57 protein-coding genes (1 of these 57 cut by a window edge) are annotated in these 56,257 nt (G+C 62.6%); 12 read left to right on the top strand and 45 right to left on the bottom strand.

The annotated features are described in order from the left end of the window. Nucleotides 1-278, bottom strand: the 5' portion of a protein-coding gene (locus tag OJJ21_RS10615) for an aromatic ring-hydroxylating dioxygenase subunit alpha (protein ID WP_297685965.1). Its footprint begins 808 nt before the window's first position; only the first 278 of its 1,086 coding nucleotides appear in the window; the start codon lies at nt 276-278; its stop codon lies off the left edge, out of view. A gap of 181 nt (nt 279-459) precedes the next feature. Here OJJ21_RS10615 and OJJ21_RS10610 point away from each other — a divergent pair, with 181 nt between their 5' ends. After that, the gene (locus tag OJJ21_RS10610; protein WP_297685963.1) at nt 460-1,875 is read left to right on the top strand and encodes an amidase; all 1,416 of its coding nucleotides are present in this window, start codon (nt 460-462) and stop codon (nt 1,873-1,875) included. Here the strand turns inward: OJJ21_RS10610 and OJJ21_RS10605 are convergent. Genes OJJ21_RS10605 through OJJ21_RS10585 form a run of 5 tightly spaced genes read right to left on the bottom strand, consistent with a single transcriptional unit; the run spans nt 1,872 to nt 6,232 of the window. After that, nucleotides 1,872-3,089 (bottom strand): NAD(P)/FAD-dependent oxidoreductase, encoded by a 1,218-nt coding sequence (locus OJJ21_RS10605; RefSeq protein WP_297685961.1) that lies wholly within the window; start codon nt 3,087-3,089, stop codon nt 1,872-1,874. The two genes, OJJ21_RS10610 and OJJ21_RS10605, sit on opposite strands and share 4 nt — an antisense overlap. 3 nt (nt 3,090-3,092) lie before the next feature. Next, a complete protein-coding gene (locus OJJ21_RS10600; protein ID WP_297685959.1) occupies nt 3,093-3,851 on the bottom strand; it encodes an ABC transporter permease in 759 nt (252 codons plus the stop codon). Further along, a complete protein-coding gene (locus OJJ21_RS10595) occupies nt 3,848-4,720 on the bottom strand; it encodes an ABC transporter ATP-binding protein (RefSeq protein ID WP_297685956.1) in 873 nt (290 codons plus the stop codon). Before OJJ21_RS10595 ends, OJJ21_RS10600 begins: the two co-directional genes overlap by 4 nt. Continuing rightward, nucleotides 4,720-5,724 (bottom strand): ABC transporter substrate-binding protein, encoded by a 1,005-nt coding sequence (locus OJJ21_RS10590; protein ID WP_297685954.1) that lies wholly within the window; start codon nt 5,722-5,724, stop codon nt 4,720-4,722. The genes OJJ21_RS10595 and OJJ21_RS10590 overlap by 1 nt, the downstream gene beginning before the upstream one ends. A gap of 16 nt (nt 5,725-5,740) precedes the next feature. Further along, nucleotides 5,741-6,232 (bottom strand): VOC family protein, encoded by a 492-nt coding sequence (locus OJJ21_RS10585; protein WP_297685951.1) that lies wholly within the window; start codon nt 6,230-6,232, stop codon nt 5,741-5,743. Nucleotides 6,233-6,475: 243 nt separating this feature from the next. Here OJJ21_RS10585 and OJJ21_RS10580 point away from each other — a divergent pair, with 243 nt between their 5' ends. Continuing rightward, nucleotides 6,476-7,576 (top strand): ring-opening amidohydrolase, encoded by a 1,101-nt coding sequence (locus OJJ21_RS10580; RefSeq protein ID WP_297685949.1) that lies wholly within the window; start codon nt 6,476-6,478, stop codon nt 7,574-7,576. A 4-nt stretch (nt 7,577-7,580) separates the two neighbouring features. On the opposite strand, the gene OJJ21_RS10575 is transcribed toward OJJ21_RS10580, so the two are convergent. After that, the gene (locus tag OJJ21_RS10575; RefSeq protein ID WP_297685947.1) at nt 7,581-8,786 is read right to left on the bottom strand and encodes an acyl-CoA dehydrogenase family protein; all 1,206 of its coding nucleotides are present in this window, start codon (nt 8,784-8,786) and stop codon (nt 7,581-7,583) included. A 100-nt stretch (nt 8,787-8,886) separates the two neighbouring features. Next, on the bottom strand, nt 8,887-9,789 hold the full coding sequence (locus OJJ21_RS10570; RefSeq protein ID WP_297685945.1) for a helix-turn-helix domain-containing protein: 903 nt from the start codon (nt 9,787-9,789) through the stop codon (nt 8,887-8,889). Between the two features lie 172 nt (nt 9,790-9,961). Here OJJ21_RS10570 and pobA point away from each other — a divergent pair, with 172 nt between their 5' ends. Then, complete coding sequence (gene pobA / locus OJJ21_RS10565; protein ID WP_297685943.1) at nt 9,962-11,143, top strand: 4-hydroxybenzoate 3-monooxygenase; 1,182 nt, start codon at nt 9,962-9,964, stop codon at nt 11,141-11,143. A 3-nt stretch (nt 11,144-11,146) separates the two neighbouring features. Here the strand turns inward: pobA and OJJ21_RS10560 are convergent, their stop codons facing one another. From OJJ21_RS10560 to OJJ21_RS10505, 12 genes are all read right to left on the bottom strand, one after another. After that, nucleotides 11,147-12,130, bottom strand: a complete 984-nt coding sequence (locus OJJ21_RS10560) for an ABC transporter ATP-binding protein (RefSeq protein WP_297685941.1) — start codon at nt 12,128-12,130, stop codon at nt 11,147-11,149. Then, nucleotides 12,127-13,182 (bottom strand): oligopeptide/dipeptide ABC transporter ATP-binding protein, encoded by a 1,056-nt coding sequence (locus OJJ21_RS10555; protein ID WP_297685939.1) that lies wholly within the window; start codon nt 13,180-13,182, stop codon nt 12,127-12,129. The genes OJJ21_RS10560 and OJJ21_RS10555 overlap by 4 nt, the downstream gene beginning before the upstream one ends. Further along, a complete protein-coding gene (locus tag OJJ21_RS10550) occupies nt 13,179-14,069 on the bottom strand; it encodes an ABC transporter permease (protein ID WP_297685937.1) in 891 nt (296 codons plus the stop codon). Before OJJ21_RS10550 ends, OJJ21_RS10555 begins: the two co-directional genes overlap by 4 nt. Nucleotides 14,070-14,072: 3 nt before the next feature. Continuing rightward, entirely contained in the window at nt 14,073-15,026 is a 954-nt protein-coding gene (locus tag OJJ21_RS10545; protein ID WP_297685935.1) for an ABC transporter permease, read from the bottom strand. A gap of 77 nt (nt 15,027-15,103) precedes the next feature. After that, nucleotides 15,104-16,720 (bottom strand): ABC transporter substrate-binding protein, encoded by a 1,617-nt coding sequence (locus OJJ21_RS10540; protein ID WP_297685933.1) that lies wholly within the window; start codon nt 16,718-16,720, stop codon nt 15,104-15,106. Between the two features lie 148 nt (nt 16,721-16,868). Then, nucleotides 16,869-18,317, bottom strand: coding sequence for an amidase (locus OJJ21_RS10535; RefSeq protein WP_297685931.1), 1,449 nt, complete (start codon nt 18,315-18,317; stop codon nt 16,869-16,871). Then, nucleotides 18,317-18,580 carry a hypothetical protein gene (locus OJJ21_RS10530; protein ID WP_297685929.1) on the bottom strand — a complete coding sequence of 88 codons (264 nt, stop codon included), beginning with the start codon at nt 18,578-18,580 and terminating at the stop codon, nt 18,317-18,319. Before OJJ21_RS10530 ends, OJJ21_RS10535 begins: the two co-directional genes overlap by 1 nt. Further along, the gene (locus tag OJJ21_RS10525; RefSeq protein WP_297685927.1) at nt 18,577-19,503 is read right to left on the bottom strand and encodes an N-carbamoyl-D-amino-acid hydrolase; all 927 of its coding nucleotides are present in this window, start codon (nt 19,501-19,503) and stop codon (nt 18,577-18,579) included. Before OJJ21_RS10525 ends, OJJ21_RS10530 begins: the two co-directional genes overlap by 4 nt. Nucleotide 19,504: 1 nt before the next feature. After that, the gene (locus tag OJJ21_RS10520; protein WP_297685925.1) at nt 19,505-20,713 is read right to left on the bottom strand and encodes a diaminopropionate ammonia-lyase; all 1,209 of its coding nucleotides are present in this window, start codon (nt 20,711-20,713) and stop codon (nt 19,505-19,507) included. A gap of 32 nt (nt 20,714-20,745) precedes the next feature. Continuing rightward, a complete protein-coding gene (locus OJJ21_RS10515) occupies nt 20,746-21,222 on the bottom strand; it encodes an ureidoglycolate lyase (RefSeq protein ID WP_297685923.1) in 477 nt (158 codons plus the stop codon). Between the two features lie 9 nt (nt 21,223-21,231). Continuing rightward, nucleotides 21,232-22,260 carry a histone deacetylase family protein gene (locus tag OJJ21_RS10510; RefSeq protein WP_297685921.1) on the bottom strand — a complete coding sequence of 343 codons (1,029 nt, stop codon included), beginning with the start codon at nt 22,258-22,260 and terminating at the stop codon, nt 21,232-21,234. Beyond that, nucleotides 22,257-22,928, bottom strand: a complete 672-nt coding sequence (locus OJJ21_RS10505) for a GntR family transcriptional regulator (RefSeq protein WP_297685919.1) — start codon at nt 22,926-22,928, stop codon at nt 22,257-22,259. The genes OJJ21_RS10510 and OJJ21_RS10505 overlap by 4 nt, the downstream gene beginning before the upstream one ends. Before the next feature lie 158 nt (nt 22,929-23,086). On the opposite strand from OJJ21_RS10505, the gene OJJ21_RS10500 reads away from it, so the two are divergent. The 6 genes from OJJ21_RS10500 (at nt 23,087) to OJJ21_RS10475 (ending at nt 29,893) form a co-directional block, all read left to right on the top strand. Continuing rightward, nucleotides 23,087-23,863 (top strand): class II aldolase/adducin family protein, encoded by a 777-nt coding sequence (locus tag OJJ21_RS10500; RefSeq protein WP_297685917.1) that lies wholly within the window; start codon nt 23,087-23,089, stop codon nt 23,861-23,863. A 27-nt stretch (nt 23,864-23,890) separates the two neighbouring features. Then, nucleotides 23,891-25,453 (top strand): ABC transporter substrate-binding protein, encoded by a 1,563-nt coding sequence (locus tag OJJ21_RS10495; protein ID WP_297685915.1) that lies wholly within the window; start codon nt 23,891-23,893, stop codon nt 25,451-25,453. Between the two features lie 81 nt (nt 25,454-25,534). Continuing rightward, entirely contained in the window at nt 25,535-26,506 is a 972-nt protein-coding gene (locus OJJ21_RS10490; RefSeq protein ID WP_297685913.1) for an ABC transporter permease, read from the top strand. Continuing rightward, a complete protein-coding gene (locus OJJ21_RS10485; RefSeq protein WP_297685911.1) occupies nt 26,503-27,342 on the top strand; it encodes an ABC transporter permease in 840 nt (279 codons plus the stop codon). The genes OJJ21_RS10490 and OJJ21_RS10485 overlap by 4 nt, the downstream gene beginning before the upstream one ends. Before the next feature lie 2 nt (nt 27,343-27,344). Continuing rightward, nucleotides 27,345-28,958, top strand: a complete 1,614-nt coding sequence (locus OJJ21_RS10480; protein WP_297685909.1) for an ABC transporter ATP-binding protein — start codon at nt 27,345-27,347, stop codon at nt 28,956-28,958. After that, a complete protein-coding gene (locus tag OJJ21_RS10475; RefSeq protein WP_297685907.1) occupies nt 28,958-29,893 on the top strand; it encodes a glyoxylate/hydroxypyruvate reductase A in 936 nt (311 codons plus the stop codon). The genes OJJ21_RS10480 and OJJ21_RS10475 overlap by 1 nt, the downstream gene beginning before the upstream one ends. Nucleotides 29,894-29,897: 4 nt before the next feature. On the opposite strand, the gene OJJ21_RS10470 is transcribed toward OJJ21_RS10475, so the two are convergent. The 12 genes from OJJ21_RS10470 to OJJ21_RS10415 form a co-directional block, all read right to left on the bottom strand. Continuing rightward, a complete protein-coding gene (locus tag OJJ21_RS10470; protein ID WP_297685905.1) occupies nt 29,898-30,815 on the bottom strand; it encodes a VOC family protein in 918 nt (305 codons plus the stop codon). Between the two features lie 16 nt (nt 30,816-30,831). Next, complete coding sequence (locus OJJ21_RS10465; RefSeq protein ID WP_297685985.1) at nt 30,832-31,641, bottom strand: aspartate dehydrogenase; 810 nt, start codon at nt 31,639-31,641, stop codon at nt 30,832-30,834. Continuing rightward, a complete protein-coding gene (locus OJJ21_RS10460) occupies nt 31,641-33,287 on the bottom strand; it encodes a thiamine pyrophosphate-binding protein (protein WP_297685903.1) in 1,647 nt (548 codons plus the stop codon). The genes OJJ21_RS10465 and OJJ21_RS10460 overlap by 1 nt, the downstream gene beginning before the upstream one ends. Beyond that, on the bottom strand, nt 33,280-34,149 hold the full coding sequence (locus OJJ21_RS10455; protein WP_297685901.1) for an IclR family transcriptional regulator: 870 nt from the start codon (nt 34,147-34,149) through the stop codon (nt 33,280-33,282). Before OJJ21_RS10455 ends, OJJ21_RS10460 begins: the two co-directional genes overlap by 8 nt. Beyond that, nucleotides 34,133-34,876 carry an alpha/beta fold hydrolase gene (locus OJJ21_RS10450; RefSeq protein WP_297685899.1) on the bottom strand — a complete coding sequence of 248 codons (744 nt, stop codon included), beginning with the start codon at nt 34,874-34,876 and terminating at the stop codon, nt 34,133-34,135. The genes OJJ21_RS10455 and OJJ21_RS10450 overlap by 17 nt, the downstream gene beginning before the upstream one ends. 67 nt (nt 34,877-34,943) lie before the next feature. Further along, nucleotides 34,944-35,702 carry an SDR family oxidoreductase gene (locus OJJ21_RS10445; RefSeq protein ID WP_297685983.1) on the bottom strand — a complete coding sequence of 253 codons (759 nt, stop codon included), beginning with the start codon at nt 35,700-35,702 and terminating at the stop codon, nt 34,944-34,946. Nucleotides 35,703-35,716: 14 nt separating this feature from the next. Further along, complete coding sequence (locus OJJ21_RS10440) at nt 35,717-36,334, bottom strand: cupin domain-containing protein (RefSeq protein WP_366092777.1); 618 nt, start codon at nt 36,332-36,334, stop codon at nt 35,717-35,719. Nucleotides 36,335-36,374: 40 nt separating this feature from the next. Beyond that, entirely contained in the window at nt 36,375-37,442 is a 1,068-nt protein-coding gene (locus OJJ21_RS10435) for an aromatic ring-hydroxylating dioxygenase subunit alpha (RefSeq protein ID WP_366092775.1), read from the bottom strand. A gap of 13 nt (nt 37,443-37,455) precedes the next feature. Further along, entirely contained in the window at nt 37,456-38,250 is a 795-nt protein-coding gene (locus tag OJJ21_RS10430; protein ID WP_297685897.1) for an ABC transporter permease, read from the bottom strand. Nucleotides 38,251-38,280: 30 nt separating this feature from the next. Further along, entirely contained in the window at nt 38,281-39,258 is a 978-nt protein-coding gene (locus OJJ21_RS10425; RefSeq protein WP_297685895.1) for an ABC transporter substrate-binding protein, read from the bottom strand. A 34-nt stretch (nt 39,259-39,292) separates the two neighbouring features. Then, entirely contained in the window at nt 39,293-40,087 is a 795-nt protein-coding gene (locus OJJ21_RS10420; protein WP_297685893.1) for an ABC transporter ATP-binding protein, read from the bottom strand. After that, entirely contained in the window at nt 40,084-40,395 is a 312-nt protein-coding gene (locus OJJ21_RS10415) for a recombinase-like helix-turn-helix domain-containing protein (protein ID WP_297685891.1), read from the bottom strand. The genes OJJ21_RS10420 and OJJ21_RS10415 overlap by 4 nt, the downstream gene beginning before the upstream one ends. A gap of 130 nt (nt 40,396-40,525) precedes the next feature. Between OJJ21_RS10415 and OJJ21_RS10410 the strand changes: the two genes are divergently transcribed. Continuing rightward, a complete protein-coding gene (locus OJJ21_RS10410) occupies nt 40,526-41,992 on the top strand; it encodes an aldehyde dehydrogenase (protein WP_297685889.1) in 1,467 nt (488 codons plus the stop codon). Nucleotides 41,993-42,002: 10 nt separating this feature from the next. Beyond that, the gene (locus tag OJJ21_RS10405; RefSeq protein WP_297685887.1) at nt 42,003-42,782 is read left to right on the top strand and encodes an SDR family oxidoreductase; all 780 of its coding nucleotides are present in this window, start codon (nt 42,003-42,005) and stop codon (nt 42,780-42,782) included. A 2-nt stretch (nt 42,783-42,784) separates the two neighbouring features. On the opposite strand, the gene OJJ21_RS10400 is transcribed toward OJJ21_RS10405, so the two are convergent. The 8 genes from OJJ21_RS10400 to OJJ21_RS10365 form a co-directional block, all read right to left on the bottom strand. After that, nucleotides 42,785-43,318: a 2,4'-dihydroxyacetophenone dioxygenase family protein gene (locus tag OJJ21_RS10400; RefSeq protein WP_297685885.1), complete on the bottom strand. Its 534-nt coding sequence runs from the start codon at nt 43,316-43,318 to the stop codon at nt 42,785-42,787. Between the two features lie 33 nt (nt 43,319-43,351). After that, a complete protein-coding gene (locus OJJ21_RS10395; protein WP_297685883.1) occupies nt 43,352-44,116 on the bottom strand; it encodes an SDR family NAD(P)-dependent oxidoreductase in 765 nt (254 codons plus the stop codon). Nucleotides 44,117-44,124: 8 nt separating this feature from the next. Next, nucleotides 44,125-45,576, bottom strand: coding sequence for an aldehyde dehydrogenase (locus tag OJJ21_RS10390; RefSeq protein ID WP_297685881.1), 1,452 nt, complete (start codon nt 45,574-45,576; stop codon nt 44,125-44,127). Nucleotides 45,577-45,600: 24 nt separating this feature from the next. Further along, the gene (locus OJJ21_RS10385) at nt 45,601-46,323 is read right to left on the bottom strand and encodes an ABC transporter ATP-binding protein (RefSeq protein ID WP_297685879.1); all 723 of its coding nucleotides are present in this window, start codon (nt 46,321-46,323) and stop codon (nt 45,601-45,603) included. Then, complete coding sequence (locus tag OJJ21_RS10380) at nt 46,316-47,050, bottom strand: ABC transporter ATP-binding protein (protein ID WP_297685878.1); 735 nt, start codon at nt 47,048-47,050, stop codon at nt 46,316-46,318. Before OJJ21_RS10380 ends, OJJ21_RS10385 begins: the two co-directional genes overlap by 8 nt. Then, nucleotides 47,047-47,976, bottom strand: coding sequence for a branched-chain amino acid ABC transporter permease (locus OJJ21_RS10375; RefSeq protein WP_297685876.1), 930 nt, complete (start codon nt 47,974-47,976; stop codon nt 47,047-47,049). Before OJJ21_RS10375 ends, OJJ21_RS10380 begins: the two co-directional genes overlap by 4 nt. Then, nucleotides 47,973-48,845: a branched-chain amino acid ABC transporter permease gene (locus tag OJJ21_RS10370; RefSeq protein ID WP_297685874.1), complete on the bottom strand. Its 873-nt coding sequence runs from the start codon at nt 48,843-48,845 to the stop codon at nt 47,973-47,975. Before OJJ21_RS10370 ends, OJJ21_RS10375 begins: the two co-directional genes overlap by 4 nt. A gap of 72 nt (nt 48,846-48,917) precedes the next feature. Then, nucleotides 48,918-50,138: an amino acid ABC transporter substrate-binding protein gene (locus tag OJJ21_RS10365; RefSeq protein WP_297685872.1), complete on the bottom strand. Its 1,221-nt coding sequence runs from the start codon at nt 50,136-50,138 to the stop codon at nt 48,918-48,920. A 275-nt stretch (nt 50,139-50,413) separates the two neighbouring features. Between OJJ21_RS10365 and OJJ21_RS10360 the strand changes: the two genes are divergently transcribed. Continuing rightward, nucleotides 50,414-51,409 (top strand): helix-turn-helix domain-containing protein, encoded by a 996-nt coding sequence (locus OJJ21_RS10360; protein ID WP_297685870.1) that lies wholly within the window; start codon nt 50,414-50,416, stop codon nt 51,407-51,409. A gap of 127 nt (nt 51,410-51,536) precedes the next feature. Here OJJ21_RS10360 and OJJ21_RS10355 read toward each other — a convergent pair whose 3' ends face one another. From OJJ21_RS10355 to OJJ21_RS10335, 5 genes are all read right to left on the bottom strand, one after another. Next, on the bottom strand, nt 51,537-53,072 hold the full coding sequence (locus OJJ21_RS10355; protein ID WP_297685868.1) for an alkaline phosphatase family protein: 1,536 nt from the start codon (nt 53,070-53,072) through the stop codon (nt 51,537-51,539). Beyond that, nucleotides 53,065-53,808 (bottom strand): glycerophosphodiester phosphodiesterase family protein, encoded by a 744-nt coding sequence (locus OJJ21_RS10350; protein ID WP_297685866.1) that lies wholly within the window; start codon nt 53,806-53,808, stop codon nt 53,065-53,067. The genes OJJ21_RS10355 and OJJ21_RS10350 overlap by 8 nt, the downstream gene beginning before the upstream one ends. Further along, nucleotides 53,805-54,698, bottom strand: a complete 894-nt coding sequence (locus OJJ21_RS10345; RefSeq protein ID WP_297685864.1) for an ABC transporter permease — start codon at nt 54,696-54,698, stop codon at nt 53,805-53,807. Before OJJ21_RS10345 ends, OJJ21_RS10350 begins: the two co-directional genes overlap by 4 nt. Before the next feature lie 10 nt (nt 54,699-54,708). Next, complete coding sequence (locus OJJ21_RS10340; RefSeq protein WP_297685862.1) at nt 54,709-55,638, bottom strand: ABC transporter permease; 930 nt, start codon at nt 55,636-55,638, stop codon at nt 54,709-54,711. Nucleotides 55,639-55,647: 9 nt separating this feature from the next. Then, the coding region (locus tag OJJ21_RS10335) for an ABC transporter ATP-binding protein (protein ID WP_297685860.1) at nt 55,648-56,257 on the bottom strand (610 nt) is incomplete at its 5' end.

Genomic DNA, 56,257 nt, shown 5'->3' with positions numbered 1-56,257 from the left:
CGGCCGCGTGCGTCATAGACCAGTCCGTGATAGCCGCAGACCAGGCTGCCGTCGTCCTGCAGATGACCTTTGGAGAGCGGCAGCAGGCGATGCCAGCAGGCATCCTGCAAGGCCACCACGCGGCCATCAGGCTGGCGATAGATCACCAGTTGCTCGCCACAGATCGTGCGCGGCAGCAGGCTGCGCTTCACCTCGTGATCCCAGGCGATCACATACCAGGCATTCAAGGGCCAGGGCACTGCACCTGTATCCATCGTGAAAGGCTGAGTGGCGGCCATTCCGACGTTTCCTCCGGTTCTTATGCTGTCGCCTGTATACATTTTTATCAGAATAATGGCAAATATTCACATTATGTTCTCATATTATATTGATTTTGGGATACAGAACTGGCGGATTCCCGGTTATTGCCCCGGCGCCCCTCAATGCGTATTCAGGATTGACCGACGGAATGAGGACCGCATGACCGAAGCCGCCTGGCGCCTGAGCGCCGCCGATCTGCATAAGGCCTATGCCAGCGGCAGGCTGTCGCCCGTGGAAGTCACCCGCGGCATCCTCGACCGCATCGCCGCCCTCAATCCGAAACTGAATGCCATCGTGCATCTGGATGCCGCCGGCGCGATCAAAGCGGCCGAAGCCAGCGCCGCGCGCTATCGCGATGGCAAGGCGTTCGGCCCGCTCGACGGCGTCCCGGTAACGATCAAGGACAGCCTGGTGGTCGGCGGCATGCCCGCCACCTGGGGCAGCCAGCTGCTAAAAACCAACCTGCCGCCGGCCGATGAACTGCCGATTGCGCGCCTGCGTGCTACTGGCGCCGTGCTGCTGGGCAAGACCAATGTGCCGGAATTCACGGTGCAGGGTTACACCTACAACCTGCTGTTCGGCGCCACCGGCAATCCGTGGAATCCGGATCTCACGCCGGGCGGTTCCAGCGGTGGTGCCGTGGCCTCAGTCGCGGCGGGCTTCGGCCCGATTGCGCTGGGCACCGATGGCGGCGGCTCAACGCGGCGGCCAGCCGGCCATACCGGCCTGGTCGGCCTGAAACCCAGCATCGGTCGCATCGCACGGACCGGCGGCTTCCCGGAGATTTACAACGACCTTGAGGTGATCGGGCTGTTCGGCCGCAGCGTCGACGATGTTGCGACGACGCTCTGTGCCTTGTCCGCACCCGATCCGCGCGACCGGCATTCGCTGGCCTTCCAGGCGGCCGTGACGATGGAAGACACCGTTGCCGGTCCGGCGCGGCCGCGGATTCTTTATCTGCCGCGCTTCGGCAGCAATCCGGTGGAACCGGAGATCGTTGCAGCTGTCGACGCTGCTGCCGAGGCGCTGGGTCGCGCCGGCTGCATTGTGGAAACCGGCCCCCTGCCCTTCGATATCGAGGCTGCGACCGCGGCCCTTGCGACGCTGATGCCGACCGGACTGACCATGATCGTCGACCGCCTGGGCGGGCCGGAGCGGATCACGCCAGCCCTGCAGCTGATGTACGAAGCCGGCAAGGCCGTATCCGGTACGGCCTATCTCGCGGCGCTCAACCATGCGGTCATATTGCGGGCCCAGATGGCGGAGTTCTTCGCGCAATGGGACGCCATTCTGACGCCGAGCACCGCTGCACAGCCCTGGGCCAAGGACAAGGTGTTCCCCGAAATCATCGCCGGCAAAAATGCCAGTCCGCGCGGCCATGCCGTCTATACCGGCTGGGTCAACCTCGCCGGCCTGCCCGGCCTTGGCCTGCCGGCAGCGCCCGATGCCAAGGGCATGCCGATCGGCTTCCAGCTGATCGGCGGTTTCGGCAAGGACGCGATGCTGCTGGCGCTCGGCCGCCGCTACGAAAAGCAGGCGCCCTGGGCAGACCGCCGGCCGCCGCTTTTCTCCTAGGCCGCCGAGACGTCGCGGTAGAGTTTCATCAGCCGGGCGCGAAAATCGGGACCGGTCTTGGCCAGGCTGCCGCTGACGGGGTCGGCACCCGCCAGCATCGTATCGGTGGCCTGACGGGAGAAGTCGACGACAAATTCGACGCGCGCCCGGCGGCGCTGCTCGATCCGCTCCAATGCACCAGCGATGCTGCCATCCGCCGCATCGGCAAAGGCAGCACGCAGTTCCGCAGCCGCGACACAGGCATCCTCGATGGCCTGGGTCGCGCCCTGGCCCAATGTCGGCACCATCGGATGCGCGGCATCGCCCAGCAGCAGGATGCGGCGGTTTGAATCGCAGAATTCGGCCGGCGCCTCCTGCAACCGCGCCCAGTGGATATCGGCCACATGGCTGCAGATCGCATCGATCATGAAGGCACATTGCGCGCTCGGCGGACCATCGGCGGGCGTATACAGCGCACGCAGGACATCGGGCCGTTTGGCCTCGGCCGGCACATCTTCCTCGGGCAGGATCGGGAAGGATCCCGAGATGTAGGTGGCGTTGCCGGGAATGCGGAAAGCCAGCAGACGATTGGGGCCGTTGAACCACTGTTCGTAATCGTCGACCAGGTCGGGACGGGCATCTTCCAGCAGCAGACGGAAGATGCAGACGCCGAGGAATTTCGGCTGCGGCCGGCCGAGGAAGGTTTCACGCACCTTCGAATAACGGCCATCGCCGGCCACCAGCAGATCGATGCCGTCGATGATTTCTGTACTGCCGTCCTCACCCAGTGTCTCGACCACCATGGGCCCGGCCTCGCCGGCGCGGGCATAGCGCATGGCAGCCACCTCGGTGCCGAAGCGCACCTGCTGCTGCACCGGCCGGCGCAGCAGGGCATAGAGCTGCGACCAGCGGATGCGGATGCCGGGATTGTCGGCGACCTCGGACAGCGGCAGATTCATCAGCTCGCGACCGCCGGTAAGCGAGATGCGCCAGCTCAGCCAGGGCAGGCTTTCGGCTTCCAGCAGCGCCGCCAGCGCCGGCTGATAAAGCCGCAACGCCTTGATCGCATTGGGACCGACATTGAGACCAGTGCCGGCTTCGGCATGATCTTCGGTCGTGGCGCGCTCCAGGCAGATCACCTCGACATTGCCCAGATCGCGCAGACCATAGGCCAGGATACTGCCGGCCACGCCGGAGCCGACGATGACAATGCGTTTGCGGCCGGTAGCGTCCATGGATTATTTCCCGCCCCAGTGCACAAAGGTTTTCTCGATGGTGAGGAAAATCCAGTTCATGCCGTAACCCAGCGCGCCGGCGGCAAAGATCGCAGCATACATGGTCGGCATCTCGAACAGCATCTGCGCCTCGATCAGGCGGTAGCCGATGCCATCGGAAGAGCCGATGAACATCTCGGCCACCACGATGATCACCAGCGCCAGCGAAATGCCATTGCGCATACCGATGAAGGTCTGCGGCAGGGATTCCCAGAAATAGACATCCTTCAGCACCTGCAGCCGGTTGGCGCCCATCACCTTGGCGGCCAGCACACGGGTCTTGCGGGCATTCATCACGCCATAAGCCACGTTGAACAGGATCACCAGGACCGAGCCGAAGGCCGCCACCGCGATCTTGGTCTTGTCGCCGACGCCGAACAGCACCAGGAACAGTGGAAACACCGCCGAAGCCGGCGTGGAGCGGAAGAAGTCGATGACGAATTCGACCGAGCGATAAACCTTGTCGGCAGCGCCGAGCATGACGCCGAGCGGAATGGCGATGGCCGAGGCGATCAGGAAAGACAACACCGTGCGATAGATGGTCTGGGCAAAATCATGCAGCAGCGGGCCACTGACCAGGCCGTCGACCAAGGCCTTGAAGGCCTTTTGCGGCGGCGGCAGCAGCACCGGATCGGCGATCTGCAGCAAGGTGGCAATCCACCAGACCAGGATCAGCAGGATGACGCCGATAACGGGATTGAGCCGGGTGAGAAGCTTGCTCATGACAGCCTGGCCTCGCGGCGGAAGATTTCCAGGCACCGGCTTTTGATCTCGACGAATGTCGGATCGGACAGGGTATCGGCCGAACGCGGGCGCGGCAGCGGCACCTCGATGAAATCGGCGATCCGGGTCGGCCGGCGTGTCAGCAGCAGCACATGGTCGGCCAGATAGACCGCCTCTTCCAGATCATGGCTGACGATCACCATGGTGGTGTGCGTTTCCATGAACACCTTCTGCATCTGGTCGCGCATGAACAATGTCATTTCATAATCCAGCGCCGAGAAGGGCTCGTCGAGGAACAGCACCTCGGGCTCCATCACCAGAGAGCGCATGATCGACACGGTCTGCTGCTGGCCGCCGGAAAGCTCGTAGGGGTAGCGGTTGAAATCGATCTTGACCTGGAAACGGCCGAGCAGTTTTTCCACCCGCTCGTTGCGCGCCTTGCGGCTCAGGCCCATCAGCTTGAGCGGATAATGGATGTTGTCGATGGCACGCAGCCAGGGGAACAGCGCCTCGCGGTAATTCTGGAACACATAGCCGATACGGGTTTCGTCGATGGTCTTGCCATCGAACAGCACTTCGCCTTTGTCCATCGGCAGCAGGCCGGCGATCATGTTGATGATCGTACTCTTGCCGCAGCCATTGGGACCGAAGACCGAGACCACCTTGCCGCGCGGCAGGTCGAGATCGAAATCCTCGTACAGCACGCTGCCCTGGAACTGCTTGGACAGACCGCGCACAGTGATATGCGTGCCCGGCGGAAACCAGCGATAGGACTTCTCGCCCGGCTGCGCAAGGGCAGCCGGCACAGGATCATCCTGCACCGGCCCGCCCTTGATCAGCCGGATCGCCGCCCGCGTACGAGACAGCATCAGCTGGAAGCTTTCTTGTCGAGCACCACCAGATACTTGCCGGTATCGACCGGCTCCTTGATGACACCGCTCTGGATGGTGAAGTCGATCACCTTCTGGAAATCCTTCTTGTCCTGCACCGACAGTTGATCGATCATCAGCATGCGCGGCAGCGGAATGGTCATCGCCAGTTCCGGCGGTGTGAAGGTATTGCCCTTCAGCAGTTCACGCGTGGTCGGATCCTGCTCGATATCCTTGAGCGCCTTGCGCCAGGCGACCGAGAAGCGTTTGGCCACCTCCGGCCGCTCCTTCATGAACTTGCCGGTGATGGCGCCGCCCGCCATATAGGCATAAGCCTCTTCGCGGCCGATGATGTATTTCGACACCACGCCGGCTTCCACTGTCCTGGCCGCGCCCATGCTGTTCATCACGGTAGCATTCGGCTCCAGCGTATAGCCGAAATCGAAAGTGCCGGCTTTCATCGCATCGGTATGCAGGTTCATCGCCAGTTCGGTCAGCGTGTAATCGGCGCCTTCCTTCATGCCGACCGCGCCCAGCACGGCGCGCGCCATCGCCATATTGCCGGCACCGGGGGCCGACATGATCTTCTTCGGCGCGGCACTGGCGGCCTTGATGTCCTTGACCGTCGCGGCATTCAGCCCTGTCTTGGCGACGAACTGCTCCATCTTGGCGAACTTGTTCTGGCCGTAGAGGGACATGTAATAGACCAACCCCTCCTTCTTGGTATTGGCATTCATGCCGTCGACGGTGACCAGATTGGCGCCGGCGTCCAGATCACCGGTCAGCATGCCCTGCACGATCGGCGGCGCGCCCATCAGCTTCACCATCTCGGCGTCGATACCCTGTTCCTTGAAGTATCCGCGCTCGACCGCAACGAAATACGGCAGCGCCGAGGAAACCGGGAAGACACCGACTTTCACCTTGTCGGCAGCCTGGGCGCCGGCGGCGAGAGCGAACAGAGCGGCGCCCGCCAGCATGGTGGTACGAAAGAAACGAATAGTCATTGGTCTCTCCTTTGGATCAGGCAAAAGCGTATTGCGATGGCTGGAAAAAGCTGGTGCCGGCGACATAGCAACGCCCGGGCGACATATCGGGCGGTTCGCCCTGTTCGGCACGACCATCGAAGGTGAGTTCGAGCTGCACGCCGCTGGGGTCGTAGACGAAGAGCTGCCAGTAGGTGGTGTTGGGCACCAGGAATTCACGCCAGTCGATGCCCTGCTGGCGGAAACGCGCGATGAAATCGTGGTAGCCGACTGCAGTCAGCGAAATATGATCGATGGCGCCGCTGCCGCTCGGCGCCTTGCCTTCCGGACCAAGCGCGGGACCGCCGGCATAGATATGGATGATTGCCTCGCCCACCGGCGTCGGCACGGCGATCCAGGCGCCGGGATAGCCGAAATCGGGCCGCGCCACTTCGGCCAGCCCGAGCAGGTCGCAGTAAAACCAGCGGGTCTTGGCCAGATCCGCGGTTTTAATAGCGACATGAAACAGTCCGGTAATGACGCCTGCCATGTCTGCTGCTGTGCATACAATGTGCCAGCCGCAGAAGCGCCCGCCTGGTTCGGGAATCAACCGAGACTCGCTGTGGCTGCAGCTTTACCGTGAAAGCAAAGGGACTGCCGGTTGCAGGGCGCCCAAGACAGTAGCACCCACGCCTAATATTTGGGCTAATGCTGGTATCGAAATCCGCAATGCCGGGTAACCAGCAGCGGAATACATCTTGCTACACGGACATCATTGTTTTCCGGAGCATTCATGCAAGCCGCCGTCCATCGCCTGTCCATGCGCCATCCCGGCGATCTTTCCGCCCTTGCCGACCTCTTTGATCGTGGCGAACTCGCACCTACCGATGTTGTGGCCATCATCGGCAAGACCGAAGGCAATGGTGGCGTGAACGATTTCACCCGTGGCTACTTCACGCTGACCTTCTCCACCCTGCTGGCCGAACGCACCGGCAAATCGCGCGAGGCGGTCGTCAAGACGATTCCCTGCATCCTGTCAGGCGGCACCGAAGGGGTACTGTCTCCGCATTATCTGGTCTTCTCGCGCAGCCCCGCCTCTGTCGCACCGACTGGCGACAAGCGTCTGGCGATCGGCGTTGCCTTCAGCAAACCGATGGCGCCCGAAAATGTCGGTCGCCGCAGCCATATTGAAATGGTGGCGGATACCGTGCAGGCCGCGATTGCCGATGCCGGTATTACAGATATGGCTGATGTGCATTTCGTACAGGTGAAAGCGCCCTGCGTGACGGCCGCACGCGCGCAGGAGGCAGCTGCACGCGGCGCCGCCGTGCTGACCGCGGATTCGAACCGCTCGATGGCTTACGCCCGTGTCGCCGGTGCCTTTGGCGTGGCGCTGGCGCTGGGCGATGCCCGCCCGGCACGGATCACGGAATCCGCGATGTTCGCCGATTACGGCATCGCCTCCGACCGCGCCAGCATCTCGTCGGGTGTCGAAGTGGATTGCAACGAAGTGATTGTGCTGGGCAATGCGACAGACTGGAGCGGCAACCTCGCCATCGCGCACCGGCCGATGCGCGATGCGCTGGACATCCGCGCCGTCGTCGCCGCGCTCGACGATCTCAATATCGTCGCCGATCCGCAGGTTTCAGAGAATGATGCCCTGCGTATCCGTGGCGTACTGGTGAAATGCGAACCGGATCGACGCGGCATCATCCGCGGCAACCGCCACACCATGCTGGACGACACCGACATCAACGCTCAGCGCCATATCCGCGGCGCGGTGGGCGGCATGGTCGCCGGCGTGACCGGCGACGGCCGGATTTTCGTATCCGGCGGCGCCGAGCATCAGGGCCCCGATGGCGGTGGATTGATCGCCGTCATCGCCAGGGTCTGACGGATTACAGGCCGAGGATCAGCTTCGACATGATGTTGCGCTGAATCTCGTTCGATCCGGCATAGATCGTCACCTTGCGCATGTTCAGATAGCGCGCAGCAACGCCATCGGCGTAATCCGGCCCAATGCCGGGTTCGTTCTGTCCTTCCACCAGCGCCGTATAGGGCGCGGCATAATAGCCGATCGCCTCGGCCGAGAGCTCGCTGACCAGCTGCTGCAGCTCGGTGCCACGGGTCTTCAGCATCGACGAGGCCGCACCGAGATTCTGGCCGCTCTTGGTACCACCCAGCACGCGCAGTTCCAGCATCTCCATGGCCATGATGCTCATCTCGGCATCGGCCAGCTTGGCGGCGAAATCCGGATCGGCAGCCAACGGCTGGCCGCCCTTCCGCTCGGTCCTGGCAATCTTCTTCAGATGCGACAAGTGGCGCTTGAGATGACCGGAATAGGCATTGCCGCGCTCAAATTCCAGCAGGTATTTCGCGCAGGTCCAGCCCTGGTTCAGTTCGCCGACCAGATTCTCCTTCGGCACCTGCACGTCGTCGAAGAAAACCTGGTTGACTTCCTGCATGCCGGGCGAGGATTCATCGATGGTGACAATCGGCGTGACGGTGATTCCCGGCGACTTCATGTCGATTAACAGGAAGGAAATGCCTTCCTGCGGCTTCTTGGTCTGCGCGGTACGCACCAGGCAGAAAATCATGTCGGCATACTGGGCTTCCGAAGTCCAGATCTTGCTGCCGTTGCAGAGGAAATGGTCGCCCTTGTCCTCGGCCTTCATCTGCAGGCTGGCAAGATCCGAGCCCGAGCCCGGCTCAGAATAACCCTGGCACCACCAGACATTGGCAGCGAGGATATCGGGCAAGTATTTCTTCTTCTGCGCCTCGGTGCCGAATTTCATGATCACCGGCGCCAGCATCCGCGGACCGAACGGCACCACGATCGGCGCACCGGCCGAGCTCATTTCCTGTTCGTAGATATAACGCTGGGTCGGTGTCCAGCCCGGACCGCCGTGTTCCACCGGCCAGTTCGGCGCTACCCAGCCGCGCTCGTTCAGTGCCTTCTGCCAGCGGATATGCAGATGCTTGGCGATATAGCCGGTGCGGGTGCGCGCCATGGCCGCACGCATCTCGGCATCGAATTTCTCGGCGATGAAGGCGCGCACATCGTCACGGAACTTCAGTTCGTCAGCGGTAAAATTCAGATCCATGGTTTCACTCCCGATTTTTATTTCCGTCAGAGTATAACAGGCCTGCCGCCGTGCAAGACCGCCGGCATGGCATGACGCTGCGTCAAGTCAAGATAGGGCGTCAAGTGCCGCTGTTTTGAACGGTTTCGTGACCGGCGGCAGCCTTGAACTGTTTCGGCGCCATGCCGGCGCGGCGGGTGAAGAATCGTGTGAAATAGGCCGGATCGCGGAAGCCCAGCGCATAGCCGGCCTCAGCGATGGTCATCGAGGTATAGAGCAGGTTGCGCTTGGCCTCGATCAGCAGGCGGGCATGGATCACATCCAGCGGCGCCTTCTCGGCGACACGACGGCAGGCCGCAGTCAGCCGCTTTTCCGTGATTGCCAGCGCCTGGGCGTAGGCGCTGACCGGGCGGTGATCGCGGTAATGGGTTTCGACCAGGCCGCGGAAACGAGCAAACAAAACGGCATCGGCATCACGCGCCAGAGCGGCTTGACGATCTGCCTGCCGCAACCGCGCCTGGGCTACAAAGATCAGGCGGGTATGTGCGGCAATCGCAGCCAGACTGCCGAGGCCCGAGGTGCGGAATTCCTCGGCAATGGCGGCAAACTGCCTGTGCAGGCTGGCCGCCATGGCCTCGTTGCCATCCAGCGACAGCAGCATCGCCTCGGCCATCGCCGGCCCGATCTCGGCATCGCGGGGTCCGAGAATTTCACTGGCAAAGCTGTCAGACAGCGTCACGACCCAGCCTTCGGTGCCAGGCCGGAAACGATAGCCATGCACTACGCCGGGCGGCACGGTCACCAGCGCGGGCGCGCGGAAATCCTGCGCCAGGCTGTCGGCCCGCAATTCACCGCCGCCGCCGACAGCAAGCAGCAGCTGGAACAGGTTGGAATGCCGATGCGGCGCTATGTACCAATCGTGCAAGATGCTGCGCGCCGGAATGGTTTCGACATGCAGAAAATGCAGCCCGGCATCCTTGTCGGCTTCGCCATAAAGAAAGAATTTTGGAATATTATCAGTCATTTGATTGATTCTATCGACATCACGCCCATTGTCTTGGCGACATCGCCCCGCCACTACTTTCTGGCTTAAAAGTACAAGACAAAGGCCGCTGCGTCCATTTCCCTGATCGCAGGTCCACGTCATCTTCCCTTCGGGCGGTGGAATGCCGGCCGTCAGTCTGGGAGAGGAAATCATGCGTACCCAAGTCGGTATCATCGGCGCCGGCCCGGCCGGGCTGCTGCTGTCGCATCTGCTGCATCTGGTCGGCATCGACTCCGTGATCCTGGAAGCCCGCGACCGCCCCTATGTCGAGGGCCGCATCCGCGCCGGCGTGCTGGAACAGGGTACTGTCGATGTGCTGAACGACACCGGCCTTGGCGCCCGCATGAACAGGGAAGGCCTGCTGCATCACGGCACCACGCTGCGCTTCCGCGGCCGCAATCACCATATCGATTTCGTCGACCTGACCGGCAAAGCCGTGATGGTCTATGGCCAGCATGAAGTGGTGAAAGACATCATCGCCCAGCGTCTGGCCGATGGCGGCAAAATCGAGTTCGAGGCTGCCGATGTGGCAGTACACGGCATCGAAAGCGACAAGCCCTGGATTACCTGGCGGGACAAGGCCGGCAAGGACCATCGGCTGGACTGCGATTTCATTGCCGGCTGCGACGGTTTCCACGGCATTTGCCGACCGGCGATTCCGGCATCGATCCAGAAGGTTTACGAGCGGGTCTATCCTTTCGGCTGGCTCGGCATCCTGGCGCGTTCCAAGCCGGTGCAGGATGAGCTGATCTATAACAATCATGCCCGCGGCTTCGCCCTGTTCAGCATGCGCTCGCCCGAGATCACGCGGCTTTATCTACAATGCCTGCCGGATGAGGACATCGCCAACTGGCCGGACGAACGCATCTGGGAAGAACTGCATCTGCGACTGAAAGGCGAAGACAAACTGAACCTCGCCGAAGGCCCGATTATCCAGAAGAGCGTGACGCCGATGCGCAGTTTCGTCTGCGGCCCGATGCGTCATGGCCGCCTGTTCCTGGCCGGCGACGCCGCCCATATCGTGCCACCAACCGGTGCCAAGGGCATGAACCTGGCTGTGGCCGATGTCCGCTATCTATGCCGTGCGCTGGAAACCTTCTACAAAAAGAACAGCGGCGATCTGCTGGGCGGCTATTCCGATCTCTGCATGCGTCGGATATGGAAGGCGCAGCGTTTCTCCTGGTGGATGACATCGCTGCTGCACAAGTTCGACGAGCGCAACGCCTTCGAGAACGAAGTACAGCTGGCCGAACTGGATTACGTGGTCAGCTCGCGCGCTGCCAAGACATCACTGGCCGAGAATTATGTCGGCCTGCCGTTTGAGGATCAGTAAGACCTAGGCGGCGACTGCCTCGGTCAGCCGAACGCAACGGGCCGCATGGCCCGGCCCGATCTCCACCACTTCTGGCGGCGCCACCAGGCAGGCGGCAGCGGCATGCTTGCAGCGCGGCGCAAAGGAACAGCCCGGCGGCAAGGCAGCCAGATCAGGCGGTGCGCCCGGGATGGCATCCAGCCGCGCGCCTGACATGGCGTCATGGGCGCGCGATGCCAGCAGGCCTTGCGTATAGGGATGCCGCGGATTGCGGATGATGTCGCGTACGCTGCCAGTCTCGACAATGCGTCCGGCATACATCACCGCCACGCGATCAGCGACTTCTACCGCAACGCCGATGTCATGCGTCACCAAGATCACCGACAGGCCGAGTTCGCGCTGCAATTCGCGTAGCAGCAGCAGAATCTGAATCTGGACCGTGGCATCCAGTGCCGTGGTCGGCTCATCGGCCAGCAGGATCTGCGGATTGCAGGCCAGCGCCAGGGCGATCATGGCGCGCTGGCGCATGCCGCCCGACATTTCATGCGGAAACGCCTGCAGGCGACGCTCGGGTGAGGGAATCTTCACCTTCTGCAACAGGGCCAGGGCGCGGGCATGGGCCTCGGCACTGGACACAGGCTCATGGCGGCGAATGGCTTCCGTGATCTGGGCACCGACGGTATAGACCGGGTCAAGCGCCAGCAGCGGTTCCTGGAAAATCATCGAAGCCATCTTGCCACGATAATCGGCCAGCCCACGCCCGGACAGTTTGAGGATATCCTGACCCGCGGCAACCACACTGCCACTCAGCTTGGTGCGGTTCTTCGGATGCATGTTCAGCAGCGACCGCAGGGTGACGCTTTTTCCGGAACCAGACTCGCCCAGTAAAGCCAACACTTCGCCACGCTGAACCGATAACGTCACACCATTCACGGCATGCACGGGCTTGCGGCCGCCGGTGAACGTGACGTTGAGGTCGCGGATATCGATCATCGGAATATCAGTCATTCTGCCGCCTCCGCCGGGGGTGCAGATGAATGGCCCGAACCGGGCTGGCGCATCAGGCAGGAGACCCGCTGGCCGCTGGCCACTTCAGCCAGTTCCGGCGCCACCCTGCTGCAGACATCGCTGACAAAGTTGCAGCGGGTGTGGAAACGACAGCCAGACGGCGGGTTGATCGGATTGGGCGGATCGCCATAGAGCGGCGCTTCCAGTGTGCGGTCGTCGGGGTCCATTGCCGGCATCGAGGCCAGCAGGGCCGCACTGTAGGGATGCGCCGGCCGCTCGAAAATCGCATCGGCAGCACCGATCTCGACCACCTTGCCGAGATACATCACCATGACGCGGTCGGCCATGAACCGGACCACGTTGAGGTCATGCGAGATGAAGATATAGGTGAGCCCGAATTCTTCCTTCAGATCGAGTAGCAGGTTGAGAACCTGCGCTTCGACTGATTTATCCAGTGCCGATACGGCCTCGTCGAGGATCACCAGGCGCGGCTCCAGGGCAAGTGCACGGGCGATGTTGATACGCTGGCGCTGGCCGCCGGACAGTTCATGCGGATACCGGCCGGCAAAACGGTGCGGCTCCAGGCCTACCCGGGCCAACAGGTCATGCGCGCGCGCAAGTGCCTCACGGCGCGGCACGCCATGTACCCGCGGTGCGAAGGCAATCGAATCCTCGATGGTGAGACGTGGATTCAAGGATGCATAGCTGTCCTGGAACACCATCTGCACCTGACGGCGGTATTCCGACAGCGAAACATCATGCCCGACGCTCTCGCCATCGAAGACGATCTGGCCCTGGTCAGGCTGGATCAGGTGCATCAGCAGGCGAGCGGTGGTGGATTTTCCGCAACCGGATTCGCCGACGATGCCGAGTGTTTCGCCTTTCAGCAGATCGAAGTCGACGCCATCGACGGCGCGAACCACGGTTTTACTGCGCCCGAGCAGGCCCTTGCCGACCGGGAAATGCTTGATCAGCCCTTTGACCGTGAGCAGCGGCTGACGCGGACCACCACGATCACGGGCATCCACAGTGATATCGGATGCCGTGCTCATTGCCGCACATCCATGGCCGTGCGCAGGCCGTCGGAGAACAGGTTGAAGGAGATCGAGGTGATGAAGATCATCACGCCAGGCAGCGCGGCCACCAGCGGATTGACATAGATCGCGGTGCGCAGGGTGTTGAGCATCAGGCCCCATTCCGGTTCCGGCGGGCGCACGCCAAGACCGAGGAAGCTGAGGCCGGACGCCAGGATCATCGACACCGAAATCAGGCTGGTGGCATAGACGAAGATCGGGCTGAGCACATTGCCCAGCACATGCACGCGCACGATGGTGAAGCCGCCGGCACCGCTGGCCCGTGCGGCCTCGACATAATCGCGGTTACGCACCTGGGTGGTCACGCTTTCGGCGACACGGGTGATCGGCGGGATGAACACGATGGTCAGCGACACCAACGCATTGGTCAGGCCGGCGCCCAGCGCCCCCGACAGGGCGACGGCCAGCAGCACAGAGGGGAAGGCATAGAAAATGTCGATGGTGCGCATGATCATGGTATTCAGCTTGCCGCCGATATAGCCGGCGCAAATGCCCAGGCCGGAACCGATCACGAAAGCGGCCAGAACCGGCGTGACGCCCATGAACAGCGACAGCCGCGCACCGAAGATCAGGCGTGAGAGCATATCGCGGCCAAGTTCATCGGCGCCGAGCGGATAACCGGGCGTGCCGACCGGACGCAGACGGCGCAGCATCGAGCCGCGCACTGGATCGGCCGGCGCCAGATAGGGTGCGAAGATCGCCATCAGCACCAGCGCGACGATGATCACCAGGGCAATCATTGCGACGGGATCGCGGCTGATCCGACGTACCACGCCGCGCCAGTAGCCCTCGGAGACTTGAATCGGGGCGATTGCGATCTTGCCGTCCAAAGCGCCAACGGCCATCGCTCAAGCCCTCTGGATACGCGGGTCAAGCGCTGTTTGCAGCACATCGACCAGCAGGTTGAGCAACACGAAAAACATCGCCAGCACCAGAATGGTGCCCTGCAGCAGCGGCAGGTCGCGCTGGAAAATCGCCGCATTGAGCAGGAAGCCGGTGCCCGGCCAGGAAAACACCGTCTCGATCAGGATCGAGCCGCCGAGCAGATAGCCCAGCTGAAGCCCCATCACCGCCAGCGCAGTGGGTGCGGTATTTTTCACCACATGGCGGAAAATGCCACGATCGGTCATGCCCTTGGCGGCCAGCGCCTGGACAAATTCCTGCGACAGGATTTCGGCCACCAGGGCGCGGATGGTGCGGGCGATCACACCCATCGGAATCACCGACATGGTGATGGCCGGCAAGATCAGGTGGCGGATATGTTCCCAGTTCCAGGTCCAGTCCGCCGAACCGCCCGGCCCGGCCCCGGTCGCCGGCAGCCAGTTGAGCTGCACGGAGAAGACGATCACCAGTACCATGCCAAGCCAGTAATGCGGCACGCTGACCCCCAGCACCGACAGCGCCGAGGCGATGCGATCCACGGCCGAGCCGCGGTAATAGCCGGCGACAAAGCCGAACAGGCAGCCGAAGAAGAAACCGATGGCGGTCGCCACTGCCGACAGGATCAAAGTATTGCTGACGGCACGGGAAACCTCGGTCAGCACGGAACGGCCGCTGGCGATCGAGGTGCCGAGGTCGCCGATCATCACCTTGCCGAGCCAGATCACGTACTGCACCGGCAGCGGCTTATCGAAACCATAGGCGGCCCGCATGGCCGCCTGCTGTTCGGCACTGGCATCGATCGGCATCACTGCGGTGAGTGGATCGCCGGGCGTGATATGGACCAGCAGGAAGCAGACGACGCTGACGCCGAAGGCAACCGGCAGAACATAGAGCAGCCGCTTGAGAGTGTAGATCAACATGGGCGGCGGTCCGTCATGGGGATACGGAATACTGTAACCGCCGGCCCCGTTTCACCGGAGCCGGCGATCAGGCAGGGTTATTTCGCCATCGTGATCGGCGAGAAGTCCTGGAACCAGTTCTGCGCCTGCACAAAACCCTTGACCTTCGGGCTCATCGCCCGGGCGTTGACGTCATGAGTCACCATCAGGAACAGCGCTTCGTTGACGTACTTCTCGTGAATCTTCTGCAGCACCTTGTCCTGCTCCTTGGCATCGAAGGTGTTGCGAACATCGTTGAACAGCTTGTCCATCTCCGGGTCGCAGTAGTGGCCCCAGTTGGTGCCGTTGGGCGCCACGAGATTGCACTGCAGATGACGGATCAGGCCAGTGAACGGATCCTGGACGAAATAGGTGAAGTTGATCGAGGTACCGCCGCGGGCGCTTTCGCTTTTCGCACCGGCACGCCAGATGTTGATCAGCTGGTTCCACTCCACCACTTCGAAGTCGATCTGGATGCCGATTTCAGCCAGGCTCTGCTGAACGAATTCATTCATCGGCAGCGGCAGCATCTGACCCGAACCCGAAGGCGAGATCAGCGCCTTGGTCTTCAACGGCTTGTCGGGACCGTAACCAGCCTCCTTCATCAGCTTCTTGGCTTCGGCCAGATCGTACTTCACCTTGAAAGTCGGATTGCCGAACCACTGGTTGCCGGGTGGCATGAAGCCCTCCGCCGGGATCATCAGGCCGCCGAGCAATTCCTTCAGCCCCATGCGATCGATCGCCAGATTGGCCGCCTTGCGCACGCGGATATCATTCCACGGCGAACCTTCGGCGCGCGACAGATGCCAGGTCCAGTTATGCGGATAGGCATTGGTGACAATGGTCAGACCGGCCTGCTTCAGCGAGGCCACCGCATCGGGCGCCGGCGCTTCGATCCAGTCGACCTGACCGGACCGCAGAGCGGCCACGCGGGCATTCGGCTCGGGCAGCGGCAGCAGCACGATCTTGTCGAGCTTCGGCACCCGCGCCTTGTCCCAGTAAGCGGCATTGGGGGACAGTTCGGCCCGCTCGCGCGGCACGAAGGCCGTCAGCTTCCAGGGGCCAGTGCCCGAGGGCGTCTTGGCGAATTCATCCCAGCTTTTGCCGAGTTTTTCCCACTGCGCCGGCGACGACATCATCACCCAGGCGATCTGGTAGGGCAGCGTGGCATCCGGGGTCTTGGTGATCACCTCGACCGAATACTTGCCGGTCACCTTGTAGCTGGCGACGGCAGGAATGCGCGACAGGCCCTGGGCCGACTGGCGCGGATCGAATTGCGGCACATCCTTCTTCAGCAGCTTGTCGAGGTTCCACACCACGGCATCCGCTGTGAACTCGCTGCCATCATGGAACTTCACGCCCTCGCGCAGGGTGAAGGTCCACTTGGTCTTGTCCGTGGCATCAACACCCCAGCTGGTCGCCAGACCCGGCGTCAGCACCGACGGCTTGTCGAACTTGCTGAGATCCCAGTTGATCAGGCCGTCATAGACCGTGTAGCCCATGAAACGCATGCCTTCGCCGCCCTGGTCGGTCTGACCGGTGGTGAGCGGAATATCGGAAGCCGTCATGCCGATACGCAGCACGCCCTGCGCCTGCGCCGACACGGTTGTCAGCCCTGTCAGGGCAGCAGCAGCCAGCAGCGACAGCAGAAACGGAGAAGTCTTTTTGAGAGCCATGTGTTCACCCCGGGTTGGTATTGCGGGTGAAGACGCAAGGTCCGTGCCATTTGGCAACCGGCTGATTCCATGCACACAAATGAAAGTGGCGCGGCGGCCTGCCCAACCCGAGGCTAGTGTTGCCTCAGAATTGGGCAGGACCGATCAATCAAACAGGGAGGGTCTGATAGGTTGGCTGCACAGCCTCATAGGCACCGGCGATGCGATACAGCATCGCCTCATCGAAAGGCCGTCCGATCAGCTGGAAACCGATCGGCAGCCGACCACGCACAAAACCGGCTGGCACCGTCATCGCCGGCAAACCAAGGTAATTGATCGGTCGCGTCAGGCGTGTCAGGGCCGCGATGGTCTTGCCCGCCTCCGGCCGGCCGGCCACATCGGTCTCCTCGACGGTGGGTGCCGGACGATCCGCGACCGGCGCGAAAACCGCGTCGGCGCCATTCATCGCTTTGAGGAAAGCCGCCGTTGCCTCGCTGCGCCAGCGCTGCGAATCGATATAGTCCAGCGCGCTGACGGCAAGACCGTTTTCCAGCCGGGCCCGAACCTGATCGCCATAGAGATTGGGCCGCGTGCGCAGCCAGGATGCATGCAAGGCCGCTGCTTCGGCAGAGATCATGACCATGGACGCTGCCGTCACCATCTCCATATCCGGTGGTGTCATTTCAACGATCTTCACGCCGAGCTTCGACAGGGCCTTGAGCGCCGCTTCCAGACATTCCGCGCTCGGCTTGTTCAGCTTGTCCCAGAAATAACGGCGCGGGACGGCCAGCTTCAGGCCGCGCACCGCACCGGATTTTGCCGCCGCCACATAGTTCCCCACGGGCTGGGTGCTGGCCGTGGGGTCGCGCGGATCGGCACCGGCCAGGATTTCCATCAGCAGGGCGCTGTCTTCCACCCGACGCGTCAGCGGACCGACGGTATCGAGCGAGTAGCTGAGCGGCATGGCGGCCGCACGGCTGACCCGCCCCCAGGTCGGCTTCATGCCGACCAGGCCGCAGTAATGCGCCGGCTGGCGAATCGAGCCGCCGGTATCGGAGCCCAGCGCGCCGAAAACCATGCGGGCCGCCACGGCCGCAGCCGAACCACTGGACGAACCGCCGGTGATACGGTCGGTATTCCACGGATTGCGCGCATGGCCGTAGTGATAGTTATGTCCGGTCGGACCAAAGGCGAATTCGGCCATGTTAAGCCGGCCGAGATCGAGTGCGCCCTCGGCATCCAGCCGCTGCAGCGCCGTGGCAGTTTCGGTGGCCTTCCAGTGCCGGCGAATCGCCGAACCGCAGCTGGTTTCCTTGCCGGCCCGGTAATACATATCCTTATGCGCCAGCGGCACACCACCGAGGCGGCCCAGGCTGGCGCCGCGCTTGCGCGCACGATCCACCGCCTTGGCTGCCTTCAGTGCTGCATCGGCTTCCAGCTTGAGGAAGGCATTCACGCGCGGCTGCCATGCGGCGATCCGCGCCAGGCAGGCCTCGGTTAGCGCCTGCGACGTCACTTTCCCCTGCGCCACGGCGCGGGCAGCCTCCGCAAGTCCCAGCAAGGCGATATCCGGCGCAGCCGCCTTCCGGGCGGCAATCTTCTTCGCAGGCTTTTTCATCACTGCTTCCTCTTCTTTGCCGCTGCGGACTGCACCACCGGAAACAGCCCCGGCTCACGCTCGAACGGCATTTTTTGGGCCTGGCCGCGGAATTTAGCCAGCGCAGCGCCCAATGTTGCAGCAATAACATCGGCACGGCCGGGACGCAGCAGCACCCCAGCCTCCCCGAACATGCCGGCAATCAGCGGCGGCGACAGGGCCGGAACAGCCTTGGCCGGCGGCGTGAGTGGCGTGACAGTCGCCTTTTTTCGGGCGGATTTCATGGCGGTGGCTCGGCTCCCTTGCGCGACGTGATCAGGCCATAATGCTGCGGCATGCGATGGACTGCAAAGTTGAAAGTGGTGGTCTTATAGCTGGCGCAGGCGTCGAGATCGCAGGCGGCCACCGCCAGCTCATCGCCATCGCCGCGGGTCGCCGCAACCGTGACGCCGGAGGGCGCGATGATCTGGCTGCCGCCGATCATCGGCACGCCTTCCTCGTTGCCGGCTTTGGCCACACCGATGACCCAGCAGCCATTCTGGTAGGCGCCGGCCTGCATCGACAGTTGATTGTGAAACAGCGACAGGTCGTCATGCTCAGGCGCCGGCGCATTATGCACCGGCGTATTGTAGCCGAGCAGGATCATCTCCGCGCCCTGCAGGCCCATCACGCGATAGGTTTCAGGCCAGCGCCGGTCGTTGCAGATCGCCATGCCGAGGATGCCACCGAAGCCGTGCCAGACCTTGAAGCCGGTATCGCTGATATCGAAGTAGCGTTTCTCAAGATGCTGGAAGCGGCGCCAGGGTTCATGGTCAGCATGGCCGGGCAGATGCACCTTGCGATACTTTCCGATGATCGCACCGTCCTTGCCGACCAGGATTGCGGTATTGAAATGCCTCCCGTCCGGCGTGAGCTCCGCGTAGCCGAGGTAGAAGCCAAGACCGAGCCGTTTGGCTTCATCGAACAGCGACCGTGTCGCCGGTCCCGGCATCTCGCGCTCGAAGAAGCTGTCGATTTCGGCCTGATCGGTCATGAACCAGCGCGGGAAGAAGGTGGTCAGCGCCAGCTCCGGAAACACCACCAGGTCGCAACCCATGCGCCGCGCCTCGCGCAGATGCGCAACCAGCCGCTCGACCACCTGCTTGCGCGTGTCGCTACGAGCAATCGGACCGAGCTGAGCGGCGCCTACGGTGATCACTCGTGTCATATCAGGCCCTCCCCACATCCTGCGGCTTCAGGCCGACGATCTGTTCATACAGCGCCGAATCGGTGGCCCCCTCGCTGCCGAACACCAGCACGCGCGATGTTGCATCAAGCCCGAGAGCCGCCGCCTGTTCGGGATTGGCACGCGCCGCCAGGGCGCCAGCCAGGCCAGCCACGGCAGACTCGCCTGCCACGATCGCCACGTCATCGCCGACCGGTCGCGCCAGTCGCTGCATCAAGTCGGCGGCCGCCCGATCCTCTACCGTCATGAAGGCATCGGCGCCCAGCGAGAGGATATCCCAGGCGATCAGCGAGACTTCGCCGCAGGCCAGGCCCGCCATGATGGTGTCCAGCGTGCCCTCCACCACCACCGGTCTGCCGGCACGGGCGCTGCGATACAGGCAGTCGGCCTTGTCCGGCTCGACCACGATAATGCGCGGCCGCGCCGGACCCAGGCTTTCCCACAGATAGGCGAGTACAGCCGCCGCCAAGCCGCCAACGCCACCCTGGACGAAGACGTGGGTCGGCTTCGCCGGGCATTGCGCCAATGCTTCGGCCGCCATCACCGAATAGCCCTGCATCACGTCGCGCGGAATGTCGCGATAGCCGGGATAGGATGTGTCGGAAATCACGATCCAGCCGTTGGATTCGGCATCCCGCTGGGCCTGCCGCACGCTGTCGTCATAGTTGCCGGCCGTGCGCACGACGCGGGCGCCATAGGCGGCAATGGCAGCCGCGCGGCCAGGGCTGACCAGCGCATGGACGTAGATCACGCAGGCACAGCCGAACAGAGACGCACCCCAGGCCACCGAACGGCCGTGATTGCCATCGGTGGCGCAAGTGACCGTGACCTTTGCGGCAATAGCGCGATAACGCCCGGCCAGCAGATCGGCAGGCATAACCTCATCCACGGACTTCCCGAGTTCGGCGGCTACGGCGCGTCGCAATTGCCGCATCACCGCATAGGCACCGCCGAGTGCCTTGAAACTGCTCAGTCCAAAACGGCCACTCTCGTCTTTATACCAGATCGCGCCAAGACCATGTTCGGCCGCCAGCACCTTCAGATCATGCAATGGCGTTGGTGTGAAACCGGGCCAGGCGGCAATCTCTGTCTTTGCCTGCGCATGGGCGGCCAGCGACTGGATTTGCGCCAGCGCCGCCGGATACAGCGCCTCTGGATCGACCCGGGGATTGCGGAACAGGGTGGCAGACATCAGGCAATCAACCTAGCAATTTGCCTGCCAAGTCAGGCTGGATGAACTTCGATCTCGCGGTCGAGTGGAATCAGTTCCTCATCGCCGGCATCGCCGCAGGCCCACATCACGATGCTGAACCGCCCCGGCCTGTCCAGCGCGACCATCGGATGGTGCCAGGTTCCGGCGGCATACATCACACCGACATTCGAGGGCGCGACAAAAGAGATCGCCCTGCCCGCATCGGGTCTGCCCTGCCCGTTATCAGGGCAGACTGTGACGAGATAGCGCGCCACATCGACCGGCATGAACACCTGCGCCGAGAATGCATGGCGCTCGAACAGCTTCAGCTTCAGCGGCAGATGACTGGCGGCGACGGTGGAAAGCGAAAAATCCAGCCCTGCCTGCGGACGGCGATTTTCGATCAAGGGCCCATAGTAATGCCGGCCGGTATCGGCCGGCGCGGCAAGAACCTCGCCATAAGGCGCAAAGGCCTCGGCGGTCAGCGGACGGGCGGCAAGCTGGAGCATGCCGCGATCCTAGCGGCTGGCTTCATAGCCCGCCAGCACGGCCGCAAGATTGACGCCCAGGATATCCGACAGATAGCCGCCTTCCTGCACCAGCGTGGTGGGTAGACCGATGCGGGCGATAGCACCGCCGATCCGGCGGAAACCTTCGGTGGTGATCTTCAGTCCCTGCAGAGGATCTTCCTCGGAGGCATCGAGGCCAAGTGCCACCACCAGGGCGCCGGGCGCAAAGGCCTTGATGGTCCTCACCGCACGATCCAGTGCCATCATATAGTCGGCATCGCCGGTGCCGAGCGGCAGCGGGATATTGAGATTGGCCCCCAGCCCCGCCCCGGCTCCCATTTCATGAGCATAGCCGACAAAGAAGGGGTAGTAGCTGCCGGGATGGGCATGGATCGACACGGTCAGCACATCGGCGCGGTCGTAGAAAATACCCTGGGTGCCATTGCCGTGATGCACATCGACATCAAGAATAGCGACGCGCTCGTATTTCTGCCGCAGATGCGCGGCGGCAATCGCGCTGTTGTTCAGATAGCAGAAGCCGCCGGCCATATCGCGATAGGCATGATGGCCGGGCGGACGGCACAGCGCATAGATCGTATCCTCGCCATCCAGCACCATCTGCGCCGCTGTTGTGGCGACATCGGCCGCCGCGCAGGCGGCGGCAAAGGTGCCGGCACCGATCGGGCAGGCCGTATCGGCGGTGTGCCAGCCAAGCTTGCCGACGATGCCTGTGGGATAGCTGGCGCCTTCGCCGCGCTGGGCATGAATATTGGGGATCATCTCGCTGTTGGAATCGCCCAGCGCACGCCATTCCTCGAAGCCGGTTTCCAGGAAGACGAGGTAATCCGGACTGTGGACCCGGGCACGCGGTCCGGCACCGAAACTCTGCGCCGGCAGGATGGTGTGCTTGCCGCTGTTCAGCCCGTTCAGCAGGCGACTGGCGCGTTCGGGCTGCTCGGTAGTCTTGCGCACCACGCCGCGCACCAGAAAAAACTGCGGATCATGGCTCTGATGCGCTTCGCTGTAGACGGCTTTCACGAGATCCTCTCCGTTGTCTTATTAACCGGCAGATTGCGCACCAATTGCGCAACACCGCGCCAGGCGTCTCCGAGGTGATATTCAACACCAGCATGAATCTTCGCCACATCACCACTTTCTATGGCGGCAAGGAGTGGTTCATGCGTTTCGGCAATGCGATGCGGGTCGTCGTAGAGACGGCCGATCAGGCCGATGACAATGCGCAATTCCGAGGCCAAGTCGTCGAACAGACGCAGCAGGCGCCTGTTGCCCGACATTTCGCAGATCAGGCGATGAAAGCGGTAATCCTCTTCCACCTGGCGGCCGGGATCGTTGATCGCCGCCGTCTCGTATAGCACATCGAGCTGGCGGCGCAGCGCGGCACGGCCCTCCGGCGTGAGGCGCGTCGCAGCTTGCACGGCGGCGTGTTTTTCAATGCAGATGCGCAGATCGTAAAGATCGTCTATCTCGTCCGGTGCATGGGCGCGCACAAAAAAGCCGCGGCCCGGTATCGCCACCAGCAGCCCCTGGTTTTCCAGCAGGCGCGCAGCCTCGCGCACCGGTGCGCGGCTGACACCGAGCTCGCGCGCGACGGCGGCTTCCGCCACCTTGGCACCCGGAGACAACTGGCCGGAAATTACCGCATCGGTAAGCACGCGGGCGATCTGCGTGACCAGATCCTGGCTCACGATGGCGGGCAATCCGACCGGCTTGGAAGCGAGTCTCATTCAGCTATGTCCTTGATCTGCTTCTCTATCGTACAAATCGTCGACTGTCGACACTTTTCGATTGCGACTCATTTCATCCGCATGACAGTATGTCGCACCTTTTTTGGAGATGATCTCTGATGACGGCCTCCATCCGCGCCCTCAATAACAGTCACGATCTGACTTGGCAGACGAAAGTCGACCTGGCCGCAGCCTATCGCCTGATCCATCGCCATGGTCTGGACGATAGCATCTACACGCATATTTCGGCGCGCCTGCCCGGTGGCCATGACCGTTTCCTGATCAATCCCTACGGCATGCGGTTCGACGAGGTGAAGGCCTCGAACCTCGTCACCGTGGATATCGACGGCAAAGTGATCGAGGATCCGCTCGGCCTCGATATCAACCCGGCCGGTTTCACCATCCACAGCGCCATCCACTCGGCCCGCCCTGATGTAGTCTGTGTGCTGCATACCCATACCGTGGCCGGCGTTGCCGTTTCCTGCCAGCAGGATGGCCTGTTGCCGCTCAATCAATGGTCGATGCAGTTCCACGGCCGCATCGCCTATCACACCTACGAAGGCATCGCGCTCGACCTCGACGAACGCCAGCGCCTGATCGCCGATCTCGGCGACAAGTCGGTGTTCATCCTGCGTAATCACGGTCTGCTGACCTGTGGCCGCTCGGTGGCCGAAGCCTTCAAACTGATGTTCAACCTTGAGCGGTCTTGCCGCGCACAGCTCGCCATCCAGTCGGCTGGCGCGCCGATGATCCAGGCGCCGCCGGGCATCCCGGAAAAGACTGCCGGGCAATATGCCAAGGGCTACGACAGAATAGAGGCCGGAAATGGCCCGGATATTGAATGGGAGGCTTTCAAGCGGATGTTGGAACGTACGGATCCCGACTACCGCACCTGAAACTGACTGTCACAGAGGGGGTTTGCTGTGCTGAAGAAAAGCTTGCTTGGTCTACTCGTTGCTACCGGTATTGCCACTTGCGTCGCCGTCGGCGCCATGGCCCAGTCACCAAAATCCGGCGGCATTGCCAATGTCATCATCCAGCCGGAACCGCCCGGCCTGATGCTGGCCATGCTGCAGAACGGCCCGGTCCAGATGGTGGCCGGCAATATCTATGAAGGCCTGCTGCGCTACAGCCCGAAGCTGGAACCCCTGCCCGGCCTGGCCGAAAGCTGGACCATCACTGATGAAGGCAAGACCTACACCTTCAAGCTGGTGAAGAACGCCTCGTGGCATGATGGCAAGCCGTTTACAGCCGCTGACGTGCTGTTCACCGTCGAATTTATCAAGCAGACCAATCCGCGCGCCCGCGCCAACCTGGCACAGGTCGAAAGCGTTTCGGCGCCCGATGCCCATACGGTGGTGTTCAAGCTGAAGCAGGCTTTCGGCCCGTTCCTTGGTATCTTCGAAGTCGGTTCGATGCCGATGGTGCCCAAGCATATCTATGACGGCATCGACTGGAAAACCGCGCCGGCGAACAATACGCCGATCGGCACCGGCCCTTACATGTTCAAGGAATGGCAGAAGGGCTCCTTCATCAAGCTGGTGAAGAATCCGAACTACCATGTGAAGGGCAAGCCCTATCTGGATGAAATCTACTGGCACATCATTCCGGATGCGGCAGCCCGTGCGGTTGCCTTCGAAACCGGCAAGGTCGATATCCTGCCCGGCGGTTCGGTGGAAAACTTCGACGTGCCGCGCCTGAGCAAGCTCAAGAATGTCTGTGTCACCGGCAAGGGCTGGGAATACTTCGGCCCGCTCGCCTGGATGTGGCTGAACAACCGTCAGGGCCCAACCGCGAACAAGTTGTTCCGCCAGGCCGTGATGTATGCCGTCGACCGCGACTTCGCCAAGAATGTCGTCTGGAACGGCCTCGGCGAAGTGGCCGTCGGCCCGATCTCGTCCTCGACACGTTTCTTCGACAAGAGCCTGGCCAAGTACAAGTACGATCCCGCCAAGGCCAAGGCCCTGCTGAAGGAAGCCGGCTACAAGGGCGAGAAGGTGCGCTTCATGCCCTTGCCTTATGGCGAGACCTGGGCGCGCTGGGGTGAGGCCGTGCGCCAGAACCTGCAGGATGTCGGCATCAATCTCGAAGTCGTCGCCACCGACGTGCCTGGCTACAACCAGAAGCTTGGCGAGTGGGATTACGATATCGGCTTCAGCTATCTTTACCAGTATGGCGATCCCGCCCTCGGCGTCGGCCGCAGCTACGTGTCCTCCAATATTGCCAAGGGCTCGCCCTTCAACAATGTGGAAGGCTATTCCAATCCCGAGGTCGACCGCCTGTTTGCCGAAGCTGCCGTCGCCTTTCCGGATGCCAAGCGCCAGGAACTCTACAATCAGGTCATGAAGATCCTGATCGACGAGGTTCCGGTCGCCTGGCTGCTGGAACTGGAATTCCCGACCATCTATCGCTGCAACGTCAAGGACCTGGTCACCACCGGCATCGGGGTGAACGACGGCTTCCGCGACGCCTGGATCGACAAGTAACCGCATCAATCGCCTGCGGCCGCCTTTGCGGTCGCAGGCGAACTGCCTTCGCAACCCGCCTCTCCTCCCCGGATTGCCCCGATGCTGTCATTTGTTGCCCAACGCCTGGTCAAGGCGGTGATCGTCCTGCTGGCGATTATCGTGTTGAACTTCTTTCTCATCCGCGCCGCGCCCGGCGACCCGGCCGTTGTGATGGCCGGTGAAGCCGGCGCGACCGACGAGATGTTCGTCGCGCAGCTGCGTGAGAAATTCGGCCTCGACCGCCCCATGCACGAGCAGCTCTTCCTTTATGTGAAGGGCATTGCCAGCTTCGATCTCGGCTTCTCGTTCCGGCAGCAGATGCCGGTTTCCAAGCTGATTTTTGATCGCCTGCCTGCAACCTTGCTGCTGACCGGTACGGCTTTCATCATATCGCTCGGTCTCGGTGTTTTACTCGGCGGCATGGCGGCCCGCCGCGCCGGCCACTGGACCGACAGCGCGATCACGGCACTGGCGCTCATCTTCTATGCCACGCCGCTGTTCTGGGTTGCCCTGATGCTGGTGCTGCTGTTCTCGGTGCAGCTCGAATGGCTGCCCAGTTTCGGTTTCGAGACGGTCGGGTCCGGTTATACCGGCCTGCGCTATGTGCTGGATGTCGCGGCGCATCTGGTGCTGCCGGCCATCACACTCGGCACGTTCTTCATGGCGACTTACACACGAATGACCCGCGCCTCCATGCTGGAAGTCTCGCGCCTCGATTTCATCAAGACTGCCCGTGCCAAGGGTCTGCGCGATGCGGTGATTCAGCGCCGGCATGTGCTGCGCAACGCCATGCTGCCGGTGGTCACTCTGGCCGGTCTGCAGGCCGGGACGCTGGTCGGCGGCGCCGTGTTGACCGAAACCGTCTTCGCCTGGCCCGGCATCGGCCGGCTGATGTATGACGCGCTGCTGCAGCGCGACTACAATCTGCTGCTCGGCGTCTTTGTCGTCTCGTCCGCCATGGTGCTGATCTTCAACCTGGTAACCGACATGATCTACCGCCTGGTCGATCCGCGCATTGTGATGGGCTCATGAAAAACATCGTCAAAGCCCTGCTGCGCAATCCCGGCAGCCTGATCGGCCTGCTCATCTTCGCCCTAGTGCTGGCCGTAGCGCTTGCCGGACCGCTGATCTTCCCGCAATCACCATGGCGCATGGTGCAGCGACCGTTCCTGCCGCCGGGCGCGATTGACGGCTTCCTGTTCGGTACGGACGCACTGGGCCGGGATGTCACCGCCGGCCTGATCCACGGCGCCCGCGTCTCGCTACTGGTCGGCCTGGTTTCTACCGTGGTGGCACTGCTGATCGGCGTGCCCCTCGGGGCTGTCGCCGGTTATGCCGGCGGACGAATTGACGATGCGCTGATGCGCTTCACCGAATTTTTCCAGACCATCCCGAGTTTCGCGCTCGCCATCGTGCTCGTCGCCATCATGCAGCCGTCCATTGTTTCCATCGTGGCGGCCATCGCCATCGTCAGCTGGCCGCCGGTGGCCCGGCTGGTACGCGGCGAGGTGCTGTCGCTACGCAGCCGCGAATATGTGCAGGCCGCCATTGTCACCGGCCACAGCAACGGCTGGATCATCTGGCGTGAAATCCTGCCCAATACGCTGTCGCCGATCATCGTGCTGGCCTCGCTGATGGTGGCGACGGCTATCCTGCTCGAATCCTCGCTGTCTTTTCTTGGCCTGGGCGACCCGAACCTGATGTCCTGGGGTTACATGGTCGGCGCCGGCCGCACCGTGATCCGACAGGCCTGGTGGATCACGGTTTTCCCCGGCATCGCCATCCTGCTCACGGTGCTCGCGCTGAACCTGATCGGTGAAGGCCTGAACGATGCGCTCAATCCGCGCCTCGCCAAGGAAGGCCGCTGAGCATGGGCACACCCGTCATTGCCATCCGGAACCTGAAGCTGGCACTGCCGACTGGCGGCGACCGCAATTTTGCCGTCGATAGCGTCTCCTTCGATCTGATCGCTGGGCAAATTCTATGCGTGGTGGGTGAGTCTGGCTCGGGCAAATCGATGTGCGCCCATGCATTGATGGGTCTGCTGCCCAAGGCCGTGAAGCCGCAGGGCGGTAAAATCGAGTTCGAGAGCAGGAATTTGCTCGAACTGGATGAAGAGGCCTGGATGGCGCTCCGTGGCCAGCGCATTGCCATGATCTTCCAGGAACCGATGACCGCACTCAATCCGTTGATGCGTATTGGCGATCAGATGGCCGAAATGTTCGAGGCCCATAACCTCCTGACCCCGGCCGAGCGGCAGCAGCGTGCGCTTGAACTGGCCCGTGAGGTCGGCCTGCCCGATCCGGAACGCATCATCCGCGCCTATCCGCATCAGCTTTCCGGAGGTCAGCGCCAGCGCGCCATGATCGCGATGGCGCTGGCGCTGGAACCCTCGGTTCTGGTGGCCGACGAACCGACCACGGCGCTGGACGTGACGACCCAGGCGCAGATTCTGAAACTGATCCGCGATCTGCAGCAGCGCCGCAATATGGCGGTGATGTTCATCACCCATGATTTCGGTGTCGTGGCCGAGATCGCCGACCGCGTGGTGGTGCTGCAGCATGGCAAGCTGGTGGAACAAGGTGCGGCCGGCGATGTCCTGCAGCATCCGCAGCATCCCTACACCCAGGCTTTGCTGGCCGCGGTGCCGACCATGGAGCCGCCGGTTCGCCCGTCGCTGGATGACCGCCGCAAGGCCGTGGAAGTGATCGGCCTGAGCAAGACCTACGTCACCAGCAGCGGCTGGTTCCGCCCTGCCCGCCGCGTCGAAGCCGCAAAGGACGTCAGCTTTGCCATCCGGCAGGGCGAGACGCTCGGCCTTGTGGGTGAGTCCGGTTCAGGGAAATCCTCGGTGGCACGACTGGTAATGCAACTGATCAAAGCCGATGGCGGCAGCATCCGCCTGGGCGATATCGATCTGACGCTGCTGGGCAGCCGGGCACTGCGCAGCCAGCGCAAGCGTATCCAGATGGTGTTCCAGGACCCCTTTGCCTCGCTCAATCCGCGCCGCAAGGTGGGCCGCATTATTGCCGACGGTCCGATCGCCCATGGAGAAGCCCCGGATACAGCTTTGCAGCACGCCCGCGACCTGCTGCAGATGGTGGGCCTGGATGCCACGGCAGCCGAGCGTTATCCGCATGAATTCTCCGGCGGGCAGCGCCAGCGCATCGGCATTGCCCGCGCCCTCGCACTCAATCCGGAAATCCTGGTTGCCGACGAAGCTGTTTCGGCGCTGGATGTCTCTGTGCAGGCACAGGTGCTGAAGCTGCTGGAAGACCTGAAATCTCGGCTTGGCCTGTCGATGCTGTTCATCACCCATGACCTGCGCGTGGCCGCCCAGATCTGCGACCGCATCGCCGTGATGCAGCGCGGCCGGATTGTCGAACTGAAACCGGCTGCGGCGCTGTTTGCCGCGCCCGAGCATCCCTATACCCGCGAGCTGCTGGCCGCCGTGCCGGGCCGGCGCGCGAGCGAGGCCGCCTGATGCGCTGCGCCGTGATCAGCCGGAAATTCGATCTGCGGTCCTATTACGGCAAGGCACTGGCGAAGATCGCCGACCGGATCGAAAGCATCGATCATCCCGTCACCGACGGTGCCGAGGCCGTTCGCATTGCCCTGGCCTGGCATCCGCATCCGGATGCCTTCGAGCGTTACCCGAACCTGAAAGCGGTCTGCACCATCGGCGCCGGCGCCGACAATGTGCTGGCCTGCCCCAGCCTGCCGCCGCATGTGAATGTCGTCCGCGTGGTGGACCCGGCCCAGGCCGAAATGATGGCCGGCTTCGTCGCCTGGCATGTGATCTGGCACCAGCGCAAGTTCGCCACCTATATGCAGCAGCAGCGCGACCGCATCTGGCGCCGCCTGGAACAGCGCCCGGCCAGCGACGTGCCGGTGAGCATCCTGGGCTACGGCAAGATCGGCGAGCGCGTCGCCACGCAGCTGGCCGGCCTCGGCTTTCCGGTCAATGTCTGGAGCCGCACACCGAAATCCGCAGCCCCCGGTCTGCGCGCCTTTGCCGGGCGCAATGGCCTCTTTGCCATGCTGGCCGAGACCGAGGTTCTGGTGAATCTGCTGCCGCTCACGCCGGAAACCCGCGGCCTGATCGATGCTGAAGTCTTCTCTGCGATGAAACACGGCGGCTATCTAATCCAGACCGGCCGTGGCGAGCAGATGGTGGAAGCCGATCTGCTGGCCGCACTGGAAAACGGTCAGCTGTCCGGCGCCTCACTGGATGTCTTCGCGGTCGAGCCGTTACCGGCAGACCATATCTTCTGGCATCACCCGCAGATCCTGATGACACCGCATGATGCCTGCGATGTGAGTTTCACAGCAGTAGCCAACACTCTGGTTGCCACGGCCGCCGCCATCGAAGCCGGTGAGATACCGCCCCACGCGGTCGACCGCAGCCGCGGATACTGAATCGCTATGCCTTGATCTTCTGGCGGCGCGTTTCGCCGTCGATACCGCCGGTTACCGCCCATTCCGCGAAGATTTCCGGCTTCTTCTCGAATTCGCGCGGCTGCCACTTCTCGGTCAGGTAATCCTCGTCCGTATAGTATTCGGCCAGGCCGCCGGCGGGATTCTTCACATACCAGAAGAAGGCCGATGAAATCGGATGCCGGCCCGGCCCGAGCTGGGTTTCCCAGCCCTGGCGGTTGATCTGCATGCCGCCGCCGATCACCTCATGCACGTCGCGCACGGTGAAGGCGACATGATTGATGCCGGCCTTGCCGGTCGGGCTTTTCAGCAGGAACAGGTTGTGATGACCACCCTGGGCGCTGCAGCGCAGGAACAGCCCGGTTCCGGGGTAGCTGTCGGAGATATGGAAACCCAGCACATCGGTATAGAAACGCTGCATCGGCTCGACCTCGGGCACGAACAGCACGTAATGCCCGATATTGACCGGCTCGGCCTGCTGATAGATCGGGCTCGGCGTATCGATCCGGCGATGCTGGTCGATGGTATTGCTGGGTGCACCGGTCACCGCGACCTTGCGCCGGCGGCTGACGCGGAAGGAGGTCTTCAGCCCAGAGGGGTCAATGCAGGACAGGGCATCCTTGCTTTCACTCACGGCCATACCTGCGGCCTTGAGCTTCTGCCCGATCTGGGCCAGGGCTGCTGCGTCGCCGACGCCCCAGATGCCCTCGCGCAGGGTCGAGCCGGCCTCGAAAGCCGGCGCCAGCACAGGATCGTCCTTCGGTCGCAGAATCACCTCAGTGCCATCCAGCGTCTCGAACCGGCCTTCTGCAATTTCTTTCAGACCCCAGTTTCTAAAGAAGCGGCGACACAGCGCCATGTCTTCCACGCCATAAACGATACCGTCGACACCGGTAATGGACATCGCAAGAACTCCTGACTCAGATTTCAGTCGGGCGAACCCGGTTGAGGATCGCGCGAATACTGCTATAGGCTGCCAGCGAAGACGTCTTGGGGTTGCTCTTCAGCGGCTTGCCCTTGATGGTCAAATGCATCTCGCCAAAAGCCCCGCTCGCTTCGATCTCGTGGATATTCGCGCTGACCGCCGGGTCGGCGATCATGCGGACCTCGGTGGCATCGAAACCCAGACCGGCCAGCGCCACGGTTGCCGCAACATTGGCGTTCTTGGGGTAATCCTGGGCTGCGGCCCTGGCGCTGCCGGTATAGAAAGTGGTGGCGTCCTTCAGGTCATCCAGGTGCAGTTTCTGCTCCGCCGGCGTGCCTTTCCAGGCTGCGGGCGGTTTGCGGGAGATATAGGAGACCCGATCCAGACCGCCAAGCGTGGCCGCATTCAGGGCATCGATACCCGGCACGGCACCCGCCGGCAGGATCAGCTTGGCCCCACCTTCCGCCGCCGCGAGTTCCAGTTCGCGATGCAGGGCATCGTCGCTGAGGGCACCGATCGAAGCCACGACCAGATCGATGCCAAGCCGCAGCACAGCCGGACCATATTCGCGCACTGCCGAATGACTGGCGCATTCAGCGGCCAGAAGCGGCTTGAAATCCAGATCTTCCAGCGTGTCGATGACCTTGTAGCCGCTCAGTTCGGCCTGCACCGAACCAACCTTTTCATGCCGTACCAGCACGGCACCGACATCGAACAGGCCGGTGCTGAGCGCCGCCGCCCGCACTTCCGCCGCGATGGCGCCATGGCCGATCAGCAGGATCGATGGGCGCTCCCGGCGCGGCATCACGATGCCTTGCGCACCGGCGGGCCGGCAAAAGCGCTGGCATAGGGCCCGATGGCGACCATGTCGACTTCCAGCATACGCGGCCCGCTTTCAGCAACGGCCTGCGCAATGGTGCTTTCGGCCTTGGCAATATCGTTGAGCAAAGTGTGCTTCCAGCCGAGGCTGCGCGCCAGATCTGGGAAAGACGGCGTGTGCAGATCGACGAAATATTTGCGACCGCCGAATTTGGCATCCTGGATGTTGCGGATCACGCCGTAACCGCGATCGTTCATCACGATCAGCAGCATGTCGGCCTGCTCCTGTGCCGCGGTAGCCAGTTCGCCGACGCAAAGCATCAGGCCGCCGTCGCCAGACAGCACCACAGTCTTACGACCGCGTGCGCCGATGGCAGCGCCCACGCCCATCGCCGCCCCCATGCCGATGCCGCCGCCCAGCGCATGCACGCCATTACGGGAATCAAACAGCCTGAGCATGCGGTTGCCCCAGGTGCTGTTCGATACCGTGACATCACGCACCCAGACATAATCGCGCGGCACGGCTTTCTGCAGGGCATCGACCAGTTTTTCATACGGGCCCAGTCCCTTGCGGAGCTGGATCTCGGCCTCATCCCGTGCCGCCTTGACGTCCTGGGCGAAGCCGTCGGCCACCTTCAGCCGACCCTTCAGCCGCGCCGCCAGTCCCGCCAGCGCCGGCTTGGCGTCGGCCGCGAGGAACAGGTCGGCAGTGTAGCCGCGGCCATGGGCCTGCGGATCGGCATCAATCTGCAGCATCGGCTTCGGGAGCTTCAGCGTGTATTTCAGAGTCTCGTTGCCGCGCAGGCGCGAACCGACCACCAGCAGAGTATCGCAGCCGGCGTAGAAGCTCTCCACCGGCGGCGAGAGGTTGAAGGCGCCGAGCGTACGGGCATCATCCTCAGGCAGCACACCACGACCCTGCACGCTTGTGACCACGGCGAAGCCCAGATCGGCCAGAACGCGGATTTCGTCGGAAGCATGCCGGGCGCCGCCACCAGCCCAGATCAGTGGCCGCCTGGCCTTGGCCAGAATCTCGGCCATCGCATCCAGCGCGGCTGGGTCCGGCTGGGCGATGCCGAGCGGTACCGGCGCGATATGAGCCGGAACATCAATCAGCGCTTCCTGCACGTCGATCGGGATTTCTACGCTGACCGGGCCGGTCGGCGCTGTCAGTGCCGTGCGCACCGCTTCCTGCAGGGTCCCGAGTGCGGTTTCCGGCGACCAGACGCGGAAGAAGGCCTTCGACACAGCCTTCAGCATGGTCGGCTGATCGGCCGCCTCGTGGATATAGCTCCAATGCTTGTCGAGATAGGCGCGCTCGATCTGACCGGTCAGATGCAGCACCGGCGTGCCGGCGGTCTGCGCCTCCACCATGGCGCCGGCGGCATTGCCCGCCGCCGTGCCGGTGCTGGTGATGGCGACGCCCAGATGACCGCGCACGCGGGCAAAGGCATCGGCCATGTTCACCGCACCCGCCTCGCCACGCGAAGGCACGAAACGGATCGTGTTGCGCCGGCCGAAAGCATCCAGGATCGGCATATTATGAATCGAGATAACGCCGAAGGCGGTGTCGACGCCACAGGCTTCAAGGAAGCGTGCGGTCAGTTCGCCGACGGTGATCTGTTCAGACATGAAGCGACTCTCTGATGGGTGTGGCGGCGGCCTTGGCAGGCTCGGCCGGCAAGGGCTGGGTGGTGCGCGGCGCCTCGCGGCGGATCCACTGGGTGATTTCGGCAGCGGCCTGCAGGATGGCGTCCTTCAGACCGCCATGCATCGCTTCGAGATCGACATAGGCGTCGACCGCCGTGATGTTGATTGCAGCAACGATACGGCCGGCACCATCGCGTACCGGTGCTGCCACCGAACTGACACCGCGTTCGAAGAAAGACTGGCTGGTGGCATAACCACGACTGCGATCCTCGGCCAGAATTTCTTTCAGGCCGGCCAGCGTGGTCGGAGTCTGCTCGCTGAAGCGCGGCAACCCGTCTTCGGGAAACAGCGCCTGCAGTGCGGCATCGTCATGTTCGATCAGCAACATCCGGCCCATCACGGTGGCATGGATCGGAAATCTGGTACCTATATTCACTGTGCTGGAGATCGTGGTGCGGGCCGGATAGCGCGCGACATAGACGATCTCGCGGCCGTCGGCGACGGCCATATGCGAGGACAAACCCGTCTCGTCGCGCAGGCGCTGCAGGATCGGTTGGGCTGCCTCAACGATATCGAGCGAGGCGAGATATTCGAAACCATGACCAAGTACGGCCGGGCCAAGCTTGAACTGTCGCTCGTCATCCCCACGGCGCACAAAACCCATGGCCTGCAGGGTGTGCAGGAGGCGGAAGACCGTGGAGCGTGGCAGTTGCAGCTCCTGGGCAATATCGGGAGCACTCAGGCTCGGGCGCTGCCGCGAGAACAATCCCAGCACCGCGAGGCCTTGGGCGAGAGCCGGCACGATATATTTGCCTTCCGGAATACGGTCAGTTCCGCTCATCATGGGCCTCCGCGAAATCGGCAAGAATGGCAGTGAAGCGCTCCGGCTTTTCGAGGTAGAGCGCGTGGCCGGCAGCAGGAATCGCCTGCACCTGAGCTTGCGGTCGCACCGTGGCCGCTTTCAGGTTGGCGGCTGGTGGCGTGATGACATCGTCCTCGCCATAGATGATCTGCACCGGTAGCCATGCCGGAATGCGGGCGATATCAGCGAGGGCATCGCCGCCTGACAGCATGCGCGACGCCTGACCGTAGCCCGGCATCTGTACCTGCGCCATGGCATCAATGACTGCCTGACGCATCTCCGACGTGGCATCGGAACCCAGCAGGCGCGGACCGCGCTTCTCAGCCATGGCGCGCGCGCCTATCGTGACAATATCGTCCAGGCGACTCTGCAGCAGACGACTGCGTTCCTCTGCCGCCATATGGGCATGGCCGACGGCGATGCTGCTGAGCGTCAGCGACAGCAGGCGATCCGCATGCAGGGCGGCAAACCGCGCTGCCATCAGCGTACCCAGCGAATGACCGACCAGATGGCAGCGACCGACGCCAAGCGTGTCGAGGAAACCGAGCAAAGCCATCGCATAATCGCCGGCATCCGGCGTTTCGGGCCTGAGTGGCGTCGACTGAGCATAGCCCGGCGCATCCCAGGCAATGACGCGGAAACGATCCGACAGGCCGGACAGCTGGTTGCGCCAGGATCGCGAGGCCGAACCGATGCCGTGCAGCAGCACAAGCGGGGTTCCCCGCCCTGCTTCCAGATAGGAAATGCGGGTGTCGCCAAAGACCGCGATGCGCGGGTCAGTTAAAGACAAAGCCGCCATTGACAGGCAAAAGTTGGCCGGTGACGAAACCGGCACCGTCGCTCAGCAGATAGACGACGGCACCGACAACATCCTCGGGCATTTGCGAACGCGCCATGGCGCGCCCCTCGACGTAGAGGCGCTTGCGCTCCTCCGGCACATATTCAGTGGCTTCCACCAGCACCAGGCCGGGCGCGATGGCATTGACGGCAATACGATCCGGCCCCAGCTCACGGGCCAGCGAGCGCGTCATGCTGATGATGGCTCCCTTGCTGGAGACATAATGCAGTAGCCGCGGCGCACCCCACAGCGCGGTATCGGAAGCAAGATTGACGATGCGACCGCCCAGCCTGGACTTACGCAGCAGAGGGGCCAGCGCCTTCACCATCAGCCAGGTGCCACGCACATTGACGGCCATCACCCGGTCCCAGGTAGCGATATCGATTTCCTCGAAAGTCTTGCCGCCAATTCCGGTGGCAATGGCGGCATTGTTCACCAGACCATCGACATGACCGTAGCGGCGGCCAAGCTCGGCGCCAAAAGCTTCCACCGAGACCGGATCGCCCAGATCGACCGGCAGGAAGACGGCATCGGCGCCGGCTTTCTTCAGATCGGCCGCTGCCGCGGCGCCCCATTCGGCATTGATATCGGCGACGATGATCGTGGCGGCGCCGGCGGCGGCGCAAGCATCCGCAAACGCCCTGCCCAAGCCGCGCCCGGCGCCGGTCACCACCACGATCCGCTCCTGCAAGAACATCACTGCCTGCTCTTTTACTCGGCCGCCGAGGACTTCTTGGCGGCTTCGGCCGCAGCGCCGGCTGCCGCGATTTCACGACGACGCTTGCGCAGTTCCATCAGCGGATGGCCCTCAGGATAATCCGGTACATTCGGCTTGGAGACGCCGAGCATCACACACATCAGAGCCTCTTCCTGGCCTTCGTTGCGCAGGCCGCGGAACACGCCCGGCGGCACCGACACGACATCGCGATCCGACAACAGCGTATCGAAGCTTTCGCCCTCCAGCTCGAAGAACAGGCGCAGCTTCTGTGCCTTCAGCACGAAGAACACCTCTTCGGCATCATAATGCACATGCAACGGGCCTTCGCAGCCAGCCGGCAGGATCATGGTCGAGAAAGTGAAATGCTCCGACGGAATGGTGTTGGTGTCGCTGGCCACGCCGGTAGCGCCGGTGCCGATGTAGCGGCACTGGGCGCGGCGGTATTTCGGATCGAAATCAGCCTGGAACTTCAGGGCATTCCAGTCGTACTGGCGGGTCGAATAGCGGGCGATGCGCGATTCGATCCATTGCTGCAACGACTTTTCCTTCGGTTTTTCCCAGGTCGGGAACCAGTCCTTGGCAAACTGGGCGATCTTCTCGGTTACGCTCATGGCTTTGCTCCTTCAGGACACGCAGGTCTGTTCAAATCACTCAGGCGACGTCGGCGGCGCGCGGCGCCTCACCGGCAGTCGTTTTGGCTGCATTCAGCGCCCGCACCTGATCGCGGGCTTCCTTCTGCAGCACGGTGCGCACACGGCCGAGGCCGGCATCGTGCTGGTACAGAAATTCATGTTCGCGGGCCTGCGGTGCCATGTCTTCCAGCACGACACGGTCCTGCTCCAGCACGGCCCAGTGCAGGCCCTCCAGCCGGGCACGATAAAGGAATTTCCAGGTATCGCGCTGCCAGCCCTTCGGAATCCTGCGGATGCGCCAGAAGAAGACGCGGCAATGCTCCTCGTCCACCGGTGCCACCATGCCGACGATGGTGAAGGCGCCGCCCGGGCCGGCCTGTTTGCCATAGGGGATTTCCAGGCGCAGCCACAGCGCGTCGGTGACGCCGAATTCGGTCCAGTCGAAATTCACGCCGCGCTGGTTGGCCTTCTCGAAGACGAAACCGGTATCGGTCTTGCGCAGTCGCATTTCCGCATGCTTGTCGCCTTCGGCCATCGAATGCGACTGCGCATGCAGATAAGCGCCATGCATCGGATCCATCACATTGTCGATGGCGTAACGGTAATTGCACTTCCAGTGCGCTGTGCACAGGATCGCTTCGTAGTCGTCGGAGACGAGTTCCTCCGGCAAATTCAGTGGCGCGGGCTCAGCATGCAGGGCATCGCCGAACCACACGAAAATTGCGCCTGACTTTTCCTGCACATGATAGCTGCGCACGCAGCGCTTGCCCTCCATCGGCGCATTGGCCTGGGCCGGCACGCGGGCGACGACGCCATCGCCCTTTACTTCCACGCCGTGATACCAGCAGGCAACACGGTCGCCCAGCGACCAGCCGAGCGAGAGTCGTGCACCGCGATGCGGGCAACGGTCTTCCAGAGCATGCACCGCACCAGCGTCATCGCGCCACAGCACGATATTCTCCGACAGCCGCGTCAGGCCGACCGGCTTGTTGTGCACCATCCAGCTGGGTGCGACCGGATACCAGTAATTCCGCAGGCCCCGGTTCAACAAGGTTTCAACCTCTTGCATCTCGCTGGCATTGGCCATGGTCGGCTCCTTCTCAGACGGCCGTGCGCGACCGCGCCGGCAGGTAATGCAGCACACGATTCTCGATCAGCACGACAATGGCGTAGAGCACGATGCCAATCAGGGTCAGCAGAATGATGGCGACGAAGACCATCGCGGTGTTACCGGCGCCTTCGCCGAAGGTCAGCAGATAACCCAGGCCGGTATTGCCCCCGACCAACTCGCCGACCACCACACCGATCACGGCCAGGGTGGCGGCGATGCGCAGGCCGGCAAACAGCGGCGGCAGGGCGGCCGGAAACTCGATCTTCCAGAATACCTGGAAGCGGTTGGCGGTGAACGACCTGGCCAGCCGCACGATATCGGGATCGATCGCCCGCACCGCACCGAGCACATTGATCATCACCGGGAAAAATACGATCAGGATACAGACCAGGATCTTCGGATAGACAGTGTAGCCGAACCAGATGATGAACAGCGGTGCGAAGGCCACCTTGGGCGCGATCTGAAGCGCCAGGATATAAGGCGAGAGCACGAATTCTGTCGTTGGCGACATACCGAGCACGAAGCCGGCAAAGATTCCGAGCAATGCACCGAGCAAGAAGCCGACCGCCACTTGCATAGCCGTGATTCCAGTGTGGAAGATCAGCTTGTCCTTGGCCAGCATGCGCAGGAACTCGTCCCAGACCAGACTGGCCGGCGGGATGATGAAATGCGGAATGCCGAACCAGCCCGGCGCCCATTGCCAGACCGCGACGAAAACGACGAACAGCAGGAAACTGCCGGCCATCATGCGGCGCAGGTGGGGCTGGGTCAGGACTGTTTGCATTCTTACTTCACTCCCGCCGGCTAAGACCGATTACTGAACGAACTGATTGGTGTAGAGGTCCTTCACCGGGGTTTTGTCGCGGATCACGCCTTCCTTGACATAGAAATCCTGCAAGGCGGTAAGCCGGCTTTCATCCACCGCGCCCAATGTCTTCTGCCCCGGGTAAACATACTGGTTGTAGAGTTTGAATGACGCGACGATGAACGGCACGTTGCCGCTGTGCTCCGGTACGGCCTTGACGTAATCGGCGGCTGCGCCTTCCGGATTGTCCATGATGTCCTTCATGCCCTTCAGCGTGGCGCGGACCAGTTTCTGGATCAGCTGCGGGTTCTTCTGAATCACGTCATCGGCTGCGACAATGGCTTGCGCCATGCTCTTGAAATGCGCATCCGACGGAATAACCTCGATATTCATCTTGGCCGCCATTGCCTGGGCCGTCCATTCCGGCACCGCCGCCATGGCATCAGCCTCGCCGGCAACAAACAGCTTCCAGACGTTGACCGGGCCGGCAGCCTGGGCATTGACGTCATTCTTGGTCATGCCCTGGGTAGCGAGCATGCCAAGCAGTGCGAAGTAAGTGGTGTCCTGATAGGCCATCGCCGTGATGGTCTTGCCCTTCAGGTCCTTGACCGTCTTGACGCCCTTGTCCTTGTTGAGGACCAACTGCATCAACGAGCCGCCGCCTAGCAGCGCCACGGTCTTCACCGGCACGCCATTCGGGCGCACGATAATCGAGGTATCGCCGATACCGCCGCCGATCACGGCATTGCCTGCGCCGACCTGCTTGGCGACATCAACACCGCCCTTGCCGATCTGGAAATCGACATTGAGGCCTTCCGCTTTGAAATAGCCGCGCTGCTGTGCCACCATCCAGGGACCGAAAGCCGGCAGCGACTTGGGCGCCGGCAGCAGATAGGTAACATCCTGGGCGCGCACATCCTGCATACCTGCGGCAGCCACGACTGCCAGGCCGAGGCCGGCCAGTAAAATTTTACGCATCGTCGTCATCACATTCCCCTCCATGTTGATCACTGGTGTTGCGTTACGCTGCCGCCTGCTCGACGTGCAGCAAATCCATCAGGCGTTTCACATAGACGCCGACTTTAGGGTCCTGGCGCCGGGTCATCGGGTTGTCGCGGCCGGGAATCTCGACCGGAATTTCCTCGATGATGCGACCTGGGCGGTGACTCATTACCAGGATGCGGTCGGACAGCGCGATGGCCTCGACCAGGTCGTGGGTGATGAACAGTGCGGTCTTGCGGGTGTCAGCGAGTGTCCGGCCCAGATCCTGCTGCAGCACCATCTTGGTCTGGGCATCCAGCGCCGAGAAAGGCTCGTCCATCAACAGCACGACGGGATCGACCGCCAGTGTACGCGCCAGGGCGGCGCGCTGGCGCATGCCACCGGACAGCTGGTGCGGATAATGCTCGACGAAGTCGCTCAGCCGGCATTTCGCCAGCAGGGCCAGTGCGGTTTCGCGCCGCTGGGCGGCGGCCGTGCCCTGAATTTCCAAGCCTAATTCGACATTCTCGCGGATCGTGCGCCAGGGTAGCAGCAGATCCTTCTGCAGCATGAAGGCGACATGGCGATTGGGTTTCGTGACAAGTTCGCCGTCGACGAAGACCTGCCCCTCGGTGGCGGGATCAAGGCCAGATCCCATGTTGAGCAACGTGCTCTTGCCGCAGCCAGACGGACCGATCAGCGACACCACTTCGCCATCGGCGATACTGAAAGTGACATCCTCCACCGCCACCACCACGCCGCCCTGACGTGGATTGGCAAAGCGTTTGGTGACTTGGCGAAACTCCAGGCGCGCGGTGTCGGGCTTGGCAATCATGCGGCCTGCCCGTGCGCGAGGCGGGCCATCAGGCTCTGGTAATTCGCTTCGGTCCAGCTGCCTTCGGGATGGCGCGGACCGGCGGCGTTCAGTCTGGCGACGATGGCCGGCAGCTCATCGACGCCGTCGCGGAACATCGCCATCAGCGTATCGGCCAGCGTCGCTTCGAACTCTGTCAGGGCCGCCGGGCGGGTCTGCCAGGGGATGTTCGGTGCGCGCGCGGGTTGCTCGATGGCCTCCGGGCCGCCCTTGTTGGCGTCACCATCGGCACCGCCGGAATTACCGACCAGATAAGGGTTGAACTCCATCGCACCGCCCTCGCAGAAATGCGGCTAACGTTTTATTAGCAAAACGTCATTTCCTATATGCAACATCGTAGGGTTCAGTTACGGTGCTTGTAAAGCTGAATCTGTCGCAAACTTTTCGTCGATCTGTCTCATGACCGCTTTGCCGATATATCTCGCCGGTGACTGGCGCCCGGGCCGCGGAGCCCCGCTGATCACACGCAATCCCGCCAATAATGCAGCCCTTGCCATGGTCAGTACGGCGTCCGCGGAGGATGTCGATGACGCGGTGAAAGCCGCGCAGGTGGCGATGCACAATCCGGACTGGCGCGATCTGCTGCCGCATCACCGCGCGGCCTATCTGCATCGCATTGCCGCGCTGATCGAGCGCGACTCGGAAAGGCTGGCGCAGCTGCAGCGGCAGGATAACGGCAAGCCGATCCTGGAAACCCGTGCCCTTGTGGCCAGTGCGGCCGGCACCTTCCGCTTCTTCGCCGCCGCCTGCGAAACCCTAGAAGGCGACATCACGCCTTCGCGCGGCAACTACCTGTCCCTCAGCACGCATGAGCCATTTGGCGTCATCGCCGCGATCACGCCGTGGAATTCACCGATTGCCAGTGAAGCTCAAAAAGTGGCGCCCGCCCTGGCCGCTGGCAATGCCGTGATCATCAAACCATCGGAATTCTCACCTCTGCTGGCACTGGAGCTGGCAAAGCTGGCCGAGGAAGCCGGTCTGCCCAAGGGCCTGCTCAGCGTGCTGCCCGGCACCGGTGCCGTGACTGGCGCAGCCCTGGTGGCACATCCCGGCATCGCCAAGGTCACCTTCACCGGCGGTACGGCCACAGGCCGGGCAATCGGCCATGTGGCGGCAGAGAAGATCATGCCGGTATCGCTGGAACTCGGCGGCAAGTCGCCGAATATCGTCTTCGCCGACTCTGATATTGAGCAGGCCATCAATGGCGTGCTGTTCGGCATTTTCTCCAGCCAGGGCCAGAGTTGCATTGCCGGTTCCCGCATCTTTATCGAGGAGTCGATCTATGCAGGCTTCCGCGATCGCCTGGTGGAGCGCACCAAAGCCCTGCGCATCGGCGATCCGGTATCGGAACGCACCCAGATCGGCCCGCTGATCACGCCGCAGCAACGCGACAAGGTGGAAGGTTATGTCAGACTGGCGCAGCAGGAAGGTGGCCGGCTGCTCTGCGGCGGAACGCGCCCCACCGATCCCGCGCTGCAGGATGGCAACTACTTCATTCCGGCCCTGATCGAGAACTTGAGCAATCGCTGTCGCACGGCGCAGGAAGAAATCTTCGGACCGGTGGGCATATTGCTGCCTTTCCGGGATGAAGCCGCGCTGATCAATGACGCCAACGATACTGTCTTTGGCCTTGCCAGCGGCATCTGGACCAGCGATTTCCGCCGCGCCTGGCGTATCGGCCGCGCGCTCAATGCCGGCACGGTCTGGGTCAACACCTACAAGCAGTTCAGCATCGCGACGGCTTTTGGCGGCAATGCCGAAAGTGGGCTCGGCCGCGAAAAGGGCCGCGATGGCATCAAGGCCTATATGCGGCAGAAAAGCATTTATGTAGACATGTCCGGCCGCCCGATTCCGTGGGCGGATTGAGGAAGCGAACATGGATCTCGGGATTTCAGGACACACTGCCATCGTCTGTGCCGCCAGCAAAGGCCTGGGCCGCGCCTGTGCCGAAGCGTTGGCTGCCGAAGGCGTCAATATCGTGCTGAATGCGCGAAGCGCCGAGACACTGGAAAAAGCTGCCGCAGAGATCACCGCCCAATACAGGGTAACGGTAACGCCAGTCGCCGCCGATCTTTCCGCCGAATCTGGCCGCGCTGCCCTGCTGGCCGCCTGTCCGGCGCCGGATATCCTGGTCAACAATGCCGGAGGTCCGCCGCCGGGCGATTATCGCAGCTGGTCCGCAGCCGACTGGGAGCAGGCGCTCAACACCAACATGCGCGCACCGATTGCCCTGATCGGCGCTTATGCCGATGGCATGGCAGAACGCAAGTTCGGCCGTATTGTCAACATCACCTCCAGCGTGGTGCGGCATCCTATCGATGCCCAGGGCCTGAGCGCAGCCGCCCGCAGCGGCCTGCATGGCTTTGTGGCCACCATCGTGCGCGGGCTGGCAAAGAACAACGTGACGGTTAACAACCTGCTGCCCGGAGCGTTTGCCACCGACCGGCTTCTGTCGAACTTTGCCTTCCGCGCCAAACGCGAGGGCCAGCCGGTCGACGACGTGGTCGCCGCCCGCAAAGCCGAACTGCCGGCAGGCCGTTTCGGCGACCCGGCCGAACTCGGCCGGTTCTGTGCTTACCTATGCAGTGCCGGCGCGGGCTATGTCAGCGGTCAGAGTATCGTGCTGGATGGCGCCGCGCATCCGCAGGCGCTTTAACTCTACCGGAACAACGTGTCGATATAGGCGGCGCCAATCCCGATCTTCTCGTAATGGTTCCGGCACAGGTCGATGTAGTTGTGCACATCGAAATAACCGGCCGGCTCGCCATTCTCATCCAGCCAGATCAGCGGCCCGGTGACGGTGAAGAACACCTTCATCGGATCCTTGTGCTCATAGGCAACCAGCGTATGGCCCTCGCCTGGCGTTTCATAGACGAAATCGCCGGCCGCGGCAGTCCAGTCATGCTCCAGATAACCCCACTTTCCAGAGATCGTGTAGGCGAAGACTTCATGAGGGTGGTAATGCCGGTTTACCAGGCCGGCGCTTTTCGCCATCAGGATGTCGCACCACTTGTTCTGCGACGGTGAAATCCACAATGGTCGCGATGACACCGTATCAGTGAACGGCACATAGAGCCGCTCATCCTCGGTCGGTGCATTTTTGAGATAGACTTCCGGCAGGGCATCGTGCTGAAACACCTTGGCGATAGGCTTCAGGTCTTTCCAGAATTCAGTCGTGGCAAGTTCAGGCATAGGGCGCCCTCCTCTCCTGCTGCGTGTTGACGATCAGATATGCATGCCGCCGTCCGCCATCAGCACGCTGCCGGTGGTGAAGCTGCCGAGATCAGAAGCATGGAACAGCACCATGCGGGCGATCTCTTCCGGCCGGCCATGACGGCCGAGCGGAATGATGGAGTCCAGAAGCTTGGTGCCATCCCGGCCGGTGGCGGCGGATATGCCCTTCTCGATATCGAGCTGAAATCCATTGTCGATCGGACCCGGCGCAATCACATTGACGCGAATGCGGCGGGGCGCCGCCTCCTTGGCCACCGTGCGCATCAGGCCAATCACGGCATGCTTGGACGTCGCATAGGCGCAGATGCCGGGATCGCTGGTGACTCCCACCACGCTGGAGGTGATCAGGATGCTGCCGCCGTCATTCATCTGCGGCAGGCCGTATTTGCAGGCCAGGAAGGAGGCTCGTACATTCACCGCCATCACGGCATCGAACACATCTTCCGGATAGTCGGTCACCGGACGGATCACGCCGCTAATGCCTGCATTGCTGAACAGCACATCGATCTTGCCCCAGCGCGAGATCGTCTCGTCGATATAGCGCCTGGTACCTTCGGTGCTGGCCACATCGGCGGCACAGGCAGCGATATCCTTGCCCGACCCTCCAATGCTAGCGATGGCCGCCTCAATTGCCGACATGTCGCGATCAACCAGCATGACGCGACCGCCCTCGCGACGGAATTCTGCCACGGAGGCCAATCCCAGACTGCCGGCACCACCGGTGACGATACAGACCTTGCCATCCAGCAGAGCCATGGCGGGCCTCAGATCGGGAAGCGGCCGGGCTGGGTCTCGATGGTGATCCAGCGCAGCTCAGTGAATTGATCCATGCCGGCCTTGCCGCCGAAGCGGCCATAGCCCGATGCCTTGGTACCGCCGAAGGGCATCTGCGCCTCATCATGCACGGTCGGGCCATTCACATGGCAGATGCCGCTTTCGATGCGGCGGGCCACATCCATGGCGCGTGCAATATTGCGGCTGAAGACCGCGGCCGCAAGACCATATTCCGTGTCATTGGCGATCCGCACGGCATCATCGGTATCCTGCGCACGCACCACGCAGACCACGGGACCGAAGGACTCCTCGTGGTAGATGCTCATATCTGGCGTGACATGGTCGAGCACGGCGGCATCCATGATAGCACCTTCGGCGCGGCCGCCCGCCACCAGTTTGGCGCCTTTCGAGGTCGCATCCTTGATCAGGTCCTGCACCTTCTGCACGGCTTCCCTGCTGACCACGGCGCCGAGCGGGGTGTTGCCCTTGTGCGGGTCCCCGGCTACCAGGGTATTGGCCTTAGCGGCAAACTTGCTGACGAATTCATCAGCCACCTTGCGGTCGACCACCAGGCGCTCGGTCGACATGCAGATCTGGCCCTGATTCATGAAGGCGCCAAAAGCAGCCGCCTTCACGGCCTCGTCGATATCGGCATCGTCCAGCACCAGCATCGGTGCCTTTCCGCCCAGTTCCAGCAGCACCGGCTTGAGATAGCGGCCTGCGATCTCTGCAATGATGCGTCCCACTCTGGTCGAGCCGGTGAAATTGATCCGCCGTACCGCCGGATGGGCGATCAACGCCTCCACCACCGCTGCCGCATCGGTCGGAGCATTGGTGACGACATTGACCACGCCTGGCGGCAGGCCGGCATCGGTCAGGCATTCGGCGATCAGGCGATGGGTGCCGGGGCAGAGTTCAGATGCCTTCAGCACCACGGTGTTGCCGCAGGCCAGCGGCATTGCCAGCGCGCGGGTGCCCAGAATTACCGGCGCATTCCACGGCGCGATGCCCAGGATGACGCCGACCGGCTGGCGCACCGCCATGGCAATGCAGCCCGGCTTGTCGGACGGGATCACCTCACCGCCGATCTGGGTGGTCATGGCCGCAGCTTCGCGCAGCATGCCCGACGCCAGATGCACGTTGAATCCGGCCCAGCCAGCCGTGGCGCCGATCTCCGCCGCCATGCGGGCGATGAAATCGGGGGCTCGCGCCGCCATGGCATCGGCTGCCTTGTTGAGTAAAGCGCGACGCTCGTTCGGCCCCAGCACAGACCAGGCTGGAAAGGCCTTGGCGGCAGCATCGGCGGCTGCTCTGGCATCGGCCACATCGGCGGCGGCTGCCTTGCTGGCGACGCTGTCATTCAGGGGATTGCGGCGCTCGAAGGTGCGTCCCTTGGCGGCCGGCGCTGCCTTGCCGTCGATCAGCAGGTCGATGTTGAACATATCGTTTCTCCCATCCTCAGTGATTCAGACCGCCGATTGCGCCACGCCGAGATAGGCGCGCTGTACGGCGGGATCTTTTTGTAATGAAGCGGCCGCGCCCTGCCCGACGATACGACCGTTTTCCAGCAGATAGCCGCGGTCGGCGATGGCCAGGCTGCGCTTGGCATTCTGCTCCACCAGCAGCACACCGATACCGGCCTGACGGATGCGGGTTAATGCACCAAACAATTCGCCACACATCAGCGGCGACAGGCCCAACGAAGGTTCATCCAGCAACAGGATATCAGGCGCCGACATCAGGGCGCGGCCGATGGCGACCATCTGCTGCTCACCGCCGCTCATGGTGCGGGCAGCCTGGGCCAGGCGCTCGCCTAGGCGCGGGAACAGCGTCAATACCCGGTCCAGATTCTCCGCTTCACCTGCCCGCGCGCGTTTGGCATAGGCACCGAGCATCAGGTTTTCGCGCACGGTCAGTTCGCCGAAAATGCCTCGGCCCTCCGGCACCAGTGCGAGACCGGCCTCGACGATGGCATGGGCGCGCAGTCTGCTCAGATCGGCACCGGCCAGCATAATCCGCGCGCCACTGGCGGCCGGCTGGATACCACCGATGGCCTTGAGCAGCGAAGTCTTGCCACTACCATTGGCACCAAGGATGACAACGATTTCGGATTGCGCGACGGTCAGCGCGACGTTGTCGACGGCGCGATGCTTGCCGTAGGAAACGGAAAGATCGGCGATCTCAAGCATCCTCGTCTCCCAGATAGGCGCGAATAACCTCGGGATCGGCCAGAACGGCAGATGGTGTACCCTCTGCAATCCGGCGGCCGGCATTCATCACCACGCAGCGGTCGCAGAGGGAACGGATCGCATCCATGACATGCTCGACCATCAGGATGGCGATGCCGTCGCCGCGCAGCGAGCGCACCAGTTCGATACCCTGCAGCAGTTCGGTGGGATTCAATCCGGCGAGCCATTCATCCAGCAGCAACAGATCGGGCCGCAGAGCCAGCGCGCGGGCCAGTTCAAGCCGCTTCTGGTCGATATAAGTCAGCTCGGCGGTCATCACGCCGCCACGCCCGACGAGCCCCACGCGCTGCAACAGGTCATCAGCATTGGCATCGGCACGGACACCCCAGTCATTGCGGGTACCGAAGGCCAGGCCAGCCAGCACATTCTCGCGACAGGTCATCGAACCGAGCACGCGCACGAGTTGGAAGGTGCGGGCCACGCCCCGACGGGCAATGCGGAACGGTGCCAGTCCCTGGATGAAATCGCCGCGCAGCGCGACTGTGCCAGCATCGGGCTTCAGTGCGCCGGAAATCAGATTGAGGGCCGTGGTCTTACCTGACCCATTGGGCCCGAGCAGGCCGATAATTTCTCCCTTGAATACAGTGAGGTCGAGGCCGTCGACAGCCACCAGCCCACCGAAGCGGCGGGTCAGGCCCTGCACGGCCAGCAGAGGTGGCGCGTTCATGGCCGCGCCCCCTTCACCCTGGCCCACAGTTTCTCGGCCAGACCGGCAATACCATTGGGAATGGCATAGACGATCAGCATGAAGGCGATACCGATCAGGATGCTGAAATGATTCGGGAAGTTCGCCAGCAGGAATTCGAATAGCAGGGTCAGAGGTACAACACCGAGGACCGGTCCATAGAGCCGGTGCACGCCTCCCAGCAGTGCCATGATCAGCACCTGGAAAGACGTGACAGGATTGAAAGCGATCGCCGGATCGATATAGCTCCAGCGTGGCGCCATCACCGCACCGCAGAGCGTCATGAAGGCCGCGCTGAGCATGAATAGTGCAACCTTGGCCGCGGTCACATTAATTCCGACATGGCGCGCCACGGTTTCGTCATCGCCGATCACCCGCAGTGCAAGACCGAGGCGCGAGCGCCGGATCAGCAGGCCCGCGGCAAAGACCATGACGGCCAAAGCAAGCAGCTGCCAATATATCTGGTCGGTGGTGATGTCGACGAAAACATAGCGGCCCAGTGTGCGGGTCTTGTTGACTTCGAACCAGGTAACCAGCTGGCGCACCAGTTCGGCGAGACCGAAGGTGAAGATGACGAAATAAACGCCGGACAGGCGCAATGTAGAGAGGCCGATGATAAGCGCCAGAACAACGCCGATGCCAAGTGCGATCAGCAGCACCAGCGGCCAGGCCAGTACTTCACCCAGCACTGCCACCGTGTAGACTCCGATGCCGAAGAAGGCGACCGTGGCGAGCGAGACATAGCGCGTGGGGCCGGAAAACAGCGCCCAGGCTGTGGCCAGCACGGTATAGTTCAGCAGGCCGATGGCGAGTGACAGGCGATAGCCATCAGCCACCAGTGGCACGCAGGCCAGCATCGCGACCGCCACGGCTGCGCCGACAATTTTCACAGGCAATGGCAGTGTCATCGCCCGCCCCTGCCGAACAGACCCTGCGGACGCACCAGCAGGATGATCAGGAAAATGCTGTAGGTGGCGGCCAGGGTCAGGCCCGGATCAATCCAGGTCGCGACAAAGGTTTCAGTCAGACCAAGAATCAAGCCGGCGACAAGGGCGCCCAGCATGTTGCCGACGCCACCCATGATGACGACGATCAGCGCCTTCATGGTGAAGACAACGCCGATATTCGCGTTAAACGTCAGGAACATAGACACCAGCACACCGCCGGCAGCAACGAGTCCGCCGCCCAGGGCAAAGGCGATTGCGGCGGCGGCGCGCACGTCGATGGCAACCAGCTGGGCGGAAACCGGATCAACTGCCACGGCGCGCAAGGCCGTGCCGGCACGCGTGCGGGTCAAGCCGATATAGAGGGCCAGGCCGATCACCGCAGCGAAAGCCAGCGCCAGCAGGCGATTGGCCGCTATGGTAACGCCGAATACGTCGACCGGAATGGCAAGGAAAGAGTAGCTGTAATAAGCACCGCCAAATAATACGAGCATGACGCCCTGCACCACGAACAGCAGTCCGAAGGTGGCGAGGATGCTGTCCACCTCCAGCGCATCGCGAGTCTTGGCACGGCGTACCAGCGGCAGCAGCAGGATGCGGTAAATTACCCAATTGATAACAAGCGCTGCCGGTGCCACCATAGCCATCCCGATCAGCGGATTGAAGCCGGCAACGGTGAACAGCCAGAACACGGCAAAAGCGGCGGCGACCAGGATTTCGCCGTAGGACAGATTCATGATCCGCGCCACGCCATACTGGAGCGTCAACCCCATGGCGACCAGCGCATACATGCCGCCGAGCGTGATGCCCGTCAGCAGGGCTTCGACAAACATATCAACTTGACCTTCAGAAACGAAATTTCGGGCGCGGCGACAACAGGGTGGGTCGCCGCGCCCGCTACATGATTACTTCCAGGCCGGCTTCGGGATCACCATCGGCTTCATATTGGCACCATCCGGCGCGATGCCGGTGAAGAAGCCATTCTGCCACTGGCCGATATAGGCATAGGTACCTTTCGGCGGCATATTGTCGACAAGCTTGATCTTGCCCAGCACGGTATCGAAAGTGCCAGTCTGCAGTTCCTTGACGATAGCCGCACGGTCGATCTTGCCGACGCGCTCGACCGCCTGCTCCAGCATCTGCAGCGAGACGTAGCCGAGCTGGCTGCCCCAGTAATCCGGGTCACGGCTGTGCATGGCAACATGCTTCTTGCGATACTCGGCGGTGCCTGCGTTGTTCGGATTCCAGCCACCGAGCGACATGATACCTTCGACATTGGCACCAAAGCGCTGCGGGAATAGCGGGAAGCCCGTGCCCACGCCAGTGAACATCACCTTCGGGGCAAAACTTGCCACCTTGGCTTGATCATTAATCGCCACAGTATCCGGCGGATAGCTGAAGGCAATGAAAGTATCGGCGCCAGAACGCTGCGCTTCACTGATCATTGGCGACATGTCCTGAGTGCCGACCGGATAGCTCTTGTCCATCGCCAGCTTGAAGCCGGCCTTGCCAAGACCATCGCGGGCAGCCTTGGACAGATCGATGCCGAAACCATCAGCCACACTGATCATGGCGACAGTGCCATTGATCTTGCCGGCCTTCTGCTGCTTGGACAGCAGATCGACCAGAGCATTGATATATTGCACACTGGTGCCGAGGAACCAGAAGCTGTTCGGCCAGCGCTTGACCAGGGCCGGTGCCTGATCGGTCACGGCGCTGAAGGTCAGCTGCGGATAGCCGTATTTATTGAAGACCGGGCCGACGGCCAGGTTGAGGCCGGTGCCCCAGGGCGGCAGCAACAGGTCGACTTTGTCCTGGGTGATCAGGCGTTCTACCGCACGCACGGCCTCTTCGGAATTCGAGCGGTCGTCATATTCGATTACCTCGATCGGCACGCGCTTGCCGCCGATCATCAGGCCGCCCTTGTCGTTCAGCTCCTTGAACCACAGCTGGTAGTTCGGAATTTGGGTGATATTGGCGCCGCCGGCGTTTGGCCCCGTCTTCGAAATGGCATAGCCGATCTTGATCTTGTCCTGAGCCAGTGCCTGGTTTGAGGCCGCCAGCGACAGCGTGCCAGCCAGGCCGACAGCCAGCGCGGCCGCCAGTATGCGGAATCTGCGTGTCATTTGTTTCTCTCCCTATCGGCCGGGGTCATGACCGCCGGCAGTGTTATGAAAGTAGCCACTGCCTGGCTTGGCTTCTTGCCCGAGAAGGAACCGAAACTTATCCCAGAGCGAACGACAGTCCGCATACGCATGCCCTTTTGCAGCGCAGCAAGTCTCTGGAATTCCATGAAATTGACGAATCCGTAGGTACAAGAACCATTCCGCTTTCCGCTTAACCTGGCGGGGCTTCGCGGTTAAACTCATATTAGTTGGAGGCCCAACGAAGGGGAGGGAAAGTGAGCGCGATTGCGGTGGTTTCCACCTCGCAGGTCGCACCAGCCGAGCGGCTGGCGCTGTGGGGTGACTTCGTGGGGCGCCATATCGGCCATCTGCAATCCGATACCTTCGGCGACAGCCGGTTCGATGGTCGCCTGGAACTGGGCGATATCGGCGGACTGAAGCTGTGCCGGATCGTAGCCAGCCGACATCGCGTGGTGCGTACGCCCAACCAAATTCTGAATGACGATCGCGGCTATGTAAAGATCGTGGCGCAGATCGAGGGTGCCGGTCGTTTCGAGCAGAATGGCCGCAAGCTTATACTGACGCCCGGCGAGTGGAGCATGTATGACACTACGCGCACCTACATCGTCTCCAACCCGGAACCTATCAACCAACTGGCGCTGTTGCTGCCGCGGGACCGCCTGACCCGGCTTGGCCTTAACCTGGACGACGCCGCCGTACACCGCTTTTCAGGTCGGCAAGGCGTTGGCCGCCTGGTCTTCGATCTTCTCTCTTCCGCCTTTGCGGAATTGCCCGCGCTGGCCGGACCGCGGGGCGGTGGTGAATTTGCCGACACCATTGCCAATCTGGTGCGCCTGGCGGTTCTGGATCAGATGGGCGTGCAAAGCGATTCTGCAATGCGTGAGACCACGCGTGATCGGGTGAAGGCTTTCATCCAGGCCAATCTGCAGGATCCGATGCTCTCGCTCGACCGCGTGGCAACTGCCGTCGGCTGCACGAAGCGCAATCTGCATAAACTGTTCACGATTGAAGACGAGACCTTGAACAGCCATATCTGGAGCTGCCGGCTCGACCGCGTGCGCCAGGATCTGGCCAATCCGGCCTTACTGCAACGCTCGATCACCGATATCGCTTTTGCCTGGGGATTCAATTCCTCGACGCATTTCAGCCGCAGCTTCCGCGAACGCTATGGTGTTGCGCCGCGCGCCTACCGCAGCATGACCCATAAGGATGGTGTTTTCTGGGCCGCGGCAAACAATGCACCCGTGTAGAGCCTGGCCCCCTGTCACTTTCGGCCGCGCACCAGGCCTGATTGCTCCGCATGGCAATCCAGCCCCAGAGTTTCAAACATGCTGCCGGGTACGGATTTAGCGGCAGGCAAACGAACGCACCCCAGAACTACCCTCGTACCTCCAGTCCATGTGGACTGGCGCGATAGCCGGTCAGCGTCTTGTCGGCATGGGTCAGCCGCCAGTTCAGCATCTTCTGGGCGTATTCCATGATCTTGGGTGCATAGGCCGGATCGTTCGCCACATTCTTCAGCTGCTGCGGGTCGTTCTTCAGATCGAAAAACAGCGGCGGCAAGGCGGCGAAATGGACATATTTGTAATCGTCGTCCTGCACCACGGCGAGCGAACTCTGGTCCATCGCCGTGCCGAGCACACCTTCCGGCTTGGAATAGAAAATGTCGCGGAAGTCGAATTCGTAATGCACCTCAGTGCGCCAGTTGGCCGGTGCGGCGCCATAGGTGAAATCGAGTAGCGAACGGCCGTCGCACTGGCGCGGAATCTCGGCGCCGATCCACTCCAGGATGGTGGGCATGGTATCGACCGTTTCCGTATAGCGGTCGACGATCTGGCCGCGGGTCGACTCTGCTGCCCGGTCGGGATTGCGAATGATCATCGGGATGCGGAAGCTGCCGTCGAAATAGGCCAGCTTGCCGAGCAGGTAATGGTCGCCAAGCTGCTCGCCGTGATCGCAGGTGAAGACGATCAGCGTGTCATCCCACTGCCCGGTCTCCTTGAGGAACTGGAAGACGCGGCCGAGATGATCGTCGATCTCGGTCATCAGGCCGAAATAGGTCGCGCGCATGACGCGCACCTCCTCCTCGCTCATCGCCGAGCCGAGCTTGCTGGCGCCCTGGAAGAAGCCGCGCTGGTTCACGCTGTCGATGTAGAATTTATGCAGCGGATGCATGGCCGCTGCCTCGTCCACCGTGGCATGCCGCACCGGCGGCGCCATGTCGGCCGGGTCGTACATGGTGTTGTAGGGTTCGGGCGCGATGAAGGGCGGATGCGGCCTGTAGTAGCCGAGATGCAGGAACCAGTTGCGGTTGCTGGCGCCGTTCAGATAGGTAAGCGCGCGTTCGGTGAACCAGGCGGTGTCGGACAGCTCCTTGGGCAGCTGGCCGGGCGCGCGCGTGGCGCCGGGCTCGCCCGCCGCCGGGCGCCAGACATCCTCCGGATTCTCCGGCAGGACATGGCCCCTGGAGGCCATCCAGGCGAAATAGGCTTCCTTGTAGGGCTCGAAGGCGCCGACTGGGCGGAAGCCGTCCATGATGTCGCCGAGCACGAAGAAGCGCGGATCGTTCGGGCCGGTCGTCCTCGGATCCGGCGTCGTCGTCGTATAGCCGATCAGCGCGGGATCGTAGCCGTTGCGGCGCAGCTCGTGGCCCAGATTGGTGAAGCGGGAATCGAGCGGAATGGTGTTCTGCACTGCGCGATGCGTCATCTGGTAAAGGCCGGTGAGCAGCGAGGCGCGCGCCGGGCCGCAGGGCACCGCGGTGGTGAAGTGATTGCGGAAGGTGACGCCCTCGCGGCACAGCATGTCGAGATTGGGTGTCTTCAGCCCTGGCGTGCCGAGATGGGACAGGATGTCGCCGCGCCACTGGTCAACGACGATGAGGAGGATGTTCTTGCGGGCCTTGTCACTCATGACTGCTTCTCCGAACTGCGATGGCCAGATCAGGCCGATCTGTGGTGAATACGTCGACGCCAAGCGTGAAGGCGCGGCGGATGGTATCTTCCGTATGGCAACCCCAGGCACCGATGCTCACGCCGACGCGGCAGGCTACAGCAATATTGGTGTCATCGAGCAGCGTGATGGGAACGCTGAGCGATCTGATACTGCGACGCTGGGCCAGGGCGGCCACATCTTCCATCGCGCCGATATGGCGATACACGTCCGGTGCCATCAGCCAGATGAATTCCTGCGCCGGACCGCATTGTACGGCTTCAGCCAGAGTCGGCAGATGGAAGCTGGTAACAATGGCGCGGTCGATCATGGCCGTCTGCCGCAGAATGTCGAACAGGCGTGCAGGAAGACCCGGATAAGGGCGATAATCTGCCCCAGCCTTGAATTCGATCCGCAGGGCCAACTGTGTCGGCGCAAAAATCTCGATCACCTCTTCGAGCAGCAGCGGCCGGCCGTCGCCGGTATTCTTCAGAACCAATTGGCTGAGCGTGGTCCAGTCCCGGGCCGCCACTGGGCCCGTGCCATCGGTGGTGCGATCCAGCGTGGCATCATGGATAACAACAAGGCGACCGTCACTTGACGGATGGATATCGAACTCGACCTGCTCGACAGCCAGTCGTGCCGTATTCTCGAAAGCGATGCGGCTGTTTTCCGGCCAGAGATAGGCGCCGCCACGATGCGAAGCGATAGCAGTCATTTCAGCGTGGGATCGAGACGGTCGCGCAGCCAGTCGCCCAGCATGCTGATGGACAGCGTGGTCAGCACGATCACGGCGCTGGGCGCCAGCATGATCCAGGGGGCGCGGGTGATGTATTCGCGGCCGTAACCGACCATGTTGCCCAGCGAGGTGAGCGGCGGCTGCACACCAAGCCCGAGGAAGGACAGGCCGCTTTCCAGCAGAATGATCTCGGGGAAGGTCAGCGTCATCGACACGATCAATGTGGAGGCGATGTTGGGCAGTACATGGCGGCCGTAGATGCGCGCCGATCCGGCACCGAGCTGGCGCACCGCAGCGGCATAGCCCTGTTCATTGGCCGCCAGCGCAAGGCCGCGCGAGATGCGGGCATAGCGTTCCCAGCTGTGGAAGCCCATCAGCACGACGAACAGCGTGACTGAATTGCCGAAGAAGGCCAGCACCGACAGCGCGATGATCATGAATGGCATGCTGGCCTGGAAGTCGATCAACACCAGGATCACCGATTCGATGCGGCCACGGAAATGCGCCGCTGCTAGGCCCAGCGCGGTGCCGAGCGTGGCAGCGATCAGCGTGCCGAAGAAGGCAATGAGCAGGCTCATGCGGATCGACATGATCAGCCGCGACAGCACGTCGCGACCCAGCTCATCGGTGCCGAGCGCATGGTTCAGGGCGCCGCCCATACCGATCGGCGGCTGCAGGCGGGCCTTGAGATCGAAGGCCGTGAAACTGTAGGGCGTCAGCAGGTCGGCGCCCAAAGCCAGCACCAGCATCAGCCCGATCCAGACCAGGCCGAGCAGCACGCCGGGCGGGAACGCCGTGAAAAAGCGCCTGAGCACGCGTCGGGTTGACGCAGGATTCTCGACTGGCAGCGGCGCGGTAATATCGGTCACAGCGCGTTCCTCAATGTTGTGCCCGGCCACGACGCAGCCGCGGGTCGAGCCAGCCATAGGCGAGATCGACGCAGAGATTGGCCGCCACCATGGAGAGCGCGATGGCAAGCAGGATCGCCTGCACCACGGCGAGGTCGCGATTGGCCACGGCCGAGACCAGCAGCCGGCCGACGCCAGGCCATGCAAAGACACTCTCCACCACGACAGCGCCGGCGATCAGGCTGCCGACCATGAAGCCGATGATGGTGACGGTGGGGATCGCCGCATTGGGCAGGGCATGATCGGCGACCACGCGGCGCCAGGGCACGCCCTTGGCCGATGCCGTGCGGATATAGGGCTGGCCGAGCACTTCCAGCATGGCCGAGCGCGTGAAGCGGGCCAGGATCGCGGCGCCGGAAACGCCCAGCGTGATGATTGGCAGAATGGCGGACTGCCAGCCGTCATTGCCGCTGGAGGGCAGCCAGCCGAGCTGCACCGAGAAAACCAGCACCAGCAACAGCGCCAGCACGAAGCTGGGCACCGTGAAGCCGGCCACCGACACCATCATGGTGAGCCGGTCGAGTGCCGAATTGCGATAGAGCGCAGCAAAGATGCCGGCGGGAATCCCCAGCACCAGCTTGATCATGAAGGCGGGAATGGTTATCGCCAGCGTCATCGGTACGCGTTCCAGCACCAGATCGACGGCCGGACGGCCATCGCGCATCGAATTGCCGAAATCGCCGCTCAGCGCATTGATCGCATAGGCGAGATACTGTTCCCAGATCGGCCGGTCCAGGCCCCAGGATTTGCGGAAGGCCTCGATGGCCTCGGGTGGCGCATCGACCGACATGATGAGCAAGGCCGGATCGCCCGACAGACGCAGCACGACGAAAGCAAAGGTGACGACAAAGCCGATGGTGAGGGCGGCACGGGCGATGCGGGAGGCGACAAAGGACAGCATGCTTTGACCTTATGCAGCAGCGCGGTCGAGATGATCTGGCGCCACGGCATGGCAGGCAACCTGACGGCCATCGGTCAGAACGCGCAGGGCGGGCGCCGTTTCGGCGCACAATGCTGTGGCGCGCGGACAGCGCGTGCGAAAGGCGCAGCCGGACGGCGGATTGGCCGGATCGGGCGGATCGCCCTTGATCGGCGCCGGCCGCGCCTCGCCATGACGGACGACAGACGGAATCGCAGCCAGCAGCGCCCGGGTATAGGGATGCTGCGGATCGCGGAACAGGCTTTCGGCTTCGCCGTATTCGACAATGCGGCCGAGATACATCACCGCCACATCATGACTGATCTGGCGCACCACCTTGAGATCATGGCTGATGAAGACATAGGCCAGATTGAGTTGCTCCTGCAGATCCAGCAGCAGGTTGACCACCTGGGCCTGGATCGAGACATCCAGCGCCGAGATAGGCTCGTCGCAGACCAGCAGGCGCGGCTGCAGGATCAGCGCGCGTGCCAGCACCACGCGCTGGCGCTGGCCGCCCGAGAGTTCATGCGGATAGCGTTCGGCATGATGCGGCTGCAGGCCGACGGCGGCGGCCAGGACATCTACCAGATCGCCGCCGAAA

Source organism: Ferrovibrio sp. (genome assembly GCF_025869515.1).
Lineage (GTDB): Bacteria > Pseudomonadota > Alphaproteobacteria > Ferrovibrionales > Ferrovibrionaceae > Ferrovibrio.
This window is presented reverse-complemented; position numbering and strand designations above follow the sequence as displayed.

Bases quoted from the DNA above. Each gene is read 5' to 3' on its own strand.
- OJJ21_RS10515 (WP_297685923.1), bottom strand. From the start codon at position 21,222: ATGCTCCAGCTTGCCGCCCGTCCGCTGACCGCCGAGGCCTTTGCGCCT.
- OJJ21_RS10430 (WP_297685897.1), bottom strand. From the start codon at position 38,250: ATGCAAACAGTCCTGACCCAGCCCCACCTGCGCCGCATGATGGCCGGC.
- OJJ21_RS10470 (WP_297685905.1), bottom strand. From the start codon at position 30,815: ATGTCCATTACCGGTGTCGACGGTATCGTTTATGGCGTGGAAGACATG.
- OJJ21_RS10570 (WP_297685945.1), bottom strand. From the start codon at position 9,789: ATGACTGATAATATTCCAAAATTCTTTCTTTATGGCGAAGCCGACAAG.
- OJJ21_RS10490 (WP_297685913.1), top strand. From the start codon at position 25,535: ATGCTGTCATTTGTTGCCCAACGCCTGGTCAAGGCGGTGATCGTCCTG.
- OJJ21_RS10585 (WP_297685951.1), bottom strand. From the start codon at position 6,232: ATGGCAGGCGTCATTACCGGACTGTTTCATGTCGCTATTAAAACCGCG.
- OJJ21_RS10525 (WP_297685927.1), bottom strand. From the start codon at position 19,503: ATGACACGAGTGATCACCGTAGGCGCCGCTCAGCTCGGTCCGATTGCT.
- OJJ21_RS10350 (WP_297685866.1), bottom strand. From the start codon at position 53,808: ATGACTGCTATCGCTTCGCATCGTGGCGGCGCCTATCTCTGGCCGGAA.
- OJJ21_RS10375 (WP_297685876.1), bottom strand. From the start codon at position 47,976: ATGACACTGCCATTGCCTGTGAAAATTGTCGGCGCAGCCGTGGCGGTC.
- OJJ21_RS10380 (WP_297685878.1), bottom strand. From the start codon at position 47,050: ATGAACGCGCCACCTCTGCTGGCCGTGCAGGGCCTGACCCGCCGCTTC.
- OJJ21_RS10575 (WP_297685947.1), bottom strand. From the start codon at position 8,786: ATGGATCTGAATTTTACCGCTGACGAACTGAAGTTCCGTGACGATGTG.
- OJJ21_RS10475 (WP_297685907.1), top strand. From the start codon at position 28,958: ATGCGCTGCGCCGTGATCAGCCGGAAATTCGATCTGCGGTCCTATTAC.
- OJJ21_RS10580 (WP_297685949.1), top strand. From the start codon at position 6,476: ATGCAAGCCGCCGTCCATCGCCTGTCCATGCGCCATCCCGGCGATCTT.
- OJJ21_RS10460 (WP_297685903.1), bottom strand. From the start codon at position 33,287: ATGTCTGAACAGATCACCGTCGGCGAACTGACCGCACGCTTCCTTGAA.
- OJJ21_RS10560 (WP_297685941.1), bottom strand. From the start codon at position 12,130: ATGACTGATATTCCGATGATCGATATCCGCGACCTCAACGTCACGTTC.
- OJJ21_RS10555 (WP_297685939.1), bottom strand. From the start codon at position 13,182: ATGAGCACGGCATCCGATATCACTGTGGATGCCCGTGATCGTGGTGGT.
- OJJ21_RS10405 (WP_297685887.1), top strand. From the start codon at position 42,003: ATGGATCTCGGGATTTCAGGACACACTGCCATCGTCTGTGCCGCCAGC.
- OJJ21_RS10465 (WP_297685985.1), bottom strand. From the start codon at position 31,641: ATGCCGCGCCGGGAGCGCCCATCGATCCTGCTGATCGGCCATGGCGCC.
- OJJ21_RS10540 (WP_297685933.1), bottom strand. From the start codon at position 16,720: ATGGCTCTCAAAAAGACTTCTCCGTTTCTGCTGTCGCTGCTGGCTGCT.
- OJJ21_RS10445 (WP_297685983.1), bottom strand. From the start codon at position 35,702: ATGTTCTTGCAGGAGCGGATCGTGGTGGTGACCGGCGCCGGGCGCGGC.
- OJJ21_RS10535 (WP_297685931.1), bottom strand. From the start codon at position 18,317: ATGAAAAAGCCTGCGAAGAAGATTGCCGCCCGGAAGGCGGCTGCGCCG.
- pobA (WP_297685943.1), top strand. From the start codon at position 9,962: ATGCGTACCCAAGTCGGTATCATCGGCGCCGGCCCGGCCGGGCTGCTG.
- OJJ21_RS10600 (WP_297685959.1), bottom strand. From the start codon at position 3,851: ATGAGCAAGCTTCTCACCCGGCTCAATCCCGTTATCGGCGTCATCCTG.
- OJJ21_RS10590 (WP_297685954.1), bottom strand. From the start codon at position 5,724: ATGACTATTCGTTTCTTTCGTACCACCATGCTGGCGGGCGCCGCTCTG.
- OJJ21_RS10365 (WP_297685872.1), bottom strand. From the start codon at position 50,138: ATGACACGCAGATTCCGCATACTGGCGGCCGCGCTGGCTGTCGGCCTG.
- OJJ21_RS10500 (WP_297685917.1), top strand. From the start codon at position 23,087: ATGACGGCCTCCATCCGCGCCCTCAATAACAGTCACGATCTGACTTGG.
- OJJ21_RS10395 (WP_297685883.1), bottom strand. From the start codon at position 44,116: ATGGCTCTGCTGGATGGCAAGGTCTGTATCGTCACCGGTGGTGCCGGC.
- OJJ21_RS10610 (WP_297685963.1), top strand. From the start codon at position 460: ATGACCGAAGCCGCCTGGCGCCTGAGCGCCGCCGATCTGCATAAGGCC.
- OJJ21_RS10485 (WP_297685911.1), top strand. From the start codon at position 26,503: ATGAAAAACATCGTCAAAGCCCTGCTGCGCAATCCCGGCAGCCTGATC.
- OJJ21_RS10420 (WP_297685893.1), bottom strand. From the start codon at position 40,087: ATGATTGCCAAGCCCGACACCGCGCGCCTGGAGTTTCGCCAAGTCACC.
- OJJ21_RS10415 (WP_297685891.1), bottom strand. From the start codon at position 40,395: ATGGAGTTCAACCCTTATCTGGTCGGTAATTCCGGCGGTGCCGATGGT.
- OJJ21_RS10440 (WP_366092777.1), bottom strand. From the start codon at position 36,334: ATGAGCGTAACCGAGAAGATCGCCCAGTTTGCCAAGGACTGGTTCCCG.
- OJJ21_RS10550 (WP_297685937.1), bottom strand. From the start codon at position 14,069: ATGGCCGTTGGCGCTTTGGACGGCAAGATCGCAATCGCCCCGATTCAA.
- OJJ21_RS10530 (WP_297685929.1), bottom strand. From the start codon at position 18,580: ATGAAATCCGCCCGAAAAAAGGCGACTGTCACGCCACTCACGCCGCCG.
- OJJ21_RS10425 (WP_297685895.1), bottom strand. From the start codon at position 39,258: ATGACGACGATGCGTAAAATTTTACTGGCCGGCCTCGGCCTGGCAGTC.
- OJJ21_RS10410 (WP_297685889.1), top strand. From the start codon at position 40,526: ATGACCGCTTTGCCGATATATCTCGCCGGTGACTGGCGCCCGGGCCGC.
- OJJ21_RS10520 (WP_297685925.1), bottom strand. From the start codon at position 20,713: ATGTCTGCCACCCTGTTCCGCAATCCCCGGGTCGATCCAGAGGCGCTG.
- OJJ21_RS10545 (WP_297685935.1), bottom strand. From the start codon at position 15,026: ATGTTGATCTACACTCTCAAGCGGCTGCTCTATGTTCTGCCGGTTGCC.
- OJJ21_RS10455 (WP_297685901.1), bottom strand. From the start codon at position 34,149: ATGATGAGCGGAACTGACCGTATTCCGGAAGGCAAATATATCGTGCCG.
- OJJ21_RS10340 (WP_297685862.1), bottom strand. From the start codon at position 55,638: ATGCTGTCCTTTGTCGCCTCCCGCATCGCCCGTGCCGCCCTCACCATC.
- OJJ21_RS10390 (WP_297685881.1), bottom strand. From the start codon at position 45,576: ATGTTCAACATCGACCTGCTGATCGACGGCAAGGCAGCGCCGGCCGCC.
- OJJ21_RS10595 (WP_297685956.1), bottom strand. From the start codon at position 4,720: ATGCTGTCTCGTACGCGGGCGGCGATCCGGCTGATCAAGGGCGGGCCG.
- OJJ21_RS10385 (WP_297685879.1), bottom strand. From the start codon at position 46,323: ATGCTTGAGATCGCCGATCTTTCCGTTTCCTACGGCAAGCATCGCGCC.
- OJJ21_RS10355 (WP_297685868.1), bottom strand. From the start codon at position 53,072: ATGAGTGACAAGGCCCGCAAGAACATCCTCCTCATCGTCGTTGACCAG.
- OJJ21_RS10370 (WP_297685874.1), bottom strand. From the start codon at position 48,845: ATGTTTGTCGAAGCCCTGCTGACGGGCATCACGCTCGGCGGCATGTAT.
- OJJ21_RS10400 (WP_297685885.1), bottom strand. From the start codon at position 43,318: ATGCCTGAACTTGCCACGACTGAATTCTGGAAAGACCTGAAGCCTATC.
- OJJ21_RS10605 (WP_297685961.1), bottom strand. From the start codon at position 3,089: ATGGACGCTACCGGCCGCAAACGCATTGTCATCGTCGGCTCCGGCGTG.
- OJJ21_RS10435 (WP_366092775.1), bottom strand. From the start codon at position 37,442: ATGGCCAATGCCAGCGAGATGCAAGAGGTTGAAACCTTGTTGAACCGG.
- OJJ21_RS10480 (WP_297685909.1), top strand. From the start codon at position 27,345: ATGGGCACACCCGTCATTGCCATCCGGAACCTGAAGCTGGCACTGCCG.